The organism is Streptomyces sp. NBC_00887 (genome assembly GCF_045207585.1).
Genome location: NZ_CP108788.1, coordinates 2,744,273 through 2,801,603 on the forward strand (window position 1 = coordinate 2,744,273; position 57,331 = coordinate 2,801,603).

Consider the following 57,331-nt stretch of genomic DNA (forward strand, 5'->3'; position numbering starts at 1 on the left):
GGAACATGTACAGGGTCAGGGGGGTGGTGCCGTTTCCGGGACCGCCGCTGGTCAGGGCGACGATGGAGTCGAAGACCTTCAGGGTGCCGTTGATGCTGAAGACCAGTGAGGACATCAGCACGGGCAGGGACAGCGGCAGCACGATGTGCCGGATCAGGCGCAGCCCCGAGGCCCCGTCCAGGCGGGCCGATTCGAGGACCTCGTCGGGGATGTCGACCAGGCCGGCGAAGAGCAGTACGGCGTAGAAGCCCATGGAGCGCCAGATGTCCATGAGTATCAGGACCCAGAACGCGCTTCCCGCGCTGCCGAAGAAATCGATGGAGTCGACTCCGACCGCGTTGAGGAGAGAATTGACCGGGCCTGTCTGCGGGGCGACCTGAAAGAACTTCTGGAAGAGCAGGCCCACCGCCACGGTGGGCAGCACGACCGGGAAGAAGGCCAACGTGCGGATGAGGGCCGAGGACTTCTTGAGGAAGAAGACGTACAGCAGGGCCAGCAGATATCCGGCGACGATCTGACCGACCGTGACGAGGGCCGCGTACTTCAAGGTGAACCAGAGAGCGTCATGAACAGCCGGGTCGTCGAACAGGCGGGAGAAATTGGCGACCCCGTTGCCGGTGAAGCCGTCGATGGTGTTGCCCTTGGTGAAGGAATACCCGAACGACCACACCATGGGGACCAGCATGATCAATGAATAGACGAGAAGAGCGGGACCGAGCAGGATCGCGATGGCCCTGCGGTCACCGAGTACGCGGTGCATGGATGGTGTCCACTTCGTTTCTGTCGAAGAACCTGCCGGAACGGGACCGGGGGCGGCCGACGAGCGGCGCGAGGAGGCCTGTGGGCCGCCCCCGGTCGGCTACTGGGCGGCCAGCGCGTCCTGGACGGTCTGCATGAACTGCTCCGGCTTCGTGCTCCCGGTCACCAGACCTGCCGCGTTGGTCTGGCTGACGGTGGTGGCCTTGGTGCTGAACAGGGCCTCGAACCACAGGACGTTCCGCTTCGAGGCGCCGATGGTGTCGCGCACCTGCGTGGTGACCTCGTTGGCGTCCTTCACCGTGGTGTTCACCTTGAAGCCGGAGATGGCGCCGTGGTCCTTGAGCGCAGTGCTGCCGTAGTTCTTGGCGATGCAGGACACCCAGGCCCCGGTCTTCTTGTCGAAGGACTTCGCACCCAGAGTGATACCCAGGCCGACGTTGGACGGGTACTGGTCGATGGAGCCCTTGCCACCGGCGACTGCCGGGAAGGGCATGAAGCCGACGTTCTCCGCACCGACCTTGTTCTGCTCGGCGTCGGAGACGTTCGCCAGCGCCCAACTGCCCATGTAGAACATGGCGGCCTTGCCGTTGAGGAACTGGTTCATCGCGGTGTCGTAGTCGATCGATCCGACGCCCTGGCCGAAGTAGCCCTTCTTGCCGAGAGCGGCTATCTCCTCGGCTGCCTTCACGTACTCCGGGTCGGTGAGCTTCGCCTTGCCGTCGGCCACCTTCTGGAGGGCGTCGGGCCCCAGGCTGCGGTACAGGTAGGTGCTCACCAGACGGGTGATGGGCCACCCCTGCTGGCCGGAGGCGGAGAAGGGCTGGACGTGCGCGGCGTCCAGCTTCGCCGCGGCGGCCACCAGCTCGTCCCAGGTGCCCGGCACGGCTATGCCGTTCTCGGTGAACAGCTTCTTGTTGTAGAAGATGCCCTCGATGTTGTACTCGTACGGCAGGACCTCGACCTTGCCGCCGTACAGCGCCTTGATCGTGGAGACGGCGGCCGGCTCCAGTTGGTCGAGTACTCCGAGGGAGGTGAGCTCCTTCTCCAGGTCCGCGACCTTGCCCGACTTGGCCAACTGCTGCGTCAGTGCGGGGGCGTTGCCCGCCGCGAACTGCACCGGCAGGGCGTCCTGACCGGCCAGCAGCTGCAGCTTCTGGTCCAGGCTCGCCTGCGGGACGGTCTCCACCTTCAGCGGCAGTGCGTCGTCGGCCGACTTGCACGCGCCCTCGGACATGGTGGTCAGGGCGGACTTGACGGTGGTGTTCTCCGTGACGCTCAGGTAGCTGAATTCCTTGGGGGCGGCGGAGGATCCGGCGTCACCACCGCCGCAGGCGGTGGTGAGCAGTGCCAGCGAGGCGGTGCCGGCCGTCAGCAGGCTCAGACGTGCGCGGCGGACGTGGGGCATGCGAAGGGACACGGAAGACTCCCGGAGGTCTTTGAGAGAGGGGGCGAGGAACGGCGAGCGGCGCTGAGGAAGGTCCAGGCCCGATCGCTTGGAAGATTGTGTATAACGTTCTCCACCACGAAGTGGGCAACACCCTGCACCGGGTGGTGAGATACGTCAAGACACAGAGCCGTAACATCGAAACGCACCGCGCTAGCTTTGCGGTCATACAGAGGTCATGATGTAGACCGTTACACTCACGCCTACGAGATCCGGGGTACTGACGATGGGCGGGCCCGCCGCACCGAAGCAGAACAAACGCGTGACCATCACCGACGTCGCCCGGCACGCCGGCGTGTCCGTCGCCGCGGTGTCCAAGGTGTTGCGCAATGCCTACGGAGTGAGTCCGGGCATGCAGGAGAAGGTACGGGCGACCATCGCCGAACTGGACTACCGCCCGCAGGCGGCGGCACGCGGGATGCGAGGGCGGACGTACACGGTCGGTGTGCTCCTGGACAACGTCCGCAACGCCTTCTTCGCGGACATCCTCGACGGCGTCCAGGAAGAGCTCCGCCACAGCGAGTACACAGTGCTGATCGGCGCGGCCGGCTTCGACCCCGAGGACCAGGCGAAGACCATCCGCTCCATGGTCGACCGCCAGATGGACGGCCTGATTCTCGTCGCCCCGGGAACCTCTCGTAGCGAGGTACTGGCCACCGCGGCGGCCACCCCGACCGTTGTCATCGGGCATCACGACGGCTCCGACGCCCACGACTCGGTGGTCGACGCCGACGACACCGGCGCGGGGCTCGTGGTGGACCATCTGGTGTCGCTCGGACACCAGGACATCGCCCTCGTGTCCGCTCCCGGCATCAAGGCCAATCAGTGGAAGCGCACACCCGAGGTCGTCCTGGCCGGCGGATACCGCGCATCCATGGAACGAAACGGCCTCGCCGAGCACGTGCGGGTCCACCACGCCGCGTATTCGGACGACGGAGGTTTCGACGCCGGCATGGCCCTGCTGACGGCCGAGCGGCGGCCGACGGCCATCATGACCGGCGCCGACGTCGCGGCTCTGGGCATCTACCGGGCAGCCCACGAACTCGGACTGCGCATCCCGGACGACATCTCGCTGGCCGGTTACAACAACACCGCCCTCGCCGCCCTCGCCCCCGTCCAGCTCACCAGCGTCGACCAGGCCGGACACACCATGGGCTCCTCCGCCGCCCGCATGCTGATCGAGCGTGTGGAGGGCCGACGGGACAGGGCCATGCAGACCTCCATGACACCGCGCCTGGTCGTGCGCGGAAGCACCGCCGCCCCGCGAGGCCGTTAGACCGCGGACGGAAGCGAGCCTGCCGCGCTCCCTCCGCAATGCCCTCGAACAAGGCTGACACGGAGGATTCCGATGGCCCAAGAGATGGCCGCACACCGCAAGACAGGCATCAAGGACGTCGCTCGGGAGGCCGCCGTTTCTCTCGGCACCGTTTCCAACGTGCTCAACCGCCCGGAGCTCGTGGCCGAGCCCACACGGACCCGCGTGCTCGCGGTGATCGACGCCTTGGGCTACGTACGGACGGAAGGGGCCCGGCAACTTCATGGCTGGGCGGCCCGTGTCCTCGCAGTTCTCGTTCCGGATCTGGCCGACCCGTTCTTCACCGCCGTGGCCGTCGGAGTGGGACAGGCCGCTCGTGAGGCCGACCTCGGCGTGATGGTCTGCACCGGCACCAGTGACCCCGCAGAAGAGGCGCGCCACCTCTCCCTGATCACTTCCCACCGCATTCGTGGTGCCGTACTGGCTTCCGGCGAGGCCGTCGGGCGCACGGTCGCCGCCTTCCGGCGGAATGCCGTTCCCTTCGTCATTGCCGACCAGTACGGGCCCCAGCCCGGCGCCTGCTCCGTCGGCATCGACGATGTGGCGGGTGGGCACGCCGCGGTACGCCACCTGATCGGCCAAGGACACCGCTCCATCGCCTACGTCAGGGGTCCGGACCATCTCCCGCAGGCTCGGGACCGGCGCAGAGGAGCCGTTGACGCCGTCATCGGGGCCGGGCTCCAGCACACCGCCCTGAGAGAGCTCGCCTGTGCCGACCTCTCCGTGAGCGCGGGCAAGGACGCCGGCCACCGCATCCTCGGTCTCCCCCGGCGCCCGTCCGCCGTCTTCTGCTCCGACGACGTGCTGGCCCTGGGCGTACTTCAGGCGCTGTACGAGGCCGGGCTGAGGGTGCCCGACGACATCGCGGTGGTCGGATACGACGACATCGAATTCGCCGCGTCCGCCGTCGTACCGCTCACCTCGGTGCGGCGGCCGGCCGTGGCTCTGGGCCGACAGGCCGGGCGCCTGCTCATCGAGGACACGACCCGCGGCGCGGTCCACGAGCACGCCCACGTCGTGCTGCAGCCGGAACTGGTCGTACGCCGTTCGACCATGGCCGCGCCGGTGCGGTGACCCGGCCCGGTCAGGGCTGATCAGGAGCATGGTGACGCGGTTGCGGCGCACGGCGGGTGAGGGGCACCAGTGCGGTCGAGACCAGCACGGTGACGAGCCCGAGGAGGCCGACGGCCGAGGCCAGGTCACCCAGAGCTCCCTTGCCGCCCAGGAGCACCAGTGGGCAGAGGAACTCGCCGAGGAAGAACGCCGCCGTCCACAGTCCGGTGCCGCGCCCTCGGTCGGCGAAGTCGAGCCGGGACATCGCCAGCGTCAGAAGCGACGGCAGGAGCAGCCCCGTCCCGACGCAGTTCACCACGGCGCCGGCGATCAGCAGGGGAAGGCTGTCAGCGGTTCCCATGACGAGGAAGCCGACGGCGCACACCAGGAAGATTGCAGGCAGTCGGCGTCGCGGACGGTCGGACAGCCGGGTGAAGAGGACGGAGCCGAGGACGGTGGCGGCGCTGGCGATCGCCGTGACCGCTCCGATGACACCGGTGGAGTCCACGCCCAGGTCGTCGAGGAGGTAGGACATCTCCACCGGGACGGCATAGAAGACCACCGCGCCGAACGCGGTCAGCAGGCACAGGCCGGCCATGCGGCGCACGGGAAAGGGCCGGCGCTCCACGTCCACGCGGCCCTCGCCCGGCACGCGCCCGGTGCCGGGTGCGGGAGCCGGCAGCACCACGGCCATGGCCGGGGCGAGGAGCAGACCCACCACGTACAGCCAGAAGGGCGCTCGCCAGCCGATTGTCCCGAGTGCGCCTCCGACCACGAAGAAGACGGTGGCGGACGCCGACGCGCACATCGTCTGGAGCGCGAGACAGCGGTCACGCAGCCTGCCGGTGTAGTAGTCACCGATCAGGGTGGTGCAACAGGTCATGATGGCGGCCTCGGCGACCCCCAGCAGCACGCGACTGGCCACGATGCCGTGCAGCGAATCCAGCCACAGCGGCACCGTGCCGAACAACGCGTACAGGATCGTCGCCGCGACCAACAGGCGCTTGCGGCCGAGTCGATCGACGATGACACCCGCGAACGGGGCGAGAAGGGCCAGTGACAGCGCCGGGACCGTCAGCATCAGGGGAACCAACGCCGCACTGCCCGGTACGGCCTCGAAGTGGTCCTGCATGCGCGGCATGACCGGAGCGAGGAGCACCGCGCCGAGGATGGGCAGACAACTGCCGGCCATCAGCAGGGCGGCGGGCAGTCTGCCCGCCGCAGCCGGGGGGTCGTCGTGGTCGAGGACGGGCGGGTCGGCGGGAACCGGCATGGCGGCACTCCAGAGTGCGAGACGGGAAGGTGGCGCCACCGAGCGAGCGAGTCCAGGTGTCGGAGATCTCGGCGCACGGGCGCGTGATGTGCCCGACTATGCGTTCTGGACGCTGCACTGCCCACCCCTCACGTCATCCGATTTCGGGATGCCGCCGATCCAGGCCGTGGATGGTGTGGTGTTCCCATGGCCGAGCCGCTGGCGGCCGCGGGGACGTCAGTACGCGGCCGGCCCCTCCGGCACGTCGGCCATGCGCCTGCCGACCCGGGCAGTCGTTTCACGCAGCCAGATGTGGGCCGCGTCGTGCGTGTGCACCGGGTGCCACCACATCGCCTCGCGCAGGGGGACCGCTTCGTAGGGGGGCTCCACCACGCGCACGGCTGCAAGCGGTGTGAGGAGCCGTGCGAGGCGCGCCTGCATCAGGGCGATGCGCCGCGTACCTGCCACGAGCAGCGGCAGCAGGAGAAAACTGTCGACGGACACCTCCACCCGCGGCTCGATTCCGAGCATGCCGAGCTGTCGTACGGCGGGGGCGTCGTAGGTCCGCTGATAGGTGACCCACGGCAGCCGCCCCAGGTCGTTTCGGGTGAGGCGGTCATCGACGCTCGGATGGTCGTCCGCGACGAGGAAGACCCAGCTGTCCTCGTAGAGTTCGGTGGCCGGGAAGTCGCTGATGACGCCGTGCGGCATGAGCAGACCGTCGGTGGTGCTCAGCAGGGTCGCGGTGTCGTCGACCACGGTGGTCGGTGGCTGGGTGAAGCGCAACCGGATCCCTGGCGCCTCCTCGTGCACGACTCGGGCGAGCTCGGTACCGAACACGGCGACCGCGTAGTCGGAGGCCACCAGATTGAACTCGCGCGTCTCACTGCTGGGATCGAAGTCGGCCTGGCTGGCAAAGAGACGTTCCATCACTTCGTACGCGGTGGCGGTGCGGTCCAGGAGGACCTGGCCGAGGGCGGTGAGCTCGTAGTGGCCGCCCACCCGGGCGAGCAGTTCGTCGTCGAAGTGGCGGCGCAACCGGGCCAGGGCGGCGCTCATGGCGGGCTGACTGAGGCCGATGCGCTGACCGGCACGGGTGACGTTGCGTTCCTCCAGCAGAGCGCGGAGGGCGACAACGAGGTTGAGGTCGAGGCGAGCCAGATTCACGAGACTTTCCCTTGCCGTAGGGCGCCGACCAGGAAGGAATAAATGCCGTGGATGAAACCCATCCACAGAATCGATTTCCCAGATTGCGAGTGACGGGTCCAGATTAGTCACACCGCAATCAGGAGGACATGTTCGTGAAACCTGCATCCGCGTCTGAGCTCTTCGCCGGACCCTTCGCCCTCGCCACGCTCTCGGCTCCGGACGGACCGGCCTTCCCCGCGCTCGTCACGGCGGACGCCCGGGTACTCGACCTGCGAGCTGCCTTCGGTGATGAACACCTGTCCGTCCGCAGCCTCCTGGAGGCCTGGGACACGGCTGCGGCGCGACTGACGGCGCTGGCCGACGACAGCGGTCCGGAGCGCAGGCCCCTGGCGGACTTCCGGGTGCACGCCCCGGTCGAACCGCGCCAGGTGTTCCAGTCCGGCGCCAACTACCGCCGGCACGTCATCGACCTGCACGTCGCACACCGGGACCCGGCCGACGACCGATCCGAGGAGGAACGGCGCGCCGAGGCCGCAGAGATCATGGACCGCCGGGCAGCGGATGACCTGCCGTACGTCTTCATCGGCCTGCCGAGCTCGATCACCGGCCCGTACGACGACGTCGTACTCCCCGCATGGGCCGAGAAGCCCGACTGGGAGCTGGAACTGGTGGCCGTCATCGGCCGGCCGGCCCACCGGGTGTCCGTGGAGGAGGCTCTCGGCTCCGTCGCCGGCTACACGATCGCCAACGACCTGACCGACCGCGCCACGGTCTTCCGCCGGGACATGCCGCAGATCGGAACCGACTGGCTCCGCAGCAAGAACGCGCCCGGCTTCACCCCGCTGGGCCCTTGGATCGTGCCTGCCGAGTCGATCGGGAACCCCGACGACCTGCGCCTCGTACTGAAGCTGAACGGCGAGACCATGCAGGACGAGTCCACCGAGGACATGCTCTTCAGCGTGGCGCGCATGGTGTCCTACGCCTCGCAGACGGCCCGGCTCCTGCCCGGCGACCTGGTGCTGACCGGCTCCCCGGCCGGCAACGGCATGCACTGGGGGCGGCTGCTGCGCGACGGCGATGTCATGGACGGCTCCGTCACCGGACTCGGCGCTCAGCGCACGCGATGCGTTGCCGAGGTCTCGTCGTGACTCCCGACCGCCACGACCCCGAGGGGTCGATCGCCCGTGCCGCCCGCGAGTGTTCCAACTGGGGACGCTGGGGCGAGGACGACGTGCTGGGTACCCTCAACTTCCTCGACGAGGCGAAGCGGCGCGAGGCCGCCGCGCTCATCCGCCGGGGCGTGAGCTTCTCGCTCGCCCAGAGCTTCGACATGAACGGCCCGCAGAAGGGCTGGCGCCGCCGCACCAACCCGGTGCACACCATGCTCGACACCGGCACCGACGCGGCACTCGGCCTCCAGGGCTTTCCGCACGGCCTCGGTGGCGCCGACGACGTCATCGCCATGCCGTTGCAGTGCTCGACGCAGTGGGACGGGCTCGGGCACATCTTCGATCACGGCAGGGCCTGGAACGGCCGCGACGCGGCGAAGACCGTCACCTCCGAGGGCGACCTGGTCACCGGCATCGAGCACATGGCCCCGTATGTCGCAGGGCGCGGCGTGCTGCTGGACGTCGGCCGTACGCTCGGCGAGGACGGCGAACTGCCCGACGGCTTCGCGATCACCGCGGACCACCTGACGGCGACCGCCGAGGCCCAGGGCGTGAGCGTCGGCCGCGGCGACATCGTCCTGGTTCGTACGGGACAGCTCGCCCGGGCCCGCCGAGACGGCTGGGGCGACTACGCGGGCGGCGCGGCACCGGGACTGTCCTTCACCACTGCGGGCTGGCTGCACGGCAGTGAGATCGCTGCGATCGCCACCGACACCTGGGGCTTCGAGGTGCGACCGAACGAGTTCGATGTCGCCTTCCAGCCGCTGCACCAGGTGGCCATCCCCCATATCGGCCTGCTCATCGGGGAGATGTGGGACCTGGAGGCTCTCGCCGAGGACTGTGCGGCCGACGGCGCCTACGCGTTCTGGCTCACCGCCGCACCCCTGCCCATCACCGGCGCCGTCGGCTCTCCCATCAATCCGATCGCCGTCAAGTAGTCAGAGGAACAAAGGAGTTCCACCATGAACGAAGCTCGCACGGTCCTGGTGATCGGGGGCGGCGCGGCCGGCAACGCCATGACGCTGCTGCTGCAGCGCGCCGGGCTCCAGGTGCACCTGATCGAGGCCCGGGCCGACTGGAATGCCACCGCCGGCTCCGGCATCACTCTCCAGGGCAACGCCCTGCGGGTGCTGCGTGAGCTGGGGGTGTGGGAGCGGGTCGGGGCATCCGGGTTCGGCTTCGGGTCGGTCGGCATCACCGCGCCTGACGGAACCGTCCTGCACGAGCAGGACGACATCCGCAGCGGTGGCGACGACCTCCCCGCCACCGTCGGCATGCAGCGGCCGCAACTCCAGCGCATCCTGATCGAGGCCGTCCGCGCCTGTGGCGCCTCGATCCGCCTGGGCGTCACCGCCGAGATCCTGGACCAGGATGCCGACGGCGTCTCCGTCCGCTTCAGTGACGGCTCCGAGGGCCGCTACGACCTCGTGATCGCCGCCGACGGGCTGGGCTCGGCCACCCGCGCGGCCGTAGGGATCACCGCGAAACCGGAGCCGACGGGCATGGCCATCTGGCGTGTGGCCGCCCCGCGTCCGGCCGGAGTGTCCCGTACGGACCTCGCTTACGGGGGCCCGGCCTACATCGCCGGCTACTGTCCCACCAGCGACCGCACCCTGTACGCGTACGTGGTCGAGGCCAACCGCGACCGGGCCTCGATCCCCGCGGACTCGTACGCCGAGGAGATGCGCCGCCTGACCTCGGCCTACGGCGGCTTCTGGCCTGAGATCACCGAGCACATCACCGAGCCGGCACAGGTCAACTACACCTGGTTCGACCGCATGCTGGTCGAAGGGGCGTGGCACCGCGGCCGGGTCGTCCTGATCGGTGACGCGGCGCACTGCTGCCCGCCCACCCTCGCGCAGGGTGCCGCTCTGTCCCTGGAGGACGCCTGGGTGCTGGCGCAGATGCTGACCGGCTCCGACACCTGGGACGACGCCCTGTTCCAGGCGTACTACGAGCGGCGGATCACCCGTGTCCGCCCCGTCGTCGACGCCTCTGTCCAGATCGGGCAGTGGCAGCTCGACGGGGTGCGCGACGCCGACGTGCCCGGTCTCATGGGCCGCACCATGGCGATGCTCCGGGAGCTGCCGTGACGTCTCCGACCGTCGATGTACACGCGCACGTCCTGCTGCCCGGGGTCGAGGCGCTCGTGGCCGGCCTGCCCGGCCACGACGCGGCAAGAGCTCTGGACGCCCGGCGGAACGGCGTCGAGGCCCTGTCCGTGAGCGGGCCCATGGTGCGTGAGCGCGTCCCGCAACTGACAGATGTCGCCGTGCGCCTCGCGGCGATGGACCAGCAGGGTGTGGACGTCCAGCTGGTCAGCCCCTCCCCCTCCCACTACCACTACTGGGCTGACGAGAAGACGGCCGAGAAGGTGTACCGGACCGCCAACGAGGCCACCGCAGCGCATTGTGCGGCGGCTCCGGAGCGCCTGCGCGGGCTGGGGATCGTACCGCTCCAACACCCCGAGCAGGCCGTCGAAGCGCTCGACGACGCCCTGGGGCACGGGCTCCTCGGGGTGGAGATCTCCAGCCACGCCCCGGGGCGGGAACTGTCCGACCCGGCGTACGAACCGTTCTGGTCCCGGGCCGGTGAAACCGGCGCGATCGTCTTCCTGCACCCCTTCGGGTGCACGCTCGACGAGCGCCTGAACCGGTGGTACCTGTCCAACACGGTCGGCCAGCCCACCGAGAACGCCGTCGCCCTCTCCCACCTCATCTTCTCGGGGGTGCTCGACCGGCACCCCGGCCTGAAGCTGATCGCCGCCCACGGCGGCGGCTACCTGCCCACCCACATCGGCCGCTCCGACCACGCCTGGACGGCACGCGCGGACGCGGCGACGGGCTGCGCCCACCTGCCGAGCAGCTACCTCCGTCGGCTGTACTTCGACTCGCTCGTCCACGACCCGAACGTCCTGCGGGAGCTGATCCGGGCGGCCGGAGCCGACCGCGTACTCCTCGGTTCCGACTTCCCCTTCGACATGGGCACCGAGGACCCGGTCGGCGCCCTGCGCGCCGCAGGTCTGTCCCGGGCCGACTTCGACGCCGTACGCGGTGACAACGCCGCCGCCCTGCTCGGCCCCACCACCACCTGAGGAGGAACCCACCATGAGCGCACGCCTGCTCACCCACCTGCGTCATGTCGATCTGGCGGTACCGGACTACGACAAACAGCTCGACTTCTACGCCGGGACCTGGGGTCTCACCAAGGTCACCGAGGACTCCGGGATCTCCTTCCTGGCCGCCGAGGGCTCCCCCGAGCAGTACGTCGTACGGCTGCGCAAGGCCGAGGAGAAGCGGCTCGACCTCGTCTCCTACGGCGCCGCGAACCCGGCCGATGTGGACACCCTCGCCGAGCGGCTCCTGGCCGGCGGCGTGCAGCTGATCACGCGGCCCGGTGCCGTGGACACCCCGGGCGGCGGGTACGGCTTCCGCTTCTTCGACGTCGACGGCCGCACGATCGAGGTCTCGGCCGACGTCGAGGTCCGGCAGCACAGGAAGATCGAGGAGAAGGAGGCCATCCCGGTCAAGCTCTCCCACGTCGTCCTCAACTCCCCCGATCTCAACCGCACCCGGGAGTGGTACGAGCGCCATCTCGGCTTCGCCCTCTCAGACACGCTCTCCTCGCCGCACATGGGCGAGGTCATGCACTTCATGCGGATCAGCAACCAGCACCACTCCATGGCCATCGCCCAGGGCCCGCACACCGCTCTGCACCACGTCTCCTTCGAGATGCGCGGCATCGACGAGTACATGCGCGGCTCCGGCCGCGTCATCCGGGCCGGCCACCGCAAGATCTGGGGCCCGGGCCGGCACATGGCGGGCGACAACACCTTCACCTACTTCCTCGACCCGAACGGCAACACCGTCGAGTACACGACCGAGTTGGAGGCGCTCGACGAGGACACCTGGCACCCGCACGTCTACGACTTCTCCCAGCCCGAGGTCACCGACCAGTGGGGCACCGCCAACGCGATGAACGAAATCGTCGCCAAGGAGTCGTTCAACGACCCCGACCGGGGCGTGTTCGTCGCCCCGCCCGTCTGACGCACTCCGCGGACGGCACGCACCCACGGCCGTCCCTCTCCCGGGCCCGTGTCCACGCTCCTTGTGACCGACCGACAGCGGGACCCGGCCCGCGGAGCCGGTTTCTGCTGCCCGTTCCCCCGGCGGGCGGCGGGCTACCGAGGCCCGCCCCGTGAACCACGCATCACCCCCGACCGCACCCTCCTCCCCAGGAGCCGCACCATGCGTTTCGCCGCCTACGAGCATCAGCACCGCCACCGAACAGCCGTCGTTGAGGAGGACGGCACGCTCTTTCCTCTGCCGGGGGTTTCCTCTCTGACCACGCTCCTGGCGGAGACCGACGGCCTGCCGGGACTCCTCGCCGCCGGTGCCGCGGCACTCGATGTGCCGCCCGGGCCCCATGTCTCGCAGGTGCGCCTGCTTCCCCCTCTTCAACCTTCGTCCATAAGGGACTTCGTCACCTTCGAGGAACACGTCGAGGGTGTACGTCGGTCCGTCGACGGCGTGGCCGGTGTGCCCGAGCAGTGGTACGCGGCGCCCACCTTCTACTTCACCAACCCCCACGCGGTCTACGGCCCCGATCAGAGCGTGCCCGTACCTCCCGGTTCGAACGTCCTGGACTTCGAACTCGAGGTGGGCGCCGTCATCGGCCGCGAGGGACGCGACCTCACCCCGGAACGGGCCCGTGACCACATCGTCGGCTACACCGTCTTCAACGACTGGTCCGCCCGCGACCTCCAGTCCGCGGAGATGAAGGTGGGTCTCGGACCCTGCAAGGGCAAGGACACCGCCACCTCCCTCGGCCCCTACCTGGTCACCGCGGACGAACTGGCGCCGTACCGCGACTCCGAAGGGTTTCTGCGGCTGGCGCTCACCGCCACGGTCAACGGGAGAACCGTGGGCGAGGACCTGCTGTCCAACATGAGCTGGACCTTCGAGGAGATGACCGCCTACGCGTCCCGCGGCACGCGCGTCGTCCCGGGCGACGTGCTCGGGTCGGGAACCTGCGGCAACGGCGGATGCCTCGCCGAGCTCTGGGGCCTGCGCGGCGAACAGACCCCGCCCCCCTTGCAGCCGGGCGACACCGTCAGCCTGACCGTCGAGGGCGTCGGTACGCTCACCAACACGGTGGCGCCCGGTACCGAGCCCAAGCCCCTGCCGACCGGCCGACGACGCAACCGGGAGCGGCCGTGACCGGCCACCTCCACCCGATGAGGCTGCGCGGCAAGGTAGTTGTCGTCACCGGTGCGGCACGCGGCCAAGGCGCCGCCGAGGCCGCCGCCCTTGCCCGCGAGGGCGCCCATGTCATCGCGACAGATGTCGAACCCGTGGACGGGTGCCGCAGACTTGACGTCACCAGCGAGACGGACTGGGCAGACCTCGCCGCCGAACTGCGGGAGACGTACGGGCAGGTGCACGGCCTGGTCAACAACGCGGGCCTCACCTGGCGCGCCCGCATCGGCGACGTGCGCCCCGAGGACATGGCGCGCGTCCACGCGGTCAACGTCACCGGCCCGCTCCTGGGAATCCAGCACCTCATGCCCCTGATGCCCCCGGGCGCTTCCCTCGTGAACGTCGGATCCTCCGCGGCCCTCACCGCGCACTACCCGGTGGCGTACACGACCAGCAAGTGGGCGCTGCGGGGCCTGTCGAAGACGGCGGCGCTGGAACTGGGCCCCCGCGGGATCCGCGTCAACACGATCCACCCCGGCTACATCGAGACGGAGATGACCGCCTCCGCGACCCCGGCCTTCCGCGAGTCCAACATCCGCGAGACCCCCCTCGGCCGCACCGGAGCCGTCGACGAAGTCGCCGCGCTCGTCGTCTTCCTGGTGTCCGAGGAGTCGTCCTTCATCACCGGCGCGGACATCCCCGTGGACGGCGGCCTCACCGCGCACGGCGGCGTCAAGTCCGTATCCGACGCCCTTCGCCCCGAGACCGCGCATTGAGACGGCTCGAAGTCAGGGTGGCTCTCCTCCCCGGCACCACGGTACGAAAGGAATTCCGCACGTGAACAAGGTCAGCGGCAGCGCGGCCGAGGCGGTCGCCGACATCCCGGACGGCGCATCGCTCGCCGTGGGCGGCTTCGGGCTCTCCGGAGTCCCCCAGGTTCTCATCGACGCCCTGTACGAGCAGGGGGCGACCGGACTGGATGTGGTCTCGAACAATTGCGGCGTGGACGGCCGGGGCCTCGGCATCCTGCTCGCCGTCCGACGAATCGCCCGGGTCACCGGCTCCTACGTGGGTGAGAACAAGGAGTTCGCCCGGCAGTACCTCAGCGGCGAGCTCGAGGTGGAACTGACCCCGCAGGGCACGCTCGCCGAGCGCCTGCGGGCCGGCGGCGCGGGGATCCCCGCCTTCTACACCCCGGCCGGGGTCGGCACCCAGGTGGCGGAGGGCGGCCTGCCCTGGCGGTACGCACCCGACGGCTCGGTCGCGGTCGCCTCACCGCCCAAGGAGACCCGGAACTTCTCGGGGCGCCCCCATCTGCTGGAGCACGGCATCACCACCGACTTCGCCCTCGTCCGAGCGTGGCGCGGCGACACGCACGGCAACCTCGTGTTCCGCCGGGCCGCCGCCAACTTCAATCCCCTCGCCGCCATGGCCGGTCACGTCACCGTCGCCGAGGTCGAGGAACTCGTCGAACCCGGCGAGCTGGCCCCCGACGCGATCCACCTGCCCGGCATCTACGTGCAGAGGATCGTGGAGCTCACCCCCGAGCAGGCCGCCGACAAGCACATCGAGAAGAGGACGGTAGGCATCTGATGCCCTGGACCCGTGACCAGATGGCCGCCCGTGCGGCGCTAGAACTCACCGACGGCTCGTACGTCAACCTCGGCATCGGCCTCCCCACCCTCATACCCGGCCATCTCCCGCCCGGGGTCCACGTCGTCCTCCACTCCGAGAACGGCATCCTCGGCACCGGCCCCTACCCCGCCGAGGACGAGGTCGACCCGGACCTCGTCAACGCCGGCAAGGAGACCGTCACCGTCCTGCCCGGCGCCTCCTTCTTCGACTCCGCGCTCTCCTTCGGCATGATCCGCGGCGGTCACATCGACACCGCCGTTCTCGGTGCCATGCAGGTGTCGGCTCGAGGCGACCTCGCCAACTGGACGATCCCCGGCCGGATGGTCAAGGGCATGGGCGGCGCCATGGACCTGGTCCACGGTGCCCGCCGCGTCATCGTCCTCATGGAGCACACCGCCAAGGACGGCAGCGCCAAGATCCTGCAGGAGTGTGCCCTGCCCCTGACCGGTCGGCGCTGCGTGCACCGCATCATCACCGATCTCGGGGTGCTGGACGTCACCGACCGCGGTCTCGCCCTCGTCGAAACGGCCCCGGGCGTCACACCGGCGGACATCACCGCGCGTACAGGAGCACCCGTGCACGCGGACAGTCGCACGGCTGCCTGCTGATCAGTCACTTCCGAGGTCCGCGTGCCCTGCTGGCCTTTCTCCACGGAACCGTTGACAGCGCGGCAACACTCTCCGAATATAATCAGTACACCAATGATTGATGTACTGATTACATGAGCTCGCCGCCTCCCATCGGCGCCCCCCCTCCTGACCAAGGCGGCCATATGTCCGTGACCCCTGTCCCCCTCCGCATCGCCGTCGTCGGTGGTGGAATCGGCGGCCTGGCCGCAGCACTGTCGACCGCCCGCGCCGGTCACCACGTGACCGTCGTGGAACGAGCCGCCCGGTTCGGAGAGATCGGAGCAGGCCTGCAGCTCGCCCCGAACGCCTCTCAGGCCCTCGAAGAACTGGGGGTGCTCAAGGCGGTCCGGCGCGCTGCGGTCGCCCCGCCCCGGCTCGTCATGATGGACGCCCTGAGCGGAGAGCAGATCACCTCCCTCGATCTGCGCAGCGCGGCCTACACCGAGCGCTTCGCACACCCCTACCTGGTCACCCACCGCACAGACCTCCACTCCGCGCTCCTCGCCGCCTGTCAGGAACACCCCGCGGTCACACTGCGCACAGGACACACCGTCACGCACGCCGAACAGGACGGATCCGGGGTGGTCCTGCACTTCGCCGGGACGGCGACCAAGCTGACCGCCGACGCGGTCGTGGCAGCGGACGGCCTGCACTCACAGCTGCGCCGGACCCTCGTCGGCGACGGAGAGCCGGTCTGCTCCCGCTACGTGGCGTTCCGCGGCGCCCTTCCCGCGGACAGGATGACCGGCCGGATGTCGCAGCACGCCGCTTCGGAGGCTGTGATGGTCTGGGCCGGGCCCCGCATGCATCTGGTGCAGTACCCCGTGCGACGCGGCGAGCTCTACAACCAGGTTGCCGTGTTCGAAAGCGATCACTACACGCCGGACTCGGACGCCTGGGGCACCGAGGCCGAGCTCGAGGAGCGGTTCGCGGGGGCGTGCCGGGCCGTGCGCGACGCCCTGCCCCTGATAGCCCGGGACCGGCGCTGGCCCCTGTACGACCGCCTGCCCATCGACGACTGGGCGCACGGCCGGATCGCGCTGCTCGGAGACGCGGCGCACCCGATGCTGCAGTACCTCGCCCAGGGTGCCTGTCAGGCACTGGAGGACGCGGTTGCCCTGGGGCAGGCACTCGGCCGCTTCTCCGACCCCGCGGACGCCTTCACCGCGTACGTCGGCCGGCGCCGCGAGCGAGCCGCCATGATCCAGACCAACGCCCGCCGCTTCGGCGAGATCTGCCATCTGGAGGGCATGGGGGCCACCCTGCGCAACCGGCTCCTCTCGTCCCGCAGGCCCGATGACTTCGAGGACGCCTCCTCCGTGTGGACACCGGCCCCGGCTGCCGTCCCCACCCCGTAACCCTGCAACCCGAGGAGGACCGCATGACGACCGACGAACTCGCCTACGAAGCTCTGGAGGGCCTGGGGGCAGCTCCGCTGTGGCGCTTCTACGGCAACCTGTTCCCCGCCCAGCCGAAGAGCCGCGCCGTCCCTTACCGCTGGAACTGGCAGGAACTACGCCCTCACCTGCTGCACTTCTCGGAAACCCTCTCCCTGGAGGAGGCCGAACGACGAGTCCTCATGCTCGTCAACCCCGGCCTCACCGATCCGCCTGCCACCGTCAACACGCTCTACGCGGGGCTGCAGGTCATCCTGCCCGGCGAGACCGCGCAGGCGCACCGGCACACGTCCAACGCGTTCCGCTTCATCCTGGAGGGCAGTGGCGCGTGGACAACCGTCGACGGAGAGCGTGTCTTCATGTCCCCGGGCGATCTGCTGCTCACCCCCGGCTGGCACTGGCACGACCACACCCACGAGGGCGACGCCCCGATGATGTGGCTCGACGCGCTCGACTACCCGCTGGTCAACGCCCTGGAAGCCGGCTTCTACGAGAAGTACCACCAGCGCCTGCAGCCGGTCACCCGGCCCGACGACGCAGGGAGCCGGCAGTTTCTGCACGGCCGGCTGAACCCCGTCTGGCTTTCCCAGGACGGACCCCACTCCCCCGTCACACGGTACCCGTGGCAGGAGACCCAGCGGGCGCTGGAGAGCGTCGCCGACACCGCTGACGGCAGCGACGTCGACGGCATCGTCCTCGAGTACACCAACCCGTGGACAGGGGGTCCGGTCATGCCCACGATCGGCTGCCGCGTCCAGCGCCTGCGCCCCGCGTTCCAGGGGGTTGGCCGCCGGCACACGGCCTCCACGATCTTCAACGTGGTGCGCGGCGAGGGTGTCACGGTCGTCGACGGCGTACGGCTGGAGTGGTCCGAGCACGACACGTTCGCCGTTCCGGGCTGGGCCTCCTACCGACACCTGAACACCTCGTCGTCGAGCGACGCCGTCCTGTTCTCCTACAGCGACGAGCCCGTCATGCGCTCCCTCGGCCTCTACCGCACCGAAAGCGCCGATCCCGGCGCCTGATACGCCCACCTCACACTTCACAGCACAAGGAGGCCACGATGCGTCTGGCCCTGTTCAACAAGGGACGCCTGGGACTTGTCGACGGCGACACGCTCGTCGACGTGACCGAGCAGTTCGCCGGCAGGGGAACCGTCGGATCTGCCGGTGCGCTGCACGAGCACATCGAGAGGGTCGCCCGCGGGACCTACTCGCTGCCCGACCTCGCCGTGTGTGCGCGGGTCCCGCTCGCCCGAGCAGCCCTGGAAGCTCCGCTGCCCCGCCCCGGCAAGATCATCGGCGCGCCGGTCAACTACCTGGACCACAAGGCCGAGATGGAGTACACCACGTCGGTCGCCGACCTCGGAGTCTTCCTCAAGGCGAACTCCTCCGTCATCGGGCCGGGCCAGGACGTCCTCCTCCCCTACACCGACAGGCGCACCGATCAGGAAGGCGAACTGGGCGTCGTCATCGGACGCACGGCCAGCCATGTCGGCGCGGACGACGCGCTGGACCACGTCTTCGGCTACACCTGCGTGCTGGACATCACCGTCCGGTCCGGCGAGGACCGCTCCACGCGCAAGTCGTTCGACACATTCACACCCATCGGGCCGTGGGTCGTGACCGCCGACGAGATTCCGGATCCGGACTCCCTCGGCCTGCGCTGCGATGTCGGCGGCAGCACCCGCCAGCGGACCAACACGGCGGATCTGATCTTCGGCGTCCGCGAGCTGATCGCCTACACGTCCTCTGTCATGACACTGCACCCGGGGGACGTGATCGCGACGGGCACACCGGCCGGAGTGGGACCGCTCAGCCACGGGGACCGTATCGTCCTGGAGATCGAACGGGTGGGACGCCTGGAGGTGGGTGTGGACGGCTCTCGGGCCACCGCGTACGAACAGCGTCCCGGGCGCCGGGACCGCTGACGGAAAGGCCGCACGCGGGGTGGTGCCGCGCATTCCTTAGACTCCATCCCGTACCGGCAATCTCCCGCCGGCACCACCCCGACGACAGATGGACGGAGCACCGTGGCACGCGCACTGGAGCTGCCCAACTACATCGGCCATCTGATCCGGCGCGCGGAACAGGTACACACGGCTCTCTGGGCTCAGCACGTGTCCCGGGAGATCACCTCCCCGAAGTTCGCCATCCTCAACGCCCTGAGCCGGGATCCCGGCATGGACCAGCGGACCCTCGCGCGCCTCACCTCACTGGACCGCTCCACCGTCAACCAGATGATCCGTCGTCTGACCGACCAGCACCTCGTCAGTCAGGTGCGTGACGAAGCAGACCGCAGACGAACCCTGTTGAGCCTCACCGCCGAGGGCGAGGACCTGCTCGACTCCCTGATCGCTCCGGCTGAACGGATCAACGAACTGCTCCTCGGATCACTTCCCGAGGGTGAGCGGGCGCTGGCCGTCGACATCCTCAGCAGACTTGCTTCGCTGGACGACGAGGCTCTCCACGACGGAGCATGAGGGGCTCCCGCGGAGCTCCTCCGAGTGGGAACCGCCGGAGGCGGCTGCCTCGGCGAACCGGTCAGGCCGATGGCCACGCACGAAGAGAATCTTCCTGGCTGCGACCAGGCGCGGTGGCGAGGGGGCGGCTGCGCCATGCGAAGGCCACCTCGGTCAGGGCACGTAGGTGCTCACCGGCGAAGACCAGCTTGCGCAGACGGTACGAGACCTCCGTACGGCGCGTCCGAGGGCTTCGCGGCGGGCCGGTTCGAGCATGAGGAGCGCCAGCAGGGGGCCGTGCACGACCAGCCCCGGGTAGCACTCTCCACGCCCTCCACGTACGGAGCGTCGTAGTGGATGCGGTGCGCGTTGGCGGTCAGCGCGCTGAACCGGAAGAGGAGCGGGGGGCCAGGGCGCAGCGCCAGTTGCCAGGCCGCGTCGGAAGGCTCGGCGTCGGCAGGGTCGAGCTCGACTCCGGTGGCGTGACGCTCGTTGTCGCCGCTGCGGTGGACGAAGTCCTGCTCGTCCACGACGCTCAGCCGTCCTTCTTGGCTGATTTCCTGCCGCACCGCCACAAACGCCATGTCGAACAGCGAGACCTCGACGGGGTGCGCCCGCCCTGTGGTGGCTCTGGTGAACAGCGCGGTGAGGACGCCCGAGTACGCGGACAGACCGGCGGTGATGTCGGCCACCGAGATGCCGGCCTTGGCGACCATGTCGGGAGTGCCGGTCATCGAGATCAACCCTGCCTGGCACTGCATCAGCAGGTCGTACGCCCACAGGCTTACAGGCAAGCGGTCTCAGCCGCGGCGGCATCACTGCCGCGATGACCGAGCCGAACAACCTCACCACCGACGTGGCCGAGCCGCGCGACCTGTCCGACAACGCCAAGGCGTCGAGCCGTATCAGCTTCGTGCTCCAGCCGGACGCGGGCGTTTCCGGTGAACCGAAGTCCTTCAAGGACGCTCGGTTCGACGGTCCCGTCCGTTGACAGAACGTCACCCTCCTCCCATCATGGGAGCGCTCCCATCTCGGAATTCGGACAGTCCCCACCGTGCACGACCGCAATGCACCGCGCCGCCCCGCGCCCACCCTCCGCCGCAGCACCCACGCACCGCCTGTTCCCGCGCCCCGGGGGCAGCATCTGCCCCCGGGGTCGGCGCCCGCCCGCCCGTACCGCCCGCCCGGCACGCGTCGACCAGTCCGTGTCGCCGCCCTTAGGAAGGACCCCCCATGGCCTTACCGCAGAGACCCGTCGGGCCGGCCCCCGCCGGTCGCCCCCGTAACCTCGCACGCACCGTCGCCGCCCTGGCCGCGACGCTCGCCCTGCTGTCCCCGCTCGGCGCCGCCGGTGCCGCATCCGCCGCCGTGCAGGAGGCGCCGACCGCGGACGTCAGTGTCCGGGTGAACACGCAGGCGTCGCTCGGCCGACTCTCCGACACCGCCCGTGGTGTCAACGCCGCTGTCTGGGACTCGCATATGAACGACCCCGAAGTCGCCGCCCTCATGAAGACGGCCGACGTCGGGGCGATGCGCTACCCGGGAGGTTCGTACGCCGACATCTACCACTGGGAGACGCACACCGCGCCCGGCGGATACGTCGCCCCCGGCACCGGCTTCGACGCCTTCATGGGCACGGTCCGCGCCACCGGGGCGCAGCCGATCCTGATCGCCAACTACGGCTCCGGCACGCCCGCGGAGGCGGCGGGCTGGGTCCGGTACGCGAACGTCACCAAGGACTACGACGCGAAGTACTGGGAGATCGGCAACGAGATCTACGGCAACGGCCACTACGGCAGCGGCTGGGAGCACGACGACCACGCGGACAAGAGTCCCCGGGAGTACGCCCGTCAGGTCCGCGCCTACGCCGCCGCCATGAAGGCCGTCGACCCGACCATCAAGATCGGCGCGGTCCTCACCACCCCGGGCAACTGGCCGGACGGCATCGTCGGCGAGGGCGATCCGGGCGACTGGAATCACACCGTGCTCTCCGAAGTCACCGACGTCATCGACTTCGTGAGCGTCCACTGGTACGCGGGCGGCTCCGACACCTCCGCGGACGCCGCCATATCCCGGCTGACCCGGCTGCCCGGCGAGCTGCGGGAGGTGCGCAACCAGATCGACCGGCACGCGGGCGCCGACTCCCCGCGCATCGGCATCGCCCTCACCGAAGTCAACACCAACACCGGCGGTGCCATGCTCACCGCCCGCCCCAACGGCCTGTTCGCCGCCGACGCCTTCATGACGGCTCTGGAGAACGGTGTGTTCAACGTCGACTGGTGGAACACCCACAACGGCCCGGGCCGGATCACCACCGTCGACGGCGACACCGACTATGGCGACATGGGCATGCTGTCCAGCGGTGCCTGCACGGATGACGTCTGCCAACCGGCGACGAACACGCCGTTCCACCCCTACTACGGCATGAAGATGACCAGCGAACTGGGCACAGCCGGCGACGCCATGGTCGCCGCTTCGTCCTCCGCCCAGGACGTCTCCGCGCACGCCGTGCACCGTCGCGACGGGCGCCTGAGCGTCCTGCTCATCAACAAGGACCCCGACGCCGCACGGACCGTGGACCTCGAGTACGCGGGCTTCACCCCGTCCGACGCCGCACCCGAGGTCAGCCGCTACGCCCGCGGCGACAGCGACATCACCGATGTCACCGGCAGTGGGGCGTCCGCCTCCCAGGTCACCGTGCCTCCGTACGCGATGCTCACCGTCACGCTCACCCCGCGGCCCGGCACCGGGGCCGGCGCCTCGACCGCCGGCGCGCCGGGCACCCCGAAGCTGGAGGCGGTGACCGACACCACCGCGCGCCTGTCGTGGGAGGGGGCGGCCGGTGCCGCCCGCCACCTGGTCCAGGAGCGGGACGGCGCGCACACCCGGCTGGTCGGCGAGACCACCGGTACGTCCGTGACCCTGCGGAACCTGCCGCCGGGCAGCACCCACACGGTCAACGTGCTGGCCGCCGACGCCACGGGACGGATCTCCACCCCGTCCGTTCCGCTGACCTTCACCACCGGCACCCCACCGGACGCCGCCTGCGCGCTGACCTTCCACCGGGACACGAGCTGGGGCAACGGCTTCGTGACCACGGTCACCGTCCGGAACCTCTCGGACACCCCGATCACCGGCTGGACCGTGGACTGGGACTGGCCGACCGACGGCCAGTCGGTGTCCTCAGGCTGGAACGCCACGTTCCATCAGACCGGTCGCCACGTCCGCGTGACCGCGCCCGAGGGAGCCGGGCCGCTGGCCCCGGACGGCGCGTCGGCGGCCTCGTTCGGCTTCGTCGGCGCCAACGACGGCCCCAACCCCGATCCGATGGCCATCCGCCTCAACGGCACTGTCTGCTCCGTCGGTTGAGGTCCGGTCCGCCCGGGAGCGGTGGCAGGACGACCTGCCCCGGGCGGACCCGTCGCCGCTCCGGCGCATCGCCGCCCACAGCCGCCGTCTCCGCCTCGCCCGGCACGACGGGGGGCATGTCCAAAGCGCCGATTCGCGAACTGTTCTGACGCGTCGCCGGTCGGCCGCCTGGCGCCGGAGAGGTACCGACGCCGCGCCTGAGGCGCTCCGGCCGGTCTTCTGCGTGATGATGGACGAGAAAGTGTCATCGCCGCAGAAGACATGAGCCGGTGCCGTGCCGCAGATCCGGCTCGAAAGGGGCGGCAGCCATGCGTACCTCCGGAACGAAGAGATCGGCCGCCGCCGCACTCGCCGCGCTCACGCTCGTCCTCACGGCGGGCTGCGACAGTTCGGGCGAAGGGGGGAAAGTTCCCACGACAACATCTGCGGCACGCGCGGACGTGCTCGCCGTGAAGATCGACAACGTGGCCGCGGCCCGGCCGCCGACCGGACTCGAGAAGGCCGACATCGTCTACGTGGAGCAGGTGGAGGCAGGCCTCAGCCGCATACTCGCCGCCTACTCCTCCGACGTGCCGTCCGTCATCGGCCCCGTACGCAGCGCGCGAGAGACGGATCTGGAGCTGCTCCGGCAGTTCGACGAGCCCACGCTCGCGTACTCGGGCGCCCAGTCCGCCCTCCGGCCGTCGATCGAGGCTGCCCCCCTCGACGCGCTGCCGCCGTCGAAGGCACCGAACGCCTATTTCCGCAGCGGTGACCGCGCCGCGCCGCACAATCTGTACCTGCGCCCGGCGAAGATCCCGCACGCCCCCACCGGGGTGAACGCAGCCGAGGACATCGGGCTCCGCTTCGCCGCGTCGCCCCCGGGCGGCACGCCCGTCAACGGGCGCACGGTGTCCTACCCGTCGGCACGGTTCACCTTCACCTGGTCCACGGACCGGGACCAGTGGCTGGTGAGCATGGACGGCACCCCTGCCCGTACGGCCTCCGGTGACCGGCTCGGAGCGGCCACAGTGGTCCTGCAGAACGTGGACGTGCGGGATTCACGCTTCCGGGACCGAGGCGGAAACACCTCGCCCTTCAGCGCGACCGTGGGGTCCGGCTCGGCGGCCGTCCTGCGTGACGGCACGTCGTACGACGTGGCATGGGAGCGGAACACCGCCGAGTCGGCGACCGACTTCACCACCCAGGACGGCAGGCCGATGACGTTCGCGACCGGCCAGATCTGGATCGTGCTCGTACCGAAGTGACGCCGGCCGCCGGAGTCCGCGCGTACGGACTCCGGTGACCCCCTGACGGCGAAGCGGCTGCGTCTCAGGCGATGTCGATGATCGTGCGCAGTGCCTCGTCGGTATGGAGGCCGAGACCGCAGGCAGCCTCGGAATTCGACAACAACCTGAGCGAACGTCAGCGCGGTGCCCGGCAGCCACAAGTCAATCGAAGGCAATGCCACCCGTGCGCACGGTAACCGAGTATCGGTGTCTGGTGCGCACCGTGCTCACGGCTGAGCGCTGCCCAGGAAGCGCTGTACCCACAGGCGGAGCAGTTCGTCCTCGAAGGCGGCTCTATGCCGACGCACGAGGCCAGAAGATGCACGGTGGCGCCAACGAGATCATGAAGGAACTCATCACCCGGTCCCTGTGACCCCCGGGCCATCGGCACAGGTGTCACTCCCGCCCAGAGCGACAGTCGGCACTGACAGGGACGCCCAAGGCGGCCCGGATGGGCAACGGGTTGCACATTTCTCTGAGAGCGCCAGGGCCGCTCAGGGGAAGAGTTGTGCCGCCGGGCCTCCTTTCAGCCGCTGAGGGAACACCTGGTTCATGACTACACGAATTGAACTGCCCGGGACGGCAGAGTCCTACTGGATGGCCACGACTCCTGGCACCCAGTGGCCGACGCTGGACACCGACACGACGGCGGACGTCGTCGTGATCGGCGCAGGTATGGCCGGCCTGAGCACCGCCTGGGAACTGACTCGGGCCGGACGGAACGTGGTCGTACTGGAAGCGGACCGTGTTGCTGCCGGGGTATCCGGCTACACAACGGCGAAGCTCACTGCCGCTCATTCCCTCGTCTATGAACGACTGCGCCGCACGCGGGGCAAGGAAGGCGCGCGACAGTACGCTCACTCCCAGCAGGCAGCGGTGGAGCGGGTCGCATCAGTGGCGGTGGAACTGGGCGTCGACTGTGACTTCGAGCGGTCGTCGGCTCTGACTTTCACCACTGACCCGCGCCGACGTGCCACGTTCGAGGCCGAGGCCGAGGCTGCCGCAGAAGCGGGCCTGGATGCCGGCTTCGTGACGGAGACGGACCTGCCGTTCCCCGTGCTCGCAGCTGTGCGCGTCGCCCACCAGGCGCAATTTCACCCGCGCAAGTATCTTCTGGGCCTGGCCGACGACATCACCGCACGAGGTGGTGTCATCCACGAGCGAACCCGCGTGACCGGTCTTACCGAGGGCAGCCCGTGCAAGGTCACCACCGAGCGGGGCGCGACGATCACGGCGAAGGACGTCGTCGTCGCCACGCACTACCCGGTCTTCGACCGGGCGCTCCACTTCGCCCGCTTGTCACCGCGCCGTGAACTGGTCGTCGCCGCTTCTCTCCCCGCCTCCGAGGCACCGGAGCACATGTACATCACGGACGACATGGGGAAGCGATCGGTCCGTACCGCGCCGCTCGACGAGGGCCGGCGGCTGCTGATCGTCACGGGCGAGAGCTTCACGCCGGGCACGGGTGACAGCCGCGAGCGGTACCTGCGGCTGGACGGATGGATGCACGAACACTTCCCGGTCGGCGACACCGAGTACCGGTGGGCCGCCCAGGACAACGACGTGAGCGACGGCGTTCCGCTTGTCGGCCCCTTCCATCCGGGCGCACGGCATGTGTACGTGGCGACCGGATTCGGCGGCTGGGGCATGAGCGGAGGAGCCATGGCCGGACAGTTGCTGGTATCGACACTCACCGGTGCGGAGCCCGAGTGGGCAGGACTGTACGACCCGCGCCGTCTGTGGAGCACCATCCGTGAAGGCACGGCCCTGCTGAAGCAGCAGGCGGAGGTCGCCCAGCACTTCGTAGGTGACAGGTTGAAGACCACCCACGTCGACTCGGTCGCCGAGATCGCCCCGGGATCAGGGGCGGTCGTACGGGTCGAGGGACGCCGCTGCGCGGTATACCGCGACAAGGACGGTACCGCGCACGCCGTGTCAGCGCGCTGTACCCATCTCGGCTGCCTGGTCGCGTTCAACGAGGCGGAGACCGCATGGGAGTGCCCTTGCCACGGCTCGCGGTTCGGCATCGACGGCGAAGTACTCCACGGCCCGGCACTGCGCCCACTGCCGCCCCGGAGCATCTGAGCCCGGCTGTGGGGCAGGCCAGAACGGCGGGCGGGAACGGTGCAGCCGATCCTCTGCTCGAACCGAGGCGTCGACGCGTACCGACAGCCCGCACTACGGGTCGGCGCTGGGGATGGCGACGGGCTCACGGAGCCTTCCACCTCCGGCGACCGGCGCCGCCCTGAAGCCCTTTCGCTCGCTCCGGCCGGAGCGAGCGAAAGGGCGACCGGCATGCGGCCGAGGTGGAGTGGTGCGTGGGCCGGCGCGGCCCGTCCGCTTCGGCGCCGACCCCCCGAGGGCTCGGCGGAGATTCGCCGCCTCCGGTAAAGCGCCGGCCTCGGCCTCTCCCGCCCCGGCAGTTCTGGACCGGACTCGTCCCCGTTCTTGTCAACGAAGAGCCAGGGCCCCGAGCGGCTACGACATGTCCCGCCCACGACGCATGAGTCCCGCCCAAGGGTCCCTGTCGAGGCGGTCGCCGAGGTCGGTCACCGTCCAGCGGCGAGCGGTCAGATCGGGTTCGTCCAGTTCATCCCAGTCCAGCGGCACAGCCACGGGGCGCCCGGCCTGGACCGGACAGCGAACGCGGCGACCACGGTCGGGGCATAGCAGACGCGCGCGACATCCAGATGCAGCCGCCCCTACTCCCCCGCTTGATCAAGGTAGCGGCGTGCCCCCGGTGGCGTTCATGATCTCCGCGGTGATGAAGCTCGCGTGCTCCGAGGCGAGGAACACATAGGCGGGGGCCATCTCCGCGGGCTGGGCCGGTCGGCCCATCGGAGCCTGCTTCCCGAACTCCTTGGTATCCGGCAACGTGGCCGGGATCAGCGGCGTCCACACCGGCCCCGGAGCAACAGCGTTGACGCGGATACCCTTGTCGACCAGCATCTGCGCGAGCCCCTGCGTGAACGTGACGATGGCACCCTTGGTCATCGCGTAGTCGAGCAGGTGGGGACTCGGCTTGTAAGCCTGCACCGAGGTGGTGTTGATGATGGAACCGCCCGGAGGAATGTGCGGCACAGCCATCTTGCACAGCCAGAACATGCCGTACAGATTCGTGCGCACGACCCGGTCGAACTGCTCCGTGGAGATGTCCTCGATGCCCTGGGGCTGGGACATTTGGTACGCCGCGTTGTTGACCAGAACATCAATCCGGTCGAACTCCGCCACGGCCCGCTCCACGAGGCGACGGCACTGCCCCTCTTCCCGAATGTCGCATGGAACCGCCAACCCCCGACGGCCTGACTTCTCCACGAGGCGGGTCGTCTCCCGGGCCTCCTCCGCCTCCGAGGGCAGGTGGGTGAACAGGACATCCGCACCCTCACGGGCATAGGCCAGAGCGACAGCCCGGCCGATACCGGAGTCGCCGCCGGTCACGACCGCGGCTCGGTCCCTCAGGAGCCCGCTCCCCCGGTAGGACTCCTCACCGTGGTCGGGCGCAGGGTCCATCGGGCCGCTCCAGCCGGGCGGCTCCTGGTCCTGCTGAGGGAACTCCGGCTGCGGATGCTTGGTCGTGGGGTCCTGCGGGCTGCCCATCAGTGCCCTTCCTTCCTGCGGTTCACTCTCTCCAGCTTGCTCCGCACATGTCCCAGTCGCGACACCTGACAACCCACGCCGTGGCGACATGCGTGAACACGCATCATCAGAGCACCGCGTATCCCGCCGACCGCAGTCCCACGCATGCCAGGCGATGGCAATCGCGATGCATTTTTCCGTACGACTCCGACCGGAGGGGGCGCACTGCTACCGACCGGCACGGGAGACGCTTGCGGCGAGCCTGCAACCGGCCCGGCGGGGAGCGCGGCGGCACGTGTGTGCCCTGGATTGCGCGGCGGCACGTGTGTGCCCTGGATTGCCGATCCAGCCGCCAACGTGTTCGAGCTGGTGTGAATCGATGAGCCGCCGCCCGTCGAGGACCGCGGCATTCATGGCAGCGACTCCCCCGCGGTGAAGGTGCCGACCGATGGGATGTCCGCCTGCAGGGCGCCGTGGAAGCAGGCAGCCCGAGGATCGGACCGATTCCGGCACGACCGAGCCTGCGGACCTGCCGGAGACCGGAGACAGCGGCTTTCGGTTCCGGGGCTGTTCGACCGGTCAAGCCGGCCGCACGCGACCCCGCGTCGCACGGCCTCTGTGAGCAATACATCTAGATCGTGGGGTAGATGTCCCCGCTGGCCATGCCGCTCTCCTGCTCGCTCTGGGACCTGAGCCGACGAGCCTTGTCCTGGAGGCGCTGACGCTCGTCGGGGTCTGTGGCACTCTTTGCGGCCTCCTCCATCTCCTGCGCCTTTGCACGCATCTGCTGGACACGCCTGGCGGATTCACCTGCAGCACTCATGATCATTCCTTGGGGCGACGAGTAATGGGCCACCCCAGCGAAACAGTGAGTCCTCTCCGCCGCATCTCGAAATGTCACTCACGGTCATTCGCTGCGCAGAGCATCGATCGCCGAAACGGCCGCTTCATTCCCAGACCGTGCAGCAGAGCGCGCCGTCAGCGGGTGACTGCGCGGCAGGGTGGCAAGACCTCGACAGGGCGATCACGCCCCCCTGCATTGCGGCCACGGCCTCCTGGACGGCGGCCACCGGGTCGCCGAGTGACGTGAGATCTGGACCCGGTCACCCTGCCTCCAACAGTCCCGGAAGCGAGCCTGCAGAAGCTTCTCCGGTCCACAGGACGGAAACGACCACCGTGCGGCCCCCACTCACCATGCTCGACCGACACTCACCGCGAGATCGCGCACCCGCTCGTTGCACTCCGTTGACCAGTGCTATGCCGAGACGCCCCCGGGAGCGCCTTGGCGCGCCACACATAGCTGCGTGAATGATGGCCCGATGAGACCTGCCATCTCCGACTGCGCCCGGCCCGCGCCGACGCCTGTGATCGCCCCCACCGGCGAGCTGGACATGGAGTCCCTCCCGCCCCTGGAAGCGGAGATCGAAGTTGCTCGCGCAACGCTGCGGAGTGGTCCTGGATGCCAGCAACATCACTTTCGCCGACTCGACGTTCCTCCGACTGGTGATCGCCACCCACCACCGCACCGACCTGCGTTTAGCAGCCCCCTCCCCTGCGGTGATGCGACTCTTCCGCGTCACCGGAGCGGACACTTTCCTCCACCTGCACCCCAGTCTCGAGGGTGCCCTCACGGCGTGAACCCTGAGACCGCCACTGCGATCTCGCGGCAGCAAGCGGCACAGTGCCGGCGGACTGGCGCTGCACTTGGCTCACCCGAGCCTGCGCTCAGGGGCGTTCGTTGCGGGGCACGCCGGCGCTGAGATGCGCCTCACGGGGCGTCGTCTGCTGCATCCGTTCCGAGGCGGATGTGCGCGCTGACCCGCTTGCCGGGGGGTGCTGGGCGTATGTCGATGGTTGTCGCGAGGGCCGAGACGATTTCCAGGCCGTGCTGCCCGACGCGCTCCGGGTCAGCATCCCGAACCTCGGGCAACAGCGGATCACCGTCCCACACGCCCACGACCAGAGTATCGCCGACGGCCCGGAGTTGCAGGAGGGCCGGACCAGGGGCGTACTTACGGGCGTTGGTGACCAGCTCACTCACGATCAACTGCGTGATCTGCAACGTGTCTGTGGTGACCTCGGCCTTGTGCTGGTCTCTCCACTTGTCCAGGAAGCCGACCGCGAAGTGGCGGGCCTGGGAAATGCTGCTGCCTCGCTCACTCAGTACGAGGGACGCTGTCAGCGGAGTCGGGCAGGCGGGATCACTCGTATCCGCAGGGCTCTCAACCATCTTCAATGCTTTCGTCCATGCCCATGCGCCTTCCCGATGACCCGCCGCTTATCCACCCGCCGGCCGCGCCCACCACCTCACCGTCGGCGCTGACACCCGCCGGGCCCGGGGCCTGAACAGCTCTGCCATCGCGTTCACGACTTCACTGCGCATACGCCTGGCGGTCGCGCAGGATCTGTAGGCCTTCATGCGGGCGAAGGCGTGCGCGACGCGGGCCCGGACTTGCATGGGGGACTTGTTGTGAGCAGCTTGAGTCGGTGATGCATCCTTCGTCGACCGATTCCGGGCCGGTATTCGCATCCGGCCGCTGCCAGTTGCTCGACTGCACAGGACCAGACGATGCCCGTCAGGCTTAACTTTGAGCATCTGCGGTGGGCGCACCGTCGTGGGCCCCGGGAAGGGTGAAGACGAAGCGCGTCCCGGGGGTGTGAGCGGTGTCGAGCGTGATGGTACCGCCGTGGTATTCGACGATCTTCCTGCAGAGGGCGAGGCCGATGCCATTGCCCGGATATGTGTCCCGGGTGTGAAGACGCTGGAAGATCAGGAAGATCCTCTCGGCGTACTCCGGACCGATGCCGATTCCGTTGTCGCTCACCGCGAATTCCCAGCGGCGTTCGACTCCCTCGGCGGAGTCCGCGCTGTCCGCGAGTCCGTGGGCACTGATGTGGATCTTCGGTACAACGCCCGGGGCACGGAATTTGATGGCGTTGGAGATGAGGTTCTGCAGGAGGACCCCGAGCTGGGTCGGGTCGCCGTGTACGGCGGGAAGGGGGTCGTGCGTGATGACGGCCCCGGTCTCCTCCATCACCAGGCCCAGGGAATGGGTGATGCGGCGCAGCAGGGTCTCGAAGCTGATGTCGGTGTCCTGGGCGTGCAGGCGTCCGACCCGGGAGAAGGTGAGGAGGTCGTTGATGAGGGTCTGCATGCGGTTCGCGCCGTCGACGGCGAAGGCGATGTACTGCTTGGCTCGGTCGTCGAGCTGATCCGCGTAGCGGCGTTCCAGCAACTGGCAGAAACTGGCGACCTTGCGCAGCGGTTCCTGCAAATCGTGCGAGGCGACATAGGCGAACTGTTCGAGTTCTTCGTTGGAGCGGCGCAGTTCCGTTGCTTGTTCGTCGAGTTCACTGCGGGCGCGGTCGCTGAAGTCGAGCTCACCGGCCAGGCGCCGGCGCATTCCGTCCACGTCGGTCGCCAGAGCGCGCAGATCGGCGGGTCCGGAGGGAACGATGGAATGGTCGAACCCGCCGTCCGCGATCTTCCGTACGTCGGTGCGCAGCCGGTCCAGCGGTATCTGGACGCCTCGGCGCAGCCCCGCGAAGGCGAGTGCGAAGAGAGTGAGAACCATGCCTGCGATGGCGGTGAAGACCGTGTTGCGCAGGGTGCGTACCTGCTGCAGGTCTTCGCGGGCCTGATCTCTCTCGGTCTCGATCTGGGTCTGCTGGTCGTGCAGGGCGGTGCGAAGTGCGTCGAATGCCGCCTTGCCTGACTCGGCGCGTCGCTGGGCGGCGGCTACGGGATCAGCCGCTTCGCTGACTGGGCGGGCAGTCGTGGTCTGCCACCGATCGGCGCGCTCGAGTACCAGGGCAAGTTCGGCTGCGGCCCGCCTATTTCCTGCTACGAGGGGCGACAGTTCCGCCGCTGCGGCGGTCTGCTGTGCGATGCCGTCCTGGTACGGCTCGAGGAATTCGCGCTCGCCCGTGATGCCGAATCCACGAATGCCTGATTCCTGATTGATCAGGGCGCTCTCGATACGGACGGACGCGATCAGGGCCGGTGACCAGCGCTCGGTGAGCTGCTTGTTGACGTCCGTGGCGTGGGCGAGGACCCACACTCCGCATCCGGCCAGGGCGAGGAGCGTCACCAGCGCTGCCGCGGAGCAGACACCCAGCCAGCCGCGGGTGGTCCAGCCAGCTTCGGCCGACGGTGACACCGTGGCCTGCTGCTGCGCTGCGTCGATCCGCATGTGGGGTCCCTCCTCCTCGTCCCCGGCGGCACACCGGGGGCGGCGTCACCTTACCCCCGGGACAACCATGGTTGTCCCGGGGGCCACCGCCGTCTACGGTGCTCCTATGACAGTGGAGACGCCGATGACTCCTGAGCAGGAGGAACTGGCCGAGCGGGCGCGACAGGTCGTCGCCGAAGCCGCTCGGCAGCTCATCCTGCGCACGCCGGTTGCGGATCAGGACGAGCCGGGCCCGGACGGGTTCCGGAGCGACGCGCTGGCCTCGCTCCGGGCCCTGGCCTTCCTCGGCCGGGCCGTCGAGGAGTGTGCGGCACTGGCCGCGCAAGCCGCCGCCCAGGAGGGCGCCAATTACCCGCAGCTGGGCAGAGCCTGGGGCGTCAGTCGCCAGGGCGCCCGCAAGCGCTGGCCCGGCCTCGTCATTACCGCCCGCCCCGCACGCCCCCTACCTCACCACCAGACCCGGAGCCCCCTCATGAACGGCCTCGTCCCCCGTACCTACACCGTCCTGCTCGTCGAGGACGACATGGCCGACGCCATGCTCATCGAGGAGGCCCTGACCGAGGAGGGCATGGCGCGCGGGATTCAGAGGGCCGACGACGGCGTCGCGGCGTTGGAGTACCTCCGCGACCCGCTGACCGACCGGCCCGACCTGATCGTGCTCGATCTGAACATGCCCCGCATGAACGGCCGCGAGCTGCTGAACGTCCTCAAGAACGACCCGGATCTGTCGACTATCCCCTGCGTCGTGCTGACCACGTCCGCCGCTCCTGACGACATCGACGACGCCTATCGCCAGCATGCCAACGCGTACGTCACCAAGCCCGTCAATCTCGACGACTTCATCGAGACCGTCCAGAGCATCGATTCCTTCTTTTTCGACACCGCCGTGACTCCGCGCCACCCCATTGCCGATGCCGGTTGAGATCCGTGCATCCGGATCGGATGCCCGGCATCCCCACGGGAAGCCCGGAGCGGAGGAGGCACCGGTAACCTTTCGGCTGCACTACTGAGAAGCGATCCTGCCGATGTCCCTGGTCCAGCAGCACCGACGCGTACTGGGCCAATACGGGTCTCCCTGGCTGTGTGTCTGGTCGGTACACCTCTACGTCGGACGGGCGACGCGAATTCGGCAGACCTTCCCGAAGTTTTCCAGATGCTCCGAGACGTCCGAGCTTCACTCTCGCGCCGTCGGCATGGCAGACAAAGATCACGCTCGGGAATACCGCACGTCCAGAACAAGCGCACTCCGCCAGCACCTCTGCGCACCCGGGGATGTTGCAACGCATGCAAAACGGGTAGCGAGCCCGCCCCCGGTACCAACTTCGCGTCCTCGGCCACGGTCTCCCACCGGCCGGCCGCCTGATCAGCGATTCCCTCTCCGGCACGCAGTTCGAAGTTGACTGCACCCTCCCGGACCTGACTGTGCGCCCTTGCACCACAGTGCTCTTGACAGCCGCCGTCCCTTCTTGGGGGTGCGCCTCGATCGCCAGGGTGTGGTCCGCAACCCCGGCTGACGGCCGCGTCGTGGCCACCGGGCCGGCCGTCCCGGTCTGGGCCGGGCTTCCGCCTTCGCGCTGCGTCGGTTCTCGGGCTCGCGGGCACAACCGTGTCCGCCACGGCCGACGAGAGGGCCGACCGGGCCGTCGACACGGCGGCGGCCAAAGAGCCTCGAAGTAACGCAGCGATCAGTGCGCAACGCCAAGGACGTCCTGCTCAGTTGAGGCGCCGGTGGCAGATCCGGACACCGGCCAAGCCGACGAAGCCGAGGAAGTGCTCGGCCTTGCGCTCGTAGCGGCGGTGCCAGCGGCGACATCCAGCGAGCCAGGACATCGTGCGTTCCATGGTCCAACGGTGGCGGCCGAGTCGTTGTGAGGTCTCGATGCCCCTGCGGGCGATGCGTTGCCTGATGCCGCGCCCGCGTAACCATCGCCGCAGGTGGTCGTAGTCGCATCCCTTGTCGGCTGGGCTTTCCCGGTCTGCGTCGTCGGCGTCCGCGCCGGGAGCCGATCGGCGGAATGCCCTTCACCAGCGGATCAGAGCCTGGCGGTCGTGAAGGTTCGCCCCCGGCACGTACGTGCTGCGGACCGCGCGCACCGAAGCCGGAGGACTTCGAGCCTGAGCCCGGCCTGGAACCGATGTGGTGCCGCTTCCTGCACGACCTTGAGCTGATCGCGCCGGGGCCCTGGTGCGCGGGGTGCGGCCGGGCAGGCTAGTTTGCTGGGATGAGTCTCCTTGATGATGTGGCCGAGCGCGACGGCTGGCGCTGCTGGGTGTGTGACGAAGCGGTCGACCCCAATGAGTCGGTGAACGACCCGCGGGGGCCCAGCGTCGACAGCCGGACTGCCGACCGGAAGGCCAAGGTCGCCGAGCGGCTCGCGCACCGCGGATGCAATACCCGCAAGGGTGCGGTCAAGGTGGTCATCGCCTGGCCGGACCGCCTGTACGTGGTCGAACCCGCGCCGCTGATCACCGTTGCCGGGAGGCTGGAGCGCAAGGGGGGCCGCGAGATGGTGGGCCGCTGTCCGACCAGACGGGACGCCCAAGAGGCGGCGGACTGGTTGGTGGATCGGTTCTCGCGACTCGTACCGGGGCTGCCGGTGACCGCCGACATCGAGCCGGGCGGCGGCCAGTTCCTCGTCACCCTGGCCACCGGCCGCCGCTGACCAGGGATCACCAGCGCATCGAGAGCGAACCGCCGGTTCACACGACCTGTCCTTGCACGAGCTGACTGCATCGCTCGCCGGCGCCCAGCTACAGGTCGATGTCGCGATCGTGGCTCTTGTGAGGTCCTACCCGCACTGCGGACCCGCCGTCTCCGGCAGGGAAGAACTCTCCTACAAGCCCTGACTGCCGATTCTGGCATTCCTGGGTACCCATGATCCCGGCCGAGCGAGCAGCCCTGAGGCGCCCGAATACGGCCATCCGCAAGACGCTTTAGGCTTCGCCTCGAACGGAAGAACGAAGGGAAGGCGGGACAGTGGGCGGCAATTGTTGGTGGCAGACGGGACCGTGCGACGACAACCTAGCGGTCGCGTTCCGCCAAGCCCAGGAGGCGGAACTGGCCAAGGACGACCACGGCTTCCCGGGCCTCACCGTCACGAAGCTATGGGAGAGCGAGGACTGGGCCGAGTTCATCTTTACCGGTGGCACCGCCACCGTCCTGGACCAGATAGACCTGATCGATGCGGCTGAGCCCGAAAACGGCCCCTACATGCGTCCGGTGACGGAGGAAGAGCTTCAAGCCTGGTGTCCTCACGGAAAGCCCACTGTCGCGGAGTGGGAGGCGGCCCTGCAGGCCGACGACGAGCTCTTTCCCCGCCGCGGGCTCGGCCGTTGCACGGTCCTGTACGAGAACGGCGAGCCTTCGGAGATCGGCTACTGGGGGGTGACGGCGGACTAGACTTGCCCGTCGAACACGGGCTTGCTGCTGACTCGGGCCGAGGTCACGTGCGGTCGTTCGGCTGTCCGGCCGAAAATGCACTCCTGAGCGAGCGTCAGGAAGATCCGGATGTCTCCTCTGATCTCCCCGTTGTCCCGCGCTCTCGTCGCCGACTTCGCTCGCGCTGGCCACCAGGTCAACCGTTTTGCGGAAGGTCCTGTTGCCGGTGAGTGCAGGCCTCCCTCGTCACCTCGCTCCCTGTCGGTGAGGACCTTCACCGGTCGAGCGAGGAGGCCCCTGCCGGTCCATCAGCGCAAGGAGAGGGTCGGTGGCACCCGCCCGCATTCAACGCCCTCTGTCCGCCCTCAGTGACTTACGCTGTTCGCGCCCGTGCAGGCGGGTGCTGAACAGCACCCAGAGGCCGCATCCGACCTGGCGGACCCATGATCGAGGTAGGCAGAACCGTTAGCGGTACGGGCTTCGTGGAGGCCGGTACGGCGTGCCACCCGCTGCGTACAGGTGATCCTCGACAGCGCCCGCGCCGAGATCGAAGGGCTCCTGGACGGCTGCTCGGGGAGCGGCGACCCGGACGGGTGCGCGCTGGGCTGATCGCTCGGTGACGGGGACGCAGCTCCGTTGTGGAGTCGGCCGTCCGCGACGAGGCGATGCTGGTCACCGCCCTCGACGAGCGGCGGTGACCAGCACTTTCGCCACACGCCTTACGAGGACTGCATCTCGTAGGAGCCGGACAGCGCCTCGACCTGGGACCAGACACGGGCGCAGCGCTCGGGGTCGGCCACCGGACGGCGAATGGTGGCCAGGGCCCAGGCGGCCTGCGCGTCGGTGGTGGCCGCCTTGCCGTACAGCTCGGTGGCGTAGGCGGAGAAGTCGCGGATCAGCACGTCGAAGATCTCCCCCAGCACGTCGGCGTCCAGGCCGGTCAGCTCAGCCTGCTCCAGCACCAGTTGGCCGTAGACCACCAGGGCGAAGAGGTGGCCGATGACGAGCGAGAAATCGAGGTCCTGCTGTTGGGCCCGGTCGGGAGCGTGCTGGGACAGCAGCTCGCACAGTGCGTCTGCCTGCTCCCTGAAGCGGGCCACGTTGGGCCGGTCGGCGTGCGCGTCATAGGCGGTGCGCCAGTCGTGGAAGCGGATGGCGCCCAGTCCGCGCGCCGGGCCCTGCTGGAACAGGAAGGTGTCGTCCGCCGCGTCGAGACGGGTGGGAACGGGCGCGTACTCGGCGGGATCGAACAGGTAGTTGGGCATGAACTTCTGGATCAGGGCGAGGTTGACGTGGACCGTGCCCTCCAGCTTGGGCAGGCCACGGATGTCCCGGGCCGCCTTGTCGAAGTAGGTGTCCTTCTCGAACCCCTTGGCGGCGATGACGTCCCACATCAGGTCGATGACCTTCTCGCCCTCGGTGGTGACCTTCATCTTGGTCATCGGGTTGAAGAGAAGGTAGCGGCGGTCGTCGGGGCCGGCGGAGCGGAAGTAGTCGACAGCCCGGGCGCTGAAGAGCTTCATGGCGACCAGCCGGATGTACGCGTCCGTGAACTCCCGGCGCACGTGCGGGAAGGCCGTGACCGGCTTGCCGTACAGGATGCGGTTGTGGGCGTGGGTGACCGCCTCGTACATGGCGTGTTCGCAGATGCCGATGGAGGCGGCGCACAGATTGAACTTGCCGATGTTGATGGTGTTGAGGGCGGCATCGAAGGCGGCCTTCCCTGTGTGCATCACGTCCTCGGCGCCCACCGGGTAGTCCTCCAGGCGGAACTCGCTGACGAACATCTGCGAGTTCACCACGTTCTTCACCAGGTGGTAGTCGGGGTGGCGACTGTCCGCGGCGAAGAATACGTAGCCGTCGGGGCCCTCGATGTCGGAGCGGCGGCCGAAGACGGAGACGAGACCGGCGACGTTGCCGTTGCCGATGTAGTACTTGGAGCCGTTGGCGAGGAAGCCGCCCTTGCCGTCCGGGGTGAGGACCAGGTCCGTCTGGTAGATGTCGGCGCCGTGGCCCTTCTCGGACAGACCGAAGGCCATGACGTGCCCTTCGGAGAGCAGCTGCGCCGCGCGGGCGTGCGCCTGGGGGTTCGCGCTCTGCCACACCGGGCCGAGGCCGAGGATGGTGACCTGCCAGGTGTACCAGTAGTTCAGGCCGTAGAAGCCGAGAATCTCGTTGAGGGCGGCGTTGCGGGCGGTGTCCCAGCGCTTGTCGCCGTCGTCGGCCGCGCTGGCCGACGGGGTGAGGAAGGCGGCGAAAAGGCCCTCCTTGGCGGCGAAGTCCAGGAAGTCCGCGTACCAGGTGCGATCGATGTAGTCGCTGAGGAGCGCCTTCTTGCCACGCATCTCGAACCAGTCGATCGTGGCCCTCAACAGGCGGCGGGTCTCCGGGTCGAAATGCGCAGGATCGTACGTGCGCGGGTTGAAGAGCAGTTCGCTGGACATGGAAGGGTCCTTTCCGGGGCGGGGCCTACGGGTTGCAAAGTCAGCCGATGATCCGGCGAAGGGTCGCGAGGACGTCGTCGAGCCAGGCGAGGTACATGCGCTCGTACTCGATACCGCCGCGCAGCACGACGTGCTGCAGGGACTGGCCCGCGTCCTGCGTCTCGGGGTCGGGGAAGTCACGGCGCTCCCCGGCCAGGTAGCGCCCAAGCATGGCGGCGTGGATCTCCCGGTGCCGCTCCACCTCGGCGAGCAGTCCGGCCCTGCCCTGCGCATCGTCGAAGGCGGCGCCCCGGATCTTCACGGCCAGCTCCTGCCGAACCGACTCGGACTCGACAGGCGTCCTCAGCCAGGCGGTGAGCACGGCCCGTCCGGGGTCGGCCACCGAGTACATCTTCTTGTCCGGTCGGCCGTGCTGAGCCACCTTCTCGACGGCGACCCAGCCGTCGGACTCCATGCGCTTGAGCACACGGTAGATCTGCTGGTGGCTGGCGCTCCAGAATCGACCGATGGTTCGGTCGAAGCGGTTCGCCAGCTCGTAGCCGGAACCGGGCTGCTCCAACAGGGACACCAGGATCGCGTGCTCAAGGGCCATGCGGCGAGTTTGCTACGCAACTAGTTGCATAGCAACAGGCCGCGGCCACGTGCGACACACCTCACTCCGGTGCGACGGCAACCCGCCGCGACCGGTCGCCCCGCCCCGGCGGCTGCCCGTTTCACACGCACTGTTCGACGGCCCGGCCCGACCGCACGATCTCGGTGCCGGTGGCGCAGCAACTCCGCGAGGATCACCGGGGCGGTGTGCCACCGCCCGGGAGACGGCTCGGCATCGGTGGACTGATCGCGTCCTCGTTCCGACACCGACTCCATCCGGCTTCCCGACGAAGCCGGTTGACGCGTTGGAGCGATGACGGGGAGCTGGCTGCGGCGAAGTTTCGCCCTCCCGCAGCGAACCCCTCCGCCCAAGGGGCCGCCCCGTGACCGCGGCCCGTTGAGGCCCGAGGGCAACCGGATACAGTGCGCGGGACGGCAGCCTGGCTTGTGAGGGGAAGCGTGACCGACTCCAGCGACACCCGACCCGCCGACAGTGAAGCGCCAGCGGCGCGGCAGAGTCGGCTGCACCGCCTGATGCGCTACATCCCCCTGATCGCTCCCGTCCTGCTGTGGGCCGTGCCCTGCTGGGTGCTCCTGCACAGCGGCCAGCACTGGCCGCTGCCCGTCACGCTCGCCGGCACCGCCCTGTTCGCCCTCGGCCTCGTCGGTATGCCGCTCGCGATGGGGCGCGGCCACGGCCGGCGCCAGCAGGACCGGGCGGCGATCGTCGGTGACACCCTGCTGGGCACCAGCTGGGTCCTGTTCACCTGGTCCGTTCTGCTCGGCGTCCTCTTGCGGCTCGCCCTGGCCGTGGCCGGCGTCGAGGAGAGCCAGGACCGGGCCCGAATCGTCACGTGGGCCGTCCTCGGTATAGCCGCCGTACTCCTCGCCTGGGGGTACGCCGAAGCCCGCCGCGTGCCGCGCGTGCGCCGACTCGACGTGCCGATCCCACGGCTGGGTGCCGGGTTGGACGGCCTCCGCGTCGTCCTCATCACCGACACCCACTACGGTCCCCTCGATCGCACTCGCTGGTCGGCACAGGTGTGCGAGAAGGTGAACACCCTGGAAGCCGACCTGGTCTGCCACACGGGTGACATCGCGGACGGCACGGCCGAACGCCGGCGCTCGCAGGCCGCCCCACTCGGAACCGTGCGGGCCACCCGAGCCCGTGTATACGTCACCGGCAACCACGAGTACTACAGCGAGGCCCAGGGCTGGGTCGACCTGATGGACGAGCTGGGCTGGGAGCCGCTGCGCAACCGCCATCTGTTGCTCGAACGCGGAGGCGACACGCTCGTGGTCGCCGGCGTGGATGACGTCACCGCCGAGTCCTCCGGCCTGGCAGGACACCGCGCCCACCTCGCCGGAGCCTTGGACGGCGCCGACCCGGACCTGCCCGTCCTGCTCTTGGCACACCAGCCCAAGTTCATCGACCGGGCGGCAGCCGACGGCGTCGACCTCCAGCTCTCCGGCCACACCCACGGCGGCCAGATCTGGCCCTTCCACCACCTCGTCCGCATCGACCAGCCCGCCCTCGCCGGCCTCAGCCACCACGGCCCCCGCACTATCCTCTACACCAGCCGCGGCACCGGCTTCTGGGGCCCGCCGTTCCGCGTCTTCGCCCCCAGCGAGATCACCCTGCTCGTGCTCCGCTCCCCGCACCTGCCCACCTCGATGTAGCACTCGACGGGCCGACACATCCGCGTGGAGCGGTGCACGCGCCGAGGGACGCCGCGTCGACAGATGACCAGGCTCGTCCCGCTGAGGACAAGATCCGGATCACTCCCGTCCGACGGCTCCAGCGCGCCCTACGCAGCCACGTTTTACGCAGGTCAGCGACGCGTGATGCCTGTACCATCAGCAGAACGAAGACCTTCCTTGCTCCCAGCCGCGGCTCAACTACGGCCGCACGCCGAGCGCGGCGGTCGACGACGTACTTCAGGGCCTGGCTTCAGCTGGCGACAGCGTGGGCGCGGCAGTCGCGACAGCAGCCTGCGGCACCTCCGTGGTCGGCTTCCCCTTCTCGATCCGGTCGACCACGGGGCAACGCCTCGTACATCCGCCGGGAAAGCTCTTCGATGAACCCCCATGCTCTCCATGATGGACATCCTCCCGGGGCTGAACCCCCAGATCTCAAATGTCCGTCAAAGCGGATCAAGCCCACTCGCGATCTTCTTGTTGTCGGCGTACAGGTCAACGTGCACAAGCGTGTACGGGGAAACGTGCACAGCTCCAACGGTCTCGCGCCGTGGGGACCGTCGGATTGCGACCGCGGTGGACATCGAGCGGTCAGCGGCAGATCAGGCTTGCGTCCAACAGGAGGCCGTCGACGTCAAGGTGTGCTGACCGGACTACCTCCGCGACTGCTGGCGGTACCGACCGGGGGCCAAGCCGTACTCTCGTTTGAACGCTTTGGCGAAGGCGAATTCGGAGGTGTATCCGGTGCGCTGCGCGACGGTCTGTACCGGCTTGTCGCTGTCGCGCAGCAGTCGCGCCGCCAGCGTCATCCGCCACCAGGTCAGGTAGCCCAGCGGCGGTTTGCCGACCAGCGAGGTGAACCGGCGGGAGAAGGCCGCCCGCGACAGTCCGGCTTTCGCGCCCAGCGCTTGGACCGTCCACTGCCCGGCGGGTTCCTGGTGGATATGGCGCAGCGCTTCGGTGATCGCCGGATCGCGCAGCGTCGCGGCCCACCCGGTGGCCGGGCCGTCGTCGGTTTGCTCGTCGAGCCAGGCCCGCAGGATGTACAGCAGCATGATGTCCAGCAGGGCCGATACGACCGCTTCGGTTCCGTGGTCGGGGTTGGCGATCTCGTCGCCGAGCAGGTTGACGGCAGCATGTAGCGGCGTGCGGTGGCCGAGACGTGCCGGAAGGTGGATGACCTCGGGCAGTTCCTCGAACAGTGGATGTGGCCGGGTCTGGTCGAGCGTGTATGCGCCGCACAGCAGGACCGTCGTGGCCCCCTCGCCGTCGTCGGCGCTCGGCGCTATCTGCCGCAGGGAGGCCGAGGGCGCGCCCGTCAGGGACGTTGACGGGCTGTCGGCCAGAGCGTGCCCGCAGCCGTGCGGAAGGCACACCACATCGCCCACGCTCAGGGCGATCGCGGCGCCCGTCGGCGGGATCAGCCAGCATGTCCCTTCCAGCACCACGTGGAAGCCGGCCCCGGAGAACGGCTCGGCCCGCACTCCCCACGGAGCGTGCTTGCGGATTTCACTGGAATGCGGGCGCCCCATACGCATGACACCGATCGCATCGCTGAGCACGTCCATCGCCAGATCGTATCGCGAGGCTGCTACGCACAAGACGATCAGATATGAAACGGAGACGGTGAGCCATGGGGGAGCGCCTCCTGACCTCCATACGCTGAGTGCGCCAAACACATTGACCGATCGGTCTACCAGAAGGGCAGGACATGAGCCTGTACACCGCCGTCGCGACCGCGACCGGCCGCGACGGCCGCGCCGTCAGTTCGGACGGCAAGTTGGACGTCGAGCTGGCCCTCCAGAAGGAGTTGGGCGGCACCGGCGACGGTACCAACCCCGAGCAGCTCTTCGCGGCGGGCTATGCGGCCTGTTTCGCCACCTCCATGCAGCTGGTGGCGCAGAAGAAGAAGATCGACGTCTCGGGCATGTCGGTCACCGCCGCAGTCGGCCTCGTCCCCAACGGGCAGGGAGGCTTCCAGCTCGAAGTCAGCCTGCGGACGAAGCTACCGGACAGCCTGCTCCGGGAGGTCGGTCGCGAACTCATCGAGGCGACCCACCAGGTTTGCCCGTACTCCAACGCCACGCGAGGCAACATCGCGGTCGAGCTGCTCGCCGAGTAACCGCCGCCCGCTGAAAGCCACCTGGACCGCAACCGCCAGAGTCCGCGATCCAGGTGGCGTCGTCTTACCCGGTTGCTCCACGGCGCGGGGCAACGCCTGTTGGTCTTGAGACCATCTGATTTCGCACCGAGACCCCTGTGTACGTTCGGACGTACCTGACTGTGCACGTTTGCCTGTACGCCGACACTTGTCGGACCAGCGCGGCAAACAGGACTGGGCCCTGGCCGACGTCCACGACGTCGAAGCGTTCCTGGCGAAGAGGCCCAAGGCCCGCCAGCGCCGACTGATCGTGTCACGGCAGTCTTCCGCTTCGCCCGCTCCCGCAAAGTCCTGCTCGCCGACCCCAGGCCTCGCTCATCGGCATGGGGTCACTCACTCTCTCGCTCCTGGTCCGCGTGGGTGGGGGCCTGCCGGAGCCGGTCGGCGACGGCGGCGTAGTGGGACAGGTCGATCACGACCCGGTTCGCGACGTCCGATTCAGGTCGGCCGCGAAGCTTTTCGGCTTCCGCCTGGGCCGCGGCCGATGGAGGCCGGCGGACCTTGGTGCGGCAGGGTGCCTTGTCGGAGAACGAGGCGAGTACGGCTCGTTCGAGGGCGATGACGTGTCCGGTGTCCCGGATGGTCTGCCCGGCTCCGTCCGGTGCCCGGCGGTGGTGGGCGATGACCGCGCGGCCGGCGGTGACCACATGCAGGTCGTCCTCGCCGAGCCGGATGCGGACCGTGACGTGGGCGCCGGTCAGCCCGGGCGGGACCGAGTAGTGGTTGCCGGCGAAGGGAACCAGTCCTTGCGGGCTGACGACGCGCGTCTGTTCCAGCTCGGCGGGGAACGGTCGGGTCGGCAGGTCCAGCAGCGGCTCGGCCGCGGCGAGCGCGGCAACCGTGGTCGAAGCTCCGTCGAGCTTGCGTTTGCGGCTGTCCATCTGCACGGCCAGCTTGTCGACACCGTTATGGCCCGCCTCGATGCTGATGCCGTCCGGGACGGTTCGCCACCAGCGTTGGGCCGCTGAGTGGTTGGCCTTCTCGACGACCCCTTGCGGTTGCCTCGTCGCGGCGGACAGATGTCGACGCCTGCTCCGTAGCTTCGCGACGGCGGCGAAGGCCGGCAAGACCCGTCCGGTCGGCGGGTGGCAGACGGTGGCCATCCGGTCGAACCTCCACCTTCGGGCGGTTCCGCCCAGGCGCCGCAGCACGGCGTCGTTTGACTGCACCAGGTGCGGGAAGGTCTCTGCCTCTGCAAGTACGGCCCCGCCATCGGCCCGAGTGAGCCAGGGCGCCGACCAGGAGATGCGCGTTGGCGCCGACGCCCCACTCCGCGGGCAGGTCGGGGAGTTCGACCCAGTCGAACTGGATTTCTTCGCCCGGAGGATGCGCGATGATCGCCACCTCGCGACCGCTCGAAGCCCGGCATGGTTCGCAGTGCGGTCGTGCTTTGTATCGCCGCAGGGCCCGGGTGAAGGTGGAGCAGCCGCCCAGATGGCCGAGTTCCACCACTTCGTCGAAGAGCGTCGATGCCCACAAGTGCGGATCATCGCTCAGCCGTTGGCGGCAGTACTCCAGGAAGGGCAGGAACGCGTCCGGCGACTGACGGCGATATCCGGAGACTCGCTCGCCGTTCAGATAGGTGCGGATCGTCTTACGGTCGTGCCCCAGGTGCCGGGCGATCGCCGAGATCGACCAGCCCTGGCGACGTAGTGCGTGAGCATCCACGTCTTCCTCCCAGGTGAGCATCCAGGGCCCTTCAACAGGCCGAACTCCGTGCTCACGCAGGCTCTCCACGACACGCCGACACCATCTCGACACGCCGGGAGGATCACGCGATGGGTGGGGAGATCACCTGAGCAGGTTTGGTCACTTGAAAAGCAGCACCTGAGGAGATTCAAAGAGCGCCATCACTACACGGACGGGCTGCTCATCACCACCAAGGTTGGTGTCGCACGATCAGACTCCTCAGCCGGGTGGAAACTCGGCGCCCGCCCGCAGGTGTTGCGCGGTCAAGTCGACCACGCCCTGCGGCGGCTGCGCGTCGAGCGGATCTGACTGCTCCAGCTGCACCGCATCGATCCGCAGGTGCTCCTGGCGGATCAGCTCGGTGCGCTGCGCGAACTCCAGGCGGAGGGCAAGGTCGGACAGATCGGACTGTCCGAGGTCACCGTCACAGAGCTGGACCAGGCACGGGAGATCGTCGACGTCGCGAGCGTGCACCACCGATACAGCCTGCTCGACCGCGAGCACGAGCCGGTGCTCGCCGCGTGCGAAGCGGCGGGGATCGCGTTCCTGCCATGGCGACCGGTCGCCTCAGCAGCGTCGGCCGAGATCGCCGGGGTGGCGGCCGAACTTGACGCCACCCCGGCGTAGGTCTCGCTCGCGTGGCTTCTTCACTACTCTCCGGTCATCCTCCCGATTCCGGGTACCGCTCGAATCGATCACCTGGAGGAGAATCTCGCTGCGACGCATCTCCGCCTGGACCCGGCCTGCCGCGACCGCCTCGACCGGTTGGCCGAGCAAGGACTCTGCTGATCGCTCTCACGGAATGTGTGCCAGAGCCCTTCAGGAACAGCAGATGTGGATGAGTTGGGAGGCCGTTGGTGGTCACCCTTCGCCTGAATGGCGATGAAAGTGACGGCACTATCTGCGGGGATGCGGGCTTGTGGTCCTGAAAGGAGTACGCGCGTGTCAATGAGGCGGGCCCGACGCCCGAGCAATGCAAGAGGGCCGAGGCCTGCCAGTTCTGCGAGGCGCCCACGACCTGGAGCGAACTCCGGGGCAACCCGCCTGGAGGCGGGCCGCCCTCCGGTGGCAGTATCTGTGGGATGCCCCCTTCCATTCAGGTCGGCCCGTACACCGTCATCGCGCTGGCCGACGGCGAGGGCCCCTTCTTCTCCCCCAGGTCGGAGGCGTTCCCCGATGCCACCACCGAGCAGTGGGCGGCGGCCGACCAGCTCGATCCCGGCGCGCTCGACACCGACGGGCGCTGGCGGCTCCAGTTCCGCGCGTTCGCGATCCGCAGCGATCAGGGTGTGACTCTGGTCGATGCGGGCATCGGCCCGGCCGACAGCCCGGCGGCCTCCTGGGCACCCGTGCCCGGGGCTCTCCCGGCTTCGCTGGCCGCCGCGGGTATCGAACCATCCGACGTGGACACCGTGGTACTCACGCACCTCCACACCGACCACGTGGGCTGGGCCGTCGTCGGCGGCGCGCAGGCGCGACCGTTCTTCTCGAACGCCGAATACGTGTTGCAGCAAGCCGAACTTGACGCGATCGAAGAGGTCAACCCGCAGCTGCGGTCCACTGTGATCGACCCGCTCCGCAGGACCGATCAGCTGCGGCTGCTCGACGGCGACACCCCGCTGCGCAGCGGCGAGCGCGTGTTCGCCACGCCCGGTCACACACCCGGCCACCAGAGCGTGCTCGTCGCGTCCGGGCGCGAACAGGTCGCCGTCACCGGTGACCTGCTCGTGCACGCGATCCAGCTGCTCCACCCCGAAGTCGCCTACGCCCACGAGATGGACCCTGAGCAGGCAAGGGCCTCAAGGGAACGAGTGCTCCACAGCCCGGCCGCCGGCACCCTCCGCCTCGCTACCCCGCACCTGACCGAGCCGTTCATCGCCCGCTGACCCACCCGGCGGGACCGGTCATTACGCGATCACCCGCAGCCGCTCGGCCGTCGGAAGCGTGTTGCAGAAGCCTGCGGGGCCGGCATTTCTCTTGTATGGGTGGGGTGTTGCGGGCTGAGGCGTTGTGGGTGGAAACGTTCGCGGGGCTGCGGATGCGGCAGTTCGATCGGCTGCTGAAGGTTGTGCGTGAACGGGGTGGGAACGGGCATGGTGGGGGTCGGCCGTGGGTGACCAAGTCGATCACGTCGCGGTCATGCACAGGGCGGTGTCCCGTGCCGCTCGGGACGGTCTTCACCTTCTCGTCGTATCGCGACAGCTGAGTCGGGTGGCCGCGGCGGACTACGGCGCGACAGCAGACATCCGGTCAGTGCGGCGGCGAGCCCGGCCAGTCCGGCCGCCGCGAAGCCGGCCGCCGGCACGCTGACGTCGACCGCCACCCCGACGATCGGCGAGCCGAGCGCGAAACCCGCGCTCTGCGCCGAGGACTGCAGGCCCGTCGCTTCACCCCGCACGCCGACCGGCGCTTGTCGACTCACCGCATCGGCCACCGCGGAAAGGGTCGGTGCGGCGAGCAGCCCGGTGCCGACAACTGCCACGCACAACCAGGGCCAGTCGTGAGCCAGCCCTACGGGGATGGTCACGAGCCCGAGCAAGCCGAGCAGCGACCACGTGGGCAACGACCGGGAGAGCGCGCCGTAGACCAGCCCGCCGACGACAGAGGTCACGCCGAGCACGGCCACGACTACGGCAGCCCAGGAGAGCTGACCTGCTACTTCGAGCGTGGCGACGATGGCGAGGTCGACTCCGCTGAGCACCATGGCCGTACCGAACGCCATCGTCAGTACGGCCGAGATGCCTGCGCCCAGCCACTCCCGTCGCGCGGGCCGTCCGGCCGCGCCGGCATCCGGCTCGTCCTCGGTACGCAGCGGCGGGTTGAGCAAGGCGATCCCGGTTCCGCCGACCACGATCGCGGCGCCGAGCCCCCACGCCACCCCTCCGGGGGACACCTTCGCGGCACACAGGAGCACGACGGCCGGGCCCACCATGTACGACAGTTCACCCTGCACCGACTCCAGCGCGAACGCCGCCCGGCGTTGTCGCGCCGTCGTCATCGCGGCGATGGCCTGTCTGGTGACCGGCTGGGCCGGCACCATCAACAACCCCGCCACACAGGCGGCACCCAGGAGGACCCAGTAGGAAAGGGTCGGCACACTCAGCCAGAACACGAGCTGCGCCACGACAGTGACCAGCAGCACCGTACGCAGGCCCCGCCGGTCGATCATGCGGCCGAGCAGCGGCCCGCCCAGCGCCAGCCCGGTGGTCAGAGCCGCCGCAACACCGCCGGCCGCCCCGTAGCTCATGCCCAGGTCCAGCACGATGTACATCGTCAGTGCCATCACGTCAGCCGTGATCGCGGTGCGGGCGAGAAAGGAAACGCCCAGGAGCGATGCCATCCCTGGCACAGCGAGGATCTGTCGGTATCCGGTCACCTACGTGACGCTAGATCTCTCCTCACGCCATAGGTAGTCGTTCATTTGCTGGGGCTGCCATAATGAATTTTTATGGCCAAGGATCTCGAAACCGCATTGCTGCGGTCTTTCGTCACCATCGTGCAAGCGGGCAGCATCAGCCGTGCCGCGACCGCCCTCGGACAGACCCAACCCGGCGTCAGCCAACAGGTGCGCAAGCTCGAGAGGGTCATCGGCCGTCCACTGCTCCACCGATCGTCGTCAGGTGTTTCGCTGACCCGGGCGGGCGAAGAGCTGCTGCCGTACGCCGAACGCATTCTTTCGCTCTCCGCACAGGCACTCACCGAGACCGGACGGACGCTCACCGGCCGCTGCGGCGTCGGGCTGCTCGAAGACCTCGCTGCGTCCCAACTTGCGCAAGCTCTCGCCGACCTCGCGCGACTGCACCCCGGAGCGACCCTGGAGGTGCTCAGCATGTCCGACGCCGGGATGCGGGAGGCCTATGACGCGGGCCGCGTCCAACTTGTACTCAACGAGCTGCCGGCCCTTCCCGGACCGCCGCGCTGGACGGTACGCCGCCCGCTGGTGTGGGCGATCGGCCACGGTGTGGACGTGGTTGCCGATCCACTGCCGGTGGTGCTGTTCTCGAACACGTGCTTCTGGCGCACGTCGGTCCTCGAAGCCCTCGAAGGCGCCGACCGGCCCTGGCGGGTAGCGTTCGAAAGCAACAGTCTGGCCGGTGTACTCGCCGCGTTGCGGGCCGGGCTCGGCGTGGCGGCGCTCATGCCCACGAACCTCGAACCGGCCATGGCGGGCCACGACGCGGACGTGCTGCCCACCTTGCCGGATGTCGAGCTCGGCCTCGCACGACACCCACGGTCCGACGGTGATCCGCTGATCGATGCGGTAGAGACCGCGCTGCGACGCACGGTCTGAGGCCGGCGCCTGGCGCCGCCGACGCTCACGATCGTGCTTCTTCTGGCTGCCCCATGAGGAGGTCCGTCTGTCTCGGCGACAGGCCGCCGAATGACCCGCCGGGAGGCCCGCAAGGCAGGGGAGGACCTCGCCGGGTCGCGGAGCTCGTCAAGGGCCCTCCTGCCACAGCTCACCGGCCGGTTGTGTCCCGGTTCGGCGAGCTCAGGGGTGGGCGCGCCAGTCGGTAGCGGCGCGTCTGCCCCACTGGACGGCGGTGATTGCGTGACTGCCGAGCATGGCGGGACAGCGGGCGGCAGGTCCTGGGCCGGTGCGCGATTTCGGCCAGGAGTCGGGTTGGAACTGCCTGGATGCCCCCCACTTGAAGCGTCGGTGGCGCTGACCGCGGCGGCGTCAGTCATCGGCTGCGATGAGGAGAGTGAGTATCGCTGCCGGGCGGTGGATGAGGACGAGTTCGTGGTCGAGCGAGGGACAGCCCTGCAGATGCATCACGAGCTCACGCACTTTACGGTCGGCTTGAGCGCTCGACAGGACTGCGCTCGTACTGGCCCCGTGGTCACTTCGCACGTACGCGGGGCCAGCCGTCCTTTGGTTGCGGAGAGGGCGCCACACGCTGGCTACTGTTTCGAGACCGGCTGCAACCGGCTCGGCGCTCGAGTAGTCCTGTCGGGTATGAGCCCTCGGATACCTGGTCGTAAGGCTGAGCGGCGCGGCCTGCACCTCTGGAACGTCGGCACCGTCCTGCTCTTGGTCTTCACCGGGGCGGTTGCGGTTGCCAGCTTCGTCTTCTACACCGGATGGGACCTCCTCGGAGCCCGGGAACTGAAGAAGCAGCAGCACATCGATTCCAAGACGCTCTTCGACCTGGTGAAGCTGTCCTTCGGCGTGGTCGCCGGGGCTGGTGCCTTGGTCGCGTTGGTTGTCGCGTACCGCCGTCAGCGCGTCGACGAGGATGCCGCCCTGCGTGACGCCACCCGCCTGCACAACGAACGTTTCACCAATGCCGTCTCCCAGCTCGGCCACGAATCACCCACGGTCCGCCTCGGTGGAGTGCACTCCTTGGCCGGTCTCGCCGACGACGCCCCCACCCGCCAGGTCCGCCAGACCTGCATCGACGTCCTGTGCGCCTTCCTCCGCCTCCCCTACACCGGCGAGAGTGACCTGCCGACAGGCGATGCGGAAGCCAGGCACAGCTCCCTCGCGCTGCGGGAAGCTCGACACACCGTCATCAGGCTTATCCGAGACCACCTCCGACTGCCACCGGAGCATCCACTCAGCTGGCAGGGCTACGACTTCGACTTCACCAACGCCGTATTCGACGGCGGAGATCTGTCGAGGGCGACGTTCTCCGGAGGCGAGGTCTCCTTTTGGGGCGCAACCTTCTGCGGCGAAGAGGTGGACTTCTCCCGCGCGACGTTCTCCGGCGCGGAGGTCTCCTTCTCTCGCGCGACGTTCTCCGGCGGGGAGGTCTCCTTCGATGATGCGACGTTCTCCGGCGGGAAGGTCTACTTCCTTGAGGCGGCCTTCACAGGAGGCACGGTCCACTTCTCCGGCGCAACCTTCCTAGGCGGCAGCGTCAACTTCTCCGGCTCAACGTTCTCGGGTGGCAGAGTCAACTTCACCGGGACGACGCTCTCCGGCGGCACTGTCGATTTCATCAGTGCAGTGTTCTCCAGCGGGTGGGTCAACTTCTCCTTTGCGACGTTCTCCGGCGCGGAGGTCAGTTTTGCCGCCGCGACGTTCTCCAGTGGCAGCGTCGACTTTGGTGACGTGACGTTCTCCGGCGGCTCTGTCATCTTCATCCACGCAACCGGAAGCGCTCCGGTGGGCCTGCAGGCAGCGGCAGGAACGCCTGCACCTGCCGGAGTCACCCTGGCAGCGGGCTGGTAGCACAGGACGAAGTGCGATCCAGGAGATCAGTGATTCCCGGCTGGAGCGTGACTGGCATGAGCACGCTCTCGCGGTCAAGCAGAAGCCCAAGTTCCCGTCATCGTGCGCCGGGGCTTGCGGTGAAGCGAAGTCAGATGATCTTAAACACCGCAGTCAAAGTACGAAGGCTGGTAGCGCCCGTGGCACGAATTTCCACGACTCCGGAAGGACAGACCACCTTGGATTCCAGCACGACTCCAGAGAAGGCGGCGACCAAGGCTGCGCAGCGCGAGGAGAAGCGGCAAGCCCGCACCGCCGCGGCGGACGCCCGACACGCAGACAAAGGCGCGCTGAAGGAATAGCGCGCCCTTCGCCCCGCCCGAGAAGACAAATGAACACGGCGGCCCTCTTGAAGATGTGGCCATCGGCAAAGATGGGCGATGCATCGCACGGACCCGTCAAAGGGGGATCCGCGGAGTGCGTCGATGCTGGGGCCCACAAGGGGTGGATTCGGCTACGCGGCTCCTCGCCGGCGGAGTTTCAATGGGGATTTCGGCCGCCGCCACCGGGCGTAAGAGTAAGGGCGCCGCTGTCACAAACGTGACCTTCCGAAACGGAGCCGTCCAGACCTATACGGTCAAGCCCGAACCGTCGTACCTGAAGGCTGCCAACCAGTACGTGACCGCGTTCAACGCTCTCGCATCCCAGCTCGACCAGGAGACGTAGAAGCGCACCGCTCAGGCGGAGGCGCCAACGCCCCGGCCGCTCCTTGAGTTCTCGTGGTCGTCGGTACGGCCCCGTGCAGCCCCGTGCAGCCCCGTGCAGCCCGCGGCATCATCCTCAGCGCCCGGGATCAGGCGTCCAACGGGATTTCGGATCTACCTCAAATGGCAGACCCGGCCGGCCCATTCACCCGAGGATGGCCGCCATGGGACCCAACCTCAGATTCACCGGCGAAGCCAGAGAAATGACTCAGGCTTCGAAACCTGGCCCAGCAGCCTGCGGCATCGCGGAACGCTGCGCGGTTCCGATGCGCCCCGGAAGATGGGATGCCTGTGCCTGACGTCTACGTACCCCAGCAAGGTGACCGCTACCACATCTACGAATCCTGCAGCGCGATCGAGAGTGGCCAGCAAGGCAATGCCGCCCAAGGTGTGCTTGTCCACCAGCCCCTGGCCAAACCGATCCTCGCGGCAGAAGCCAAGGGCAAGACCCTGTGCCGCATCTGCCTGAATACAGCGCAGCGACAGTAGCCTTTTGCCCTCCGCCGACGACTCACCCCCCACTGCATGACGGAGCCCCGGACCTCTTGGTCCGGGGCTCCTGCGGCACCGGCGCTCTGGCCGGCTTCCAGGACCAGGGGCTCGATGCCCTGGCCGAGAAGGGGGGCGGCGGCCAGACCGGCGGGTCCGGCCCCGATCACGACGACGGGCAACTCGGTGGTGGCGGGCGCGTTCACGGCGACTCCTTCGTCGTACGACGTCCGCACAGCACCCGGCCGACTTACTCCTCAGCCGTACCCGCCGGGTCTCCCGCGTCTCCCATCAGGTCGGCGAGGTTATGCCGGGTGTTGAGGGTGATGGGGTGGTCCGGGCCCAGCGCCCGGATACGGTCGTTCAGCAGTGCGGCGTAGGCCGCTGCCGCACCCTGCGGGTCTCCCGCCTCCCCCAGCCATCCCGCGCAGAACCGGACCCTGTACCGCTAACTGCGCTGACGCAACGCCAACGCCCGCCACCCCGACGTACTCGCCACTGGACCACTCGCTCCCAGATCGCGCGGGCCGACCCCGGCGCCGCCTTCACCTTCGTCGTCGGCGGCGCCGAGAGCGGCATCGTGCGATGGGGCTGGACCTTCCGACCCCAAGGACGCGGAACCCTCATCCAGCAATCCTGGCAACTCCTGCGCCTCGACCCCGTGCTGGGCACCACCCGCGGCGACCTCGACGCACTGCGCCACCTCATGGCGGACAGCGCGGAAGTCACACTGGCCTCCCTCGCCCGGTGGATCGCCGAAGAATTCCGTCCCGACACCGCCGCCAGCCCACGCCGGATCTCCGGCTGACCCGATGCCGCGAAGCGCGACGACCCGCGGGGAGACGATCGGCACCGAGCAAGACGCCGCCCTGGAGACCTGGGTTCGGTTCGCTTCGGCGGACAGGGCGTCCGCCGAAGCGAACCAAGCCCACCGTGCGGACAGCTACGTCTGTGTCGTCCGCGGAAGGGCGACCCAGGGCCTGGGCAAGCAGGCCCGTTCCGTGGACTTTCGCGACGGCGGGCGCTCAGGCCCAACGAACGAATCCATCCATGACTGCAGCCTTATCAGCCCGGGTTGTGCACATGCACCCCGGATCGGCAGCCGCGCGCCGCGCGCCTCGTCTTCGGTTCCAACGTCACAGGCTCGGCCGATGTGCCCGGCAACACCTGGAACGGGGCGATGGCCGTCACCGTCGACGGCGCCGCGCCCGAGATCCGCACGGTGTCCGTACGCCCCCCGTCCCCCGCGACACCATCGGGACGTACGCGCTGCCCGCCAGCGCCACCCGAACCGTCTCTCTGGACTTCGTCGTCCTCGGCCTGATCACCGCAGGCTCGCAGTCGCTGCTGGAGAGCGTGGCGGGATAACGCACCGACAGGAACAGCGCGCGACGGTGACAGTCACCGCCGCGCGCTGTTCCGTGCCGCACGCGTCACCCGCAGTTCGTGACAGGGATCCCGTTGTAGAGATTGCTGTCGGCGACGCCTGTGACGATGCTGCGCAGGTAGTAGCCGCAGGTGGGGCGGTTCTTGAAGTCATAGGTCTGACCGGGGCGCAGGCGCCAGATCTTGTAGTCGTAGTAAGTCAGGTACCGGTCGGGATCGGCGCGTTCGGGGCGGTGGTCACCCAGGACGACGAAGGTGTCGGCTCCGGCGACAGTGGCGGCGCCGTTCTTGTCAATGAACAGGGAGCCGCCCTCCTCGACGCCGACGCCCCAGGCGGCTCCGCCGGTGGTGAGGCCGTCTTCGATGGCGCGGGCAACGAAGGCCATGGTGCGGCCCATGCGGTCGCGGGTGACGAAGTGGGAGTCGTTGATGGTGTTGGCGTAGTTCGGCCAGGTGAACATGCCCGTGGTGAAGGTGATCGCCGGGTCGTAGGGGTCGTACAGCGCTTCGTCCGAGGTGACGCTGCCGTCGCAAGCGTCGTAGACGATGGCGCTGTTGATGTGGTGGCCCGCACTGCCGCCACCGGAACCGCCTCCCTTTGCGACAACGGATTTCACGGAGTTCTGGAGGGCGGTGCCCTTCCAGTCGGCGTAGTCGCACTGGTCGCCGCCGGCGAAGTAGACGAACTCGGCGTTGCGGATGTCGGTGTTGGCCGCGCTGTTGTTGCCGTCGGCTCGGCTGGTCAGGGTCCACGTGGTACAGGAGTTGACGCCGGCCACACCGGTGATCGTGTCGCACTCAGGCGTCGCACTTCCCGAGGTGGGGGCCGAACCGGCGATGACGACGACGTCCAAGGTGCCGGTTCCGCCGCGGATCGCGTCTACAGCCTTGGCCATGGTCGCGGGGACAACCGCACCGGAGCCGTTCATGGTATGTGCGGGACCCGACCACATAGGACGGGTGACGTCGGCCGAACTGCCCAGGCGGACCCGCTTGGCCGAAGCATGGGCGGGGTCCGCCGCGACAAGGCCGGGGAGCACCAGGGCCAGGGACGCGGCCAGGCAGGTCGCCAGGCGCAGCGTACGCCGTCCGTACGGAGGCGGGGACGCGGATTCGGCGACCTGCTCGGGAGCAGCGGGCGCGGCAAGGGTGGGGAGGCGGAACACCATGGAGTTCTCCCTGGGAAGGGGGACGGGGTGACTGACGACCGGCACTGATCCGGTGGTGATGGAAAGTACAGATGCGGCGCCACATGCGCCAGATGTAACGCCATCCAGGTTGCGCACACCCTTTCGGTAACCGCAGCACGGCTGTCTCCATCAGCCGGAGCAGCCGCCCACAGCGTGCTCCCGGCCTGTTTCCGGCATCACTTCGCCTCGTCACCTCTTCGTAACACTCGTTACATCTATTCAAATCGATAACTGATGTGTAACTTCTGGATCGAGCCGACCGAGAAAATCACCGTCGGCTGGAATCCTTCGGGAGGGAACGATCGTGAACCACATCCACGTGCCCCGCCGCGCGACGGCAGCCGCCCTGACGACCACCGCCCTGCTCGCCCTCGCGGCCTGCGGCGACGGAGACGGGACCGCGTCCGCGACCGGTGGCGCGAAGCCTCCGGCGGCCGTCGAGGTCGCCGGGGTGAGCGTGAAGAAGGATGCGAAGCTCCATGACGCACTCCCCGACGCCGTGAAGAAGTCCGGCACGGTGAGGGTCGCGACCGACGTGCCGTACGCGCCCTTCGAGATGTTCGTGACCGAGGGGAAGAGCGAGCTCACCGGGCTCGACTACGACCTCGGGCAGGCCATCGGAGCCCGGCTCGGTGTGAAGTTCGCCTTCACCCCGCAGAAGTTCGACGGGATAGTGCCCGCCATCCAGGCCGGGAAGTTCGATGTGGCGATGTCGGCAATGACCGACAACAAGGAGCGGCAGGCCGTCGTCGACTTCGTCGACTACTCCGTCTCCGGCTCCGGGATCATGGTCGCCAAGGGCAATCCGGAGAAGGTCACCACCCTCGACGACCTGTGCGGCAAGAACGTCGCCGTCCAGGCCGCCACCAACCAGCTCGACCTGCTGAAGTCCCACCAGGCGGTCTGTAAGAAGGCGGGCGAGGGCGAGATCGGCATCCAGACCTTCCCCAAGGACTCCGACGCACAGCTCGCGCTGCGCGCGGACAAGGTGGTGGCCCAGGTGCTCACCAAGCCGGCGGCCGGCTGGACCGCCAAGACCGCCGACGGCGGCAAGGCCTTCGAGGTCGTCGACGACCCGGCCGCCAACGGCGGCTACAACGCCTCGCCCAACGGCATCGCCGTCTCCAAAAAGCTCCCCGAGCTGACCGACGCAATCCAGAAGGCGCTCCAGTCTCTGATCGACGACGGCACCGCCACAAAGATCTTCGATAAGTACGGCGTCGCTTCCATCGCTGTGAAGGAAGCCACCCGGAACGCGGCGGTCGACTAGAGATGGCCACCGCAGCTCTTGCCGGCACCCCCCGCGACCACGACCGCGACGCACCTGCAGACGAGGACCTGACCGTCGTCCCTGTACGGCACTACGGCCGCTGGATCGCCGCCTTGGTCTCCGTTGTCTCGCTCTCGGGCCTCGTAGGCTCGCTCGCCACCAACGCCAATTTGCGCTGGGACATCATCGGCGACTACATCCTCGCCGACCTGATTTTCGACGGCCTGGCCACGACCCTTTGGCTGACCGTGGCGTCCATGGCGCTCGGGCTGGTGCTCGGAACCGTCATTGCCGTCATGCGCCTGTCGTCCAACCCGGTCTTGTACGGCCTGTCGTCCCTCTTCGTCTGGGCCTTCCGTGGCACCCCGCTGCTCGTCCAGATCATCTTCTGGGGATACGCCGGCGCCCTCTACAAAAGCGTCCTCATCGGCATCCCCTTCACGGACATCACGTTCATCCAGGCCGATACCAACACCCTGCTCACACCGACGATCGCCGCGCTGCTCGCTCTCGGGCTCAACGAGGCTGCGTACGCCTCGGAGATCGTCCGGGCCGGCATCCAATCCGTCGACACCGGACAGGCCGAGGCCGCGCACTCGCTCGGCATGCGACCGACCCTGACCATGCGCAGGATCGTGCTCCCGCAGGCCATGCGTGTGATCATCCCGCCGATGGGCAACGAGACGATCAACATGCTCAAGATGACCGCGCTGGTCTCGGTCATTGCCGCACACGACCTGATGTCGAATATCCAGGATGTGTACGCGCAGAATTATCAGGTCATCCCGATGCTCGTCGTCGCATCCCTCTGGTACCTGGCCCTGGTCAGCCTGCTGAGCATCCCGCAGACCTGGCTGGAGAGGCGCTACGGCCGGGGCTCCGCGCGCGGCGACCACAGTTCGCCCTTGCGACGGATGTTCTCCGGGTCCGCACCGGTGATCACGCGCACGGACAAGAAGGAGAAGGGCCGTTGAGCGCGCCCATGGTGCACGCCCGCGGCGTGCGCAAGCACTTCGGAAAGCTCGAGGTCCTCAGGGGCATTGACCTGACCGTCGAACGCGGCCAGGTGTGCTGTCTGCTCGGCCCCTCGGGGTCGGGCAAGTCCACCTTCCTGCGCTGCATCAACCACCTGGAGAAGATCGACGGCGGCAAGCTGGCAGTGGACGGCGACCTCGTCGGCTACCGCCGGCACGGCAGCCGCCTCCACGAACTGCGGGAGAAGGAGATCGCCGCCCACCGCCGTGACATCGGCATGGTCTTCCAGCGCTTCAACCTCTTCCCGCACCTGACCGCCGAGCAGAACATCATGGAGGCGCCCGTGCGAGTCGTCGGCGCGAGCACCGCGGCCGCCCGCGCCGACGCCCGGCGCCTCCTCGACCAGGTGGGCCTGGCTGACCGGGCTGGCCACTACCCCGCCCAGCTCTCCGGCGGCCAGCAGCAGCGCGTAGCCATTGCCCGCGCGCTCGCCATGAAACCCAAATTGATGCTCTTCGACGAGCCGACCTCCGCACTCGACCCCGAATTGGTCGGTGATGTCCTGGACGTCATGCGGCAGTTGGCGACGGACGGCATGACCATGGTCGTCGTCACCCACGAGATCGGGTTCGCCCGCGAGGTCGGGGACACCGCGGTCTTCATGGACGACGGCGTCGTGGTCGAGGCGGGGGACCCCCGGCAGGTGCTGGTCGAGCCGGCGCAGGAGCGCACCCGTGCCTTCCTGTCCAAAGTCCTGTGACCGCACCCTCCCGGCAGCGTCCCCGTGCTCTGGAACTGCTCCCGTACGCCGAGGCCCGCCTCGAAGGGTTCCTGTCCGACCTGGCCGAACTCGTCGCCATCGACTCCGGCTCCCACAGTCCGGCCGGGGTCGACCTGGTCGCTGACTGGACAGCCGACCGCCTGACCACGCTCGGTTTCACAGTCGAGCGCGTCGCACCCGGCCCGGCGGGCGGCGCTCGCACCGGGGACGTCCTGATCGCCCGCAGGCGCGGTCGGCTCGGGGCCGACCAGGGCGGGCGCAGGATTCTTCTGGCCGCGCACATGGACACCGTCTTTGACGACGGCGTCGCCGCCCAACGTCCCTTCACCGTCCGTGGGCCACTGGCCCACGGGCCGGGAGTCAGTGACGACAAGGGCGGTCTGCTCGCCGGCCTCACCGCTCTGGAGATCCTCGCTGAAGCCGGTCTGGAGGAGTACGAGGAGGTGGTTTTCCTCGCCACCCCCGACGAGGAGATCGGATCCCCTGCCAG

General features: G+C 68.7%; 53 protein-coding genes and 5 pseudogenes (2 of these 58 cut by a window edge). 39 read left to right on the forward strand and 19 right to left on the reverse strand.

What is annotated here, in order from left to right; translation table 11 throughout:
- Both OG844_RS12610 and OG844_RS12615 read right to left on the reverse strand, forming a co-directional pair.
- A protein-coding gene (locus tag OG844_RS12610) for a carbohydrate ABC transporter permease (RefSeq protein ID WP_406389981.1) crosses the window boundary here: on the reverse strand, positions 1-760 show its 5' portion. 125 nt of this gene lie to the left of the window's left edge; 760 of the gene's 885 nt are visible here — the first part of the coding sequence; its start codon is at positions 758-760; the stop codon falls past the left edge of the window.
- Positions 761-859: 99 nt separating this feature from the next.
- Positions 860-2,176, reverse strand: coding sequence for an ABC transporter substrate-binding protein (locus OG844_RS12615; RefSeq protein WP_406389982.1), 1,317 nt, complete (start codon positions 2,174-2,176; stop codon positions 860-862).
- Between the two features lie 289 nt (positions 2,177-2,465).
- Here OG844_RS12615 and OG844_RS12620 point away from each other — a divergent pair, with 289 nt between their 5' ends.
- Together OG844_RS12620 and OG844_RS12625 are read left to right on the forward strand one after the other, a co-directional pair.
- Positions 2,466-3,479 (forward strand): LacI family DNA-binding transcriptional regulator, encoded by a 1,014-nt coding sequence (locus OG844_RS12620; protein ID WP_406389983.1) that lies wholly within the window; start codon positions 2,466-2,468, stop codon positions 3,477-3,479.
- Between the two features lie 72 nt (positions 3,480-3,551).
- Entirely contained in the window at positions 3,552-4,592 is a 1,041-nt protein-coding gene (locus tag OG844_RS12625) for a LacI family DNA-binding transcriptional regulator (protein WP_406389984.1), read from the forward strand.
- A 10-nt stretch (positions 4,593-4,602) separates the two neighbouring features.
- Here OG844_RS12625 and OG844_RS12630 read toward each other — a convergent pair whose 3' ends face one another.
- Both OG844_RS12630 and OG844_RS12635 read right to left on the reverse strand, forming a co-directional pair.
- Entirely contained in the window at positions 4,603-5,844 is a 1,242-nt protein-coding gene (locus OG844_RS12630; protein WP_406389985.1) for an MFS transporter, read from the reverse strand.
- 216 nt (positions 5,845-6,060) lie between these two features.
- The gene (locus tag OG844_RS12635; RefSeq protein ID WP_406389986.1) at positions 6,061-6,990 is read right to left on the reverse strand and encodes a LysR family transcriptional regulator; all 930 of its coding nucleotides are present in this window, start codon (positions 6,988-6,990) and stop codon (positions 6,061-6,063) included.
- A gap of 128 nt (positions 6,991-7,118) precedes the next feature.
- Between OG844_RS12635 and OG844_RS12640 the strand changes: the two genes are divergently transcribed.
- From OG844_RS12640 to OG844_RS12700, 13 genes are all read left to right on the forward strand, one after another.
- Entirely contained in the window at positions 7,119-8,120 is a 1,002-nt protein-coding gene (locus OG844_RS12640) for a fumarylacetoacetate hydrolase family protein (RefSeq protein ID WP_406389987.1), read from the forward strand.
- Positions 8,117-9,079, forward strand: a complete 963-nt coding sequence (locus OG844_RS12645) for a cyclase family protein (protein WP_406389988.1) — start codon at positions 8,117-8,119, stop codon at positions 9,077-9,079. The genes OG844_RS12640 and OG844_RS12645 overlap by 4 nt, the downstream gene beginning before the upstream one ends.
- A gap of 24 nt (positions 9,080-9,103) precedes the next feature.
- Positions 9,104-10,234, forward strand: a complete 1,131-nt coding sequence (locus tag OG844_RS12650) for an FAD-dependent oxidoreductase (RefSeq protein ID WP_406389989.1) — start codon at positions 9,104-9,106, stop codon at positions 10,232-10,234.
- Positions 10,231-11,235 (forward strand): amidohydrolase family protein, encoded by a 1,005-nt coding sequence (locus OG844_RS12655; protein ID WP_406389990.1) that lies wholly within the window; start codon positions 10,231-10,233, stop codon positions 11,233-11,235. The genes OG844_RS12650 and OG844_RS12655 overlap by 4 nt, the downstream gene beginning before the upstream one ends.
- A 13-nt stretch (positions 11,236-11,248) precedes the next feature.
- Complete coding sequence (locus OG844_RS12660) at positions 11,249-12,187, forward strand: VOC family protein (RefSeq protein ID WP_406389991.1); 939 nt, start codon at positions 11,249-11,251, stop codon at positions 12,185-12,187.
- A gap of 201 nt (positions 12,188-12,388) precedes the next feature.
- Positions 12,389-13,360, forward strand: coding sequence for a fumarylacetoacetate hydrolase family protein (locus OG844_RS12665; RefSeq protein WP_406389992.1), 972 nt, complete (start codon positions 12,389-12,391; stop codon positions 13,358-13,360).
- Between the two features lie 17 nt (positions 13,361-13,377).
- Entirely contained in the window at positions 13,378-14,115 is a 738-nt protein-coding gene (locus OG844_RS12670; protein WP_406396099.1) for an SDR family NAD(P)-dependent oxidoreductase, read from the forward strand.
- Between the two features lie 61 nt (positions 14,116-14,176).
- Positions 14,177-14,932: a CoA transferase subunit A gene (locus OG844_RS12675; protein ID WP_406389993.1), complete on the forward strand. Its 756-nt coding sequence runs from the start codon at positions 14,177-14,179 to the stop codon at positions 14,930-14,932.
- Positions 14,932-15,582 (forward strand): CoA transferase subunit B, encoded by a 651-nt coding sequence (locus OG844_RS12680; protein ID WP_406389994.1) that lies wholly within the window; start codon positions 14,932-14,934, stop codon positions 15,580-15,582. The genes OG844_RS12675 and OG844_RS12680 overlap by 1 nt, the downstream gene beginning before the upstream one ends.
- 164 nt (positions 15,583-15,746) lie before the next feature.
- Positions 15,747-16,961 (forward strand): FAD-dependent monooxygenase, encoded by a 1,215-nt coding sequence (locus tag OG844_RS12685; protein WP_406389995.1) that lies wholly within the window; start codon positions 15,747-15,749, stop codon positions 16,959-16,961.
- A 23-nt stretch (positions 16,962-16,984) separates the two neighbouring features.
- On the forward strand, positions 16,985-18,025 hold the full coding sequence (locus OG844_RS12690; protein ID WP_406389996.1) for a cupin domain-containing protein: 1,041 nt from the start codon (positions 16,985-16,987) through the stop codon (positions 18,023-18,025).
- Positions 18,026-18,063: 38 nt separating this feature from the next.
- Positions 18,064-18,930, forward strand: a complete 867-nt coding sequence (locus OG844_RS12695; protein WP_406389997.1) for a fumarylacetoacetate hydrolase family protein — start codon at positions 18,064-18,066, stop codon at positions 18,928-18,930.
- A 102-nt stretch (positions 18,931-19,032) separates the two neighbouring features.
- Complete coding sequence (locus OG844_RS12700; protein ID WP_406389998.1) at positions 19,033-19,482, forward strand: MarR family winged helix-turn-helix transcriptional regulator; 450 nt, start codon at positions 19,033-19,035, stop codon at positions 19,480-19,482.
- A gap of 170 nt (positions 19,483-19,652) precedes the next feature.
- On the opposite strand, the pseudogene OG844_RS12705 reads toward OG844_RS12700, so the two are convergent.
- A pseudogene (locus tag OG844_RS12705) lies at positions 19,653-20,237 on the reverse strand (CoA transferase); the annotation flags it as partial.
- Between the two features lie 50 nt (positions 20,238-20,287).
- Between OG844_RS12705 and OG844_RS12710 the strand changes: the two are divergent.
- The 4 genes from OG844_RS12710 (at position 20,288) to OG844_RS12725 (ending at position 26,183) form a co-directional block, all read left to right on the forward strand.
- The gene (locus OG844_RS12710) at positions 20,288-20,452 is read left to right on the forward strand and encodes a hypothetical protein (RefSeq protein WP_406389999.1); all 165 of its coding nucleotides are present in this window, start codon (positions 20,288-20,290) and stop codon (positions 20,450-20,452) included.
- A gap of 242 nt (positions 20,453-20,694) precedes the next feature.
- Positions 20,695-22,830 carry a cellulose binding domain-containing protein gene (locus OG844_RS12715; protein WP_406390000.1) on the forward strand — a complete coding sequence of 712 codons (2,136 nt, stop codon included), beginning with the start codon at positions 20,695-20,697 and terminating at the stop codon, positions 22,828-22,830.
- Between the two features lie 308 nt (positions 22,831-23,138).
- Positions 23,139-24,077, forward strand: coding sequence for a DUF3048 domain-containing protein (locus OG844_RS12720; protein WP_406390001.1), 939 nt, complete (start codon positions 23,139-23,141; stop codon positions 24,075-24,077).
- Between the two features lie 573 nt (positions 24,078-24,650).
- On the forward strand, positions 24,651-26,183 hold the full coding sequence (locus OG844_RS12725) for an FAD-dependent oxidoreductase (RefSeq protein ID WP_406390002.1): 1,533 nt from the start codon (positions 24,651-24,653) through the stop codon (positions 26,181-26,183).
- 393 nt (positions 26,184-26,576) lie between these two features.
- Here the strand turns inward: OG844_RS12725 and OG844_RS12730 are convergent, their stop codons facing one another.
- The 3 genes from OG844_RS12730 to OG844_RS12740 all read right to left on the reverse strand — a co-directional run bounded on the left by OG844_RS12730 (position 26,577) and on the right by OG844_RS12740 (position 28,497).
- Positions 26,577-26,714 (reverse strand): hypothetical protein, encoded by a 138-nt coding sequence (locus tag OG844_RS12730; RefSeq protein ID WP_406390003.1) that lies wholly within the window; start codon positions 26,712-26,714, stop codon positions 26,577-26,579.
- A 102-nt stretch (positions 26,715-26,816) separates the two neighbouring features.
- Positions 26,817-27,695 carry an SDR family oxidoreductase gene (locus tag OG844_RS12735; RefSeq protein ID WP_406390004.1) on the reverse strand — a complete coding sequence of 293 codons (879 nt, stop codon included), beginning with the start codon at positions 27,693-27,695 and terminating at the stop codon, positions 26,817-26,819.
- A 610-nt stretch (positions 27,696-28,305) separates the two neighbouring features.
- Positions 28,306-28,497 carry a DUF6381 family protein gene (locus tag OG844_RS12740; RefSeq protein ID WP_406390005.1) on the reverse strand — a complete coding sequence of 64 codons (192 nt, stop codon included), beginning with the start codon at positions 28,495-28,497 and terminating at the stop codon, positions 28,306-28,308.
- 605 nt (positions 28,498-29,102) lie between these two features.
- Between OG844_RS12740 and OG844_RS12745 the strand changes: the two genes are divergently transcribed.
- A complete protein-coding gene (locus tag OG844_RS12745; RefSeq protein ID WP_406390006.1) occupies positions 29,103-29,312 on the forward strand; it encodes an STAS domain-containing protein in 210 nt (69 codons plus the stop codon).
- A gap of 130 nt (positions 29,313-29,442) precedes the next feature.
- Here OG844_RS12745 and OG844_RS12750 read toward each other — a convergent pair whose 3' ends face one another.
- Together OG844_RS12750 and OG844_RS12755 are read right to left on the reverse strand one after the other, a co-directional pair.
- Positions 29,443-29,904, reverse strand: a complete 462-nt coding sequence (locus OG844_RS12750) for an ATP-binding protein (protein ID WP_406390007.1) — start codon at positions 29,902-29,904, stop codon at positions 29,443-29,445.
- Positions 29,905-30,256: 352 nt separating this feature from the next.
- Positions 30,257-31,867, reverse strand: coding sequence for an ATP-binding protein (locus OG844_RS12755; RefSeq protein WP_406390008.1), 1,611 nt, complete (start codon positions 31,865-31,867; stop codon positions 30,257-30,259).
- A 124-nt stretch (positions 31,868-31,991) separates the two neighbouring features.
- Between OG844_RS12755 and OG844_RS12760 the strand changes: the two genes are divergently transcribed.
- On the forward strand, positions 31,992-32,789 hold the full coding sequence (locus tag OG844_RS12760; protein WP_406390009.1) for a response regulator: 798 nt from the start codon (positions 31,992-31,994) through the stop codon (positions 32,787-32,789).
- A 791-nt stretch (positions 32,790-33,580) separates the two neighbouring features.
- On the opposite strand, the pseudogene OG844_RS12765 reads toward OG844_RS12760, so the two are convergent.
- A pseudogene (locus tag OG844_RS12765) lies at positions 33,581-33,937 on the reverse strand (transposase); the annotation flags it as partial.
- A 152-nt stretch (positions 33,938-34,089) separates the two neighbouring features.
- Here OG844_RS12765 and OG844_RS12770 point away from each other — a divergent pair.
- From OG844_RS12770 to OG844_RS12780, 3 genes are all read left to right on the forward strand, one after another.
- Complete coding sequence (locus OG844_RS12770) at positions 34,090-34,530, forward strand: hypothetical protein (protein ID WP_328315580.1); 441 nt, start codon at positions 34,090-34,092, stop codon at positions 34,528-34,530.
- 52 nt (positions 34,531-34,582) lie between these two features.
- Complete coding sequence (locus OG844_RS12775; RefSeq protein ID WP_406390010.1) at positions 34,583-34,714, forward strand: hypothetical protein; 132 nt, start codon at positions 34,583-34,585, stop codon at positions 34,712-34,714.
- Between the two features lie 130 nt (positions 34,715-34,844).
- A complete protein-coding gene (locus tag OG844_RS12780; RefSeq protein ID WP_406390011.1) occupies positions 34,845-35,267 on the forward strand; it encodes a hypothetical protein in 423 nt (140 codons plus the stop codon).
- A 698-nt stretch (positions 35,268-35,965) separates the two neighbouring features.
- Here the strand turns inward: OG844_RS12780 and OG844_RS12785 are convergent.
- Entirely contained in the window at positions 35,966-37,690 is a 1,725-nt protein-coding gene (locus tag OG844_RS12785) for an acyl-CoA dehydrogenase (RefSeq protein ID WP_406390012.1), read from the reverse strand.
- Positions 37,691-37,730: 40 nt separating this feature from the next.
- Positions 37,731-38,282 (reverse strand): PadR family transcriptional regulator, encoded by a 552-nt coding sequence (locus OG844_RS12790; RefSeq protein WP_406390013.1) that lies wholly within the window; start codon positions 38,280-38,282, stop codon positions 37,731-37,733.
- A gap of 458 nt (positions 38,283-38,740) precedes the next feature.
- Between OG844_RS12790 and OG844_RS12795 the strand changes: the two genes are divergently transcribed.
- On the forward strand, positions 38,741-39,961 hold the full coding sequence (locus OG844_RS12795; protein WP_406390014.1) for a metallophosphoesterase: 1,221 nt from the start codon (positions 38,741-38,743) through the stop codon (positions 39,959-39,961).
- A 671-nt stretch (positions 39,962-40,632) separates the two neighbouring features.
- On the opposite strand, the gene OG844_RS12800 is transcribed toward OG844_RS12795, so the two are convergent.
- Positions 40,633-41,547: an AraC family transcriptional regulator gene (locus tag OG844_RS12800; RefSeq protein ID WP_406390015.1), complete on the reverse strand. Its 915-nt coding sequence runs from the start codon at positions 41,545-41,547 to the stop codon at positions 40,633-40,635.
- 143 nt (positions 41,548-41,690) lie between these two features.
- On the opposite strand from OG844_RS12800, the gene OG844_RS12805 reads away from it, so the two are divergent.
- A complete protein-coding gene (locus OG844_RS12805; RefSeq protein ID WP_406390016.1) occupies positions 41,691-42,101 on the forward strand; it encodes an organic hydroperoxide resistance protein in 411 nt (136 codons plus the stop codon).
- A 368-nt stretch (positions 42,102-42,469) separates the two neighbouring features.
- Here OG844_RS12805 and OG844_RS12810 read toward each other — a convergent pair whose 3' ends face one another.
- Positions 42,470-43,243: a Mu transposase domain-containing protein gene (locus tag OG844_RS12810; RefSeq protein WP_406390017.1), complete on the reverse strand. Its 774-nt coding sequence runs from the start codon at positions 43,241-43,243 to the stop codon at positions 42,470-42,472.
- Positions 43,244-43,988: 745 nt separating this feature from the next.
- Here OG844_RS12810 and OG844_RS12815 point away from each other — a divergent pair.
- The 3 genes and pseudogenes from OG844_RS12815 to OG844_RS12825 all read left to right on the forward strand — a co-directional run.
- Positions 43,989-44,618, forward strand: a pseudogene (locus OG844_RS12815) (aldo/keto reductase); the annotation flags it as partial.
- 293 nt (positions 44,619-44,911) lie between these two features.
- Positions 44,912-45,715 carry an MBL fold metallo-hydrolase gene (locus tag OG844_RS12820; protein WP_406390018.1) on the forward strand — a complete coding sequence of 268 codons (804 nt, stop codon included), beginning with the start codon at positions 44,912-44,914 and terminating at the stop codon, positions 45,713-45,715.
- A gap of 95 nt (positions 45,716-45,810) precedes the next feature.
- Positions 45,811-45,942, forward strand: a pseudogene (locus OG844_RS12825) (IS5/IS1182 family transposase); the annotation flags it as partial.
- A 24-nt stretch (positions 45,943-45,966) separates the two neighbouring features.
- Here the strand turns inward: OG844_RS12825 and OG844_RS12830 are convergent.
- Positions 45,967-47,205: an MFS transporter gene (locus OG844_RS12830; protein WP_406390019.1), complete on the reverse strand. Its 1,239-nt coding sequence runs from the start codon at positions 47,203-47,205 to the stop codon at positions 45,967-45,969.
- A gap of 72 nt (positions 47,206-47,277) precedes the next feature.
- On the opposite strand from OG844_RS12830, the gene OG844_RS12835 reads away from it, so the two are divergent.
- The 5 genes from OG844_RS12835 (at position 47,278) to OG844_RS12855 (ending at position 51,239) form a co-directional block, all read left to right on the forward strand.
- The gene (locus OG844_RS12835) at positions 47,278-48,120 is read left to right on the forward strand and encodes a LysR family transcriptional regulator (protein ID WP_406390020.1); all 843 of its coding nucleotides are present in this window, start codon (positions 47,278-47,280) and stop codon (positions 48,118-48,120) included.
- A gap of 369 nt (positions 48,121-48,489) precedes the next feature.
- On the forward strand, positions 48,490-50,007 hold the full coding sequence (locus tag OG844_RS12840; protein WP_406390021.1) for a pentapeptide repeat-containing protein: 1,518 nt from the start codon (positions 48,490-48,492) through the stop codon (positions 50,005-50,007).
- Positions 50,008-50,225: 218 nt separating this feature from the next.
- Entirely contained in the window at positions 50,226-50,348 is a 123-nt protein-coding gene (locus OG844_RS12845; protein ID WP_406390022.1) for a hypothetical protein, read from the forward strand.
- A gap of 238 nt (positions 50,349-50,586) precedes the next feature.
- On the forward strand, positions 50,587-50,712 hold the full coding sequence (locus OG844_RS12850; RefSeq protein WP_406390023.1) for a hypothetical protein: 126 nt from the start codon (positions 50,587-50,589) through the stop codon (positions 50,710-50,712).
- Between the two features lie 329 nt (positions 50,713-51,041).
- Entirely contained in the window at positions 51,042-51,239 is a 198-nt protein-coding gene (locus tag OG844_RS12855; protein ID WP_406396400.1) for a hypothetical protein, read from the forward strand.
- Positions 51,240-51,310: 71 nt separating this feature from the next.
- Here OG844_RS12855 and OG844_RS12860 read toward each other — a convergent pair.
- Positions 51,311-51,445, reverse strand: a pseudogene (locus tag OG844_RS12860) (FAD-dependent monooxygenase); the annotation flags it as partial.
- 44 nt (positions 51,446-51,489) lie between these two features.
- On the reverse strand, positions 51,490-51,657 hold the full coding sequence (locus OG844_RS12865) for a tetratricopeptide repeat protein (protein WP_406396101.1): 168 nt from the start codon (positions 51,655-51,657) through the stop codon (positions 51,490-51,492).
- Positions 51,658-51,819: 162 nt separating this feature from the next.
- On the opposite strand from OG844_RS12865, the gene OG844_RS12870 reads away from it, so the two are divergent.
- Positions 51,820-52,047: a hypothetical protein gene (locus tag OG844_RS12870; RefSeq protein ID WP_406390024.1), complete on the forward strand. Its 228-nt coding sequence runs from the start codon at positions 51,820-51,822 to the stop codon at positions 52,045-52,047.
- A gap of 625 nt (positions 52,048-52,672) precedes the next feature.
- On the opposite strand, the gene OG844_RS12875 is transcribed toward OG844_RS12870, so the two are convergent.
- Positions 52,673-53,794, reverse strand: a complete 1,122-nt coding sequence (locus OG844_RS12875) for a hypothetical protein (RefSeq protein WP_406390025.1) — start codon at positions 53,792-53,794, stop codon at positions 52,673-52,675.
- A gap of 325 nt (positions 53,795-54,119) precedes the next feature.
- On the opposite strand from OG844_RS12875, the gene OG844_RS12880 reads away from it, so the two are divergent.
- The 4 genes in view from OG844_RS12880 to OG844_RS12895 are tightly spaced (at most 8 nt apart) and all read left to right on the forward strand, a layout consistent with a single transcriptional unit that may run on beyond the window.
- Complete coding sequence (locus tag OG844_RS12880) at positions 54,120-55,085, forward strand: ABC transporter substrate-binding protein (protein WP_406390026.1); 966 nt, start codon at positions 54,120-54,122, stop codon at positions 55,083-55,085.
- Between the two features lie 2 nt (positions 55,086-55,087).
- Positions 55,088-56,059 carry an amino acid ABC transporter permease gene (locus OG844_RS12885; protein WP_406390027.1) on the forward strand — a complete coding sequence of 324 codons (972 nt, stop codon included), beginning with the start codon at positions 55,088-55,090 and terminating at the stop codon, positions 56,057-56,059.
- An 8-nt stretch (positions 56,060-56,067) separates the two neighbouring features.
- A complete protein-coding gene (locus OG844_RS12890; RefSeq protein WP_406396102.1) occupies positions 56,068-56,820 on the forward strand; it encodes an amino acid ABC transporter ATP-binding protein in 753 nt (250 codons plus the stop codon).
- Positions 56,817-57,331: the 5' portion of a M20/M25/M40 family metallo-hydrolase gene (locus tag OG844_RS12895; protein WP_406390028.1), read on the forward strand. 700 nt of this gene lie beyond the right edge of the window; the window shows 515 of its 1,215 coding nt (coding positions 1-515); the start codon lies at positions 56,817-56,819; its stop codon lies off the right edge, out of view. The genes OG844_RS12890 and OG844_RS12895 overlap by 4 nt, the downstream gene beginning before the upstream one ends.

What these genes read in the sequence shown, in the direction of transcription:
- OG844_RS12680 (WP_406389994.1), top strand. Translation starts at nt 14,932, where the DNA reads ATGCCCTGGACCCGTGACCAGATGGCCGCCCGTGCGGCGCTAGAACTC.
- OG844_RS12690 (WP_406389996.1), top strand. Translation starts at nt 16,985, where the DNA reads ATGACGACCGACGAACTCGCCTACGAAGCTCTGGAGGGCCTGGGGGCA.
- OG844_RS12650 (WP_406389989.1), top strand. Translation starts at nt 9,104, where the DNA reads ATGAACGAAGCTCGCACGGTCCTGGTGATCGGGGGCGGCGCGGCCGGC.
- OG844_RS12725 (WP_406390002.1), top strand. Translation starts at nt 24,651, where the DNA reads ATGACTACACGAATTGAACTGCCCGGGACGGCAGAGTCCTACTGGATG.
- OG844_RS12640 (WP_406389987.1), top strand. Translation starts at nt 7,119, where the DNA reads ATGTTCGTGAAACCTGCATCCGCGTCTGAGCTCTTCGCCGGACCCTTC.
- OG844_RS12835 (WP_406390020.1), top strand. Translation starts at nt 47,278, where the DNA reads ATGGCCAAGGATCTCGAAACCGCATTGCTGCGGTCTTTCGTCACCATC.
- OG844_RS12665 (WP_406389992.1), top strand. Translation starts at nt 12,389, where the DNA reads ATGCGTTTCGCCGCCTACGAGCATCAGCACCGCCACCGAACAGCCGTC.
- OG844_RS12750 (WP_406390007.1), bottom strand. Translation starts at nt 29,904, where the DNA reads ATGGTTGAGAGCCCTGCGGATACGAGTGATCCCGCCTGCCCGACTCCG.
- OG844_RS12715 (WP_406390000.1), top strand. Translation starts at nt 20,695, where the DNA reads ATGGCCTTACCGCAGAGACCCGTCGGGCCGGCCCCCGCCGGTCGCCCC.
- OG844_RS12875 (WP_406390025.1), bottom strand. Translation starts at nt 53,794, where the DNA reads ATGGTGTTCCGCCTCCCCACCCTTGCCGCGCCCGCTGCTCCCGAGCAG.
- OG844_RS12720 (WP_406390001.1), top strand. Translation starts at nt 23,139, where the DNA reads ATGCGTACCTCCGGAACGAAGAGATCGGCCGCCGCCGCACTCGCCGCG.
- OG844_RS12670 (WP_406396099.1), top strand. Translation starts at nt 13,378, where the DNA reads ATGAGGCTGCGCGGCAAGGTAGTTGTCGTCACCGGTGCGGCACGCGGC.
- OG844_RS12760 (WP_406390009.1), top strand. Translation starts at nt 31,992, where the DNA reads ATGACTCCTGAGCAGGAGGAACTGGCCGAGCGGGCGCGACAGGTCGTC.
- OG844_RS12685 (WP_406389995.1), top strand. Translation starts at nt 15,747, where the DNA reads ATGTCCGTGACCCCTGTCCCCCTCCGCATCGCCGTCGTCGGTGGTGGA.
- OG844_RS12800 (WP_406390015.1), bottom strand. Translation starts at nt 41,547, where the DNA reads ATGGACGTGCTCAGCGATGCGATCGGTGTCATGCGTATGGGGCGCCCG.
- OG844_RS12735 (WP_406390004.1), bottom strand. Translation starts at nt 27,695, where the DNA reads ATGGGCAGCCCGCAGGACCCCACGACCAAGCATCCGCAGCCGGAGTTC.
- OG844_RS12790 (WP_406390013.1), bottom strand. Translation starts at nt 38,282, where the DNA reads ATGGCCCTTGAGCACGCGATCCTGGTGTCCCTGTTGGAGCAGCCCGGT.
- OG844_RS12625 (WP_406389984.1), top strand. Translation starts at nt 3,552, where the DNA reads ATGGCCCAAGAGATGGCCGCACACCGCAAGACAGGCATCAAGGACGTC.
- OG844_RS12740 (WP_406390005.1), bottom strand. Translation starts at nt 28,497, where the DNA reads ATGAGTGCTGCAGGTGAATCCGCCAGGCGTGTCCAGCAGATGCGTGCA.
- OG844_RS12885 (WP_406390027.1), top strand. Translation starts at nt 55,088, where the DNA reads ATGGCCACCGCAGCTCTTGCCGGCACCCCCCGCGACCACGACCGCGAC.
- OG844_RS12890 (WP_406396102.1), top strand. Translation starts at nt 56,068, where the DNA reads ATGGTGCACGCCCGCGGCGTGCGCAAGCACTTCGGAAAGCTCGAGGTC.
- OG844_RS12810 (WP_406390017.1), bottom strand. Translation starts at nt 43,243, where the DNA reads ATGGCCACCGTCTGCCACCCGCCGACCGGACGGGTCTTGCCGGCCTTC.
- OG844_RS12805 (WP_406390016.1), top strand. Translation starts at nt 41,691, where the DNA reads ATGAGCCTGTACACCGCCGTCGCGACCGCGACCGGCCGCGACGGCCGC.
- OG844_RS12630 (WP_406389985.1), bottom strand. Translation starts at nt 5,844, where the DNA reads ATGCCGGTTCCCGCCGACCCGCCCGTCCTCGACCACGACGACCCCCCG.
- OG844_RS12660 (WP_406389991.1), top strand. Translation starts at nt 11,249, where the DNA reads ATGAGCGCACGCCTGCTCACCCACCTGCGTCATGTCGATCTGGCGGTA.
- OG844_RS12710 (WP_406389999.1), top strand. Translation starts at nt 20,288, where the DNA reads ATGACCGAGCCGAACAACCTCACCACCGACGTGGCCGAGCCGCGCGAC.
- OG844_RS12820 (WP_406390018.1), top strand. Translation starts at nt 44,912, where the DNA reads ATGCCCCCTTCCATTCAGGTCGGCCCGTACACCGTCATCGCGCTGGCC.
- OG844_RS12755 (WP_406390008.1), bottom strand. Translation starts at nt 31,867, where the DNA reads ATGCGGATCGACGCAGCGCAGCAGCAGGCCACGGTGTCACCGTCGGCC.
- OG844_RS12785 (WP_406390012.1), bottom strand. Translation starts at nt 37,690, where the DNA reads ATGTCCAGCGAACTGCTCTTCAACCCGCGCACGTACGATCCTGCGCAT.
- OG844_RS12695 (WP_406389997.1), top strand. Translation starts at nt 18,064, where the DNA reads ATGCGTCTGGCCCTGTTCAACAAGGGACGCCTGGGACTTGTCGACGGC.
- OG844_RS12770 (WP_328315580.1), top strand. Translation starts at nt 34,090, where the DNA reads ATGAGTCTCCTTGATGATGTGGCCGAGCGCGACGGCTGGCGCTGCTGG.